Origin of the sequence: Pedobacter sp. (assembly GCF_046462515.1) — a bacterium.
GTDB lineage: Bacteria > Bacteroidota > Bacteroidia > Sphingobacteriales > Sphingobacteriaceae > Pedobacter.
Window position 1 is genome coordinate 749,728 of record NZ_JBKGVD010000008.1, and the last position, 57,070, is coordinate 806,797.

The window sequence follows — 57,070 nt, forward strand, 5'->3', positions numbered from 1 at the left end:
GGCTCCTGCCCTTTACAATTTATACACAGAAAATTATATGCCCGGTAAATTTGCCATTATTGGCACCGGTCGCACTACTTATACAGATGCACAGTACAGAGAAGAAATACTACATAGTGTAAATGAATTTTCGAGAAACGGCAAAGTAGAAAAGGAACGTTGGGATATTTTTGAAAAGAATATACATTATATCTCTGTTGATATAGAAAAGCAAAAGACTTTTGAAGATCTGAAACAAGCTATTGTAAATTTACAGGAGCAATTTGGTCCAGAAACACAAACTATCTTCTATCTTGCGGTTGCACCTAATTTCTTCCCTTTAATAGCTGAATGTCTGCATAAGTATAAACTTACCTCAGACGAGGAGAAATGCCGCATTGTGATTGAAAAACCTTTTGGCCATGATTTAGAATCGGCTAAAAAACTCAACTGCTTATTAAGTGCCATTTTTACCGAGAAACAGATTTACCGTATAGATCATTACCTGGGAAAAGAAACTGTACAGAATATGATGGCTTTCCGTTTTGCCAATTCTCTGTTTGAACCTTTATGGAACAGGACTTATATTGAACATGTTCAGATTTCGGTAACAGAACAATTAGGTGTGGGCGAACGTGGCGGATATTATGAAGATGCGGGTGCTTTAAGAGATATGATTCAAAACCACCTTTTACAATTACTTTGTTTGGTAGGTATGGAAGCACCCATTTCTTTCAACGCCGATGAGATCAGGGATAGAAAAGTAGAGGTTTTAAAGGCCGTGAGACCATTTAAACCTGAAAGTGTAAGCTTACAGGCCGTAAGAGGTCAATATGGAAAAGGCTGGATAGAAGGTAAAGAAGTACCAGGTTACCGTTCTGAGAAGGATGTAGATCTTGAATCTAATACAGAAACATTTGCCGCCATTAAATTCTTTATAGATAACTGGCGCTGGCAGGGCGTACCTTTTTATTTACGTACAGGGAAAAGGCTTAATCAAACCTCTTCTACCATTACTATACAGTTTAGAGATGTTCCACACCATATATTTGCCACCAGTTCTATTGAAAGCTGGCAACAAAACCGTTTAATCATCAGCATTCAGCCCGAAATGAGTATACGTTTACAAGTGCAGTCTAAAAGACCCGGTCTTAACATGATCTTAAATCCGGTAGATATGATCTTTAATTATAAAGGTACTTACGACAACAATACACCTGAAGCATATGAAACCTTATTGCTGGATGTAATGACCGGTGATCAGACTTTATTTATGCGTGGTGATCAGGTTGAAACAGCATGGGAACTGGTAATGCCAATCATTAACCTTTGGGAAAATAAGAAATCATTGAATTTCCCTAATTACGCGGCCGACAGCTGGGGGCCCGAAGAAGCGGAAGCATTGATTGCTAAAGACGGATTTTATTGGTTTACCCTACCTGTTAAAGAATAATGAATTTACATATATACGAAGAAATTAATGCAATAAATGAAGCATTAGCACAGTACATTATATCTATTGGAAGACAAGCCATTGTAACCAACGGCAGGTTTAACTTTGTACTTACCGGAGGTAATTCGCCTAAAGGAGTTTATGAATTGCTTTCTACAAAATACAAGCTGGACATAGACTGGAGTAAAGTTTTTTTCTTTTTTGGAGATGAAAGAACAGTTGAACCTTTTCACAAAGATTATAACGGTTTAATGGCTAAAGAAACACTTTTTGATCATTTAAAAACACCTACAGACCATATCTTTTATGTGAATACTTATTTACAACCGCAAGATGCAGCAGCTGCTTATAAAAAAAGTATAGATAAGCATTTTGAAGGCAAAGAACCTATTTTTGATCTTATTTTATTAGGAATGGGCGATGATGCGCATACAGCTTCCATTTTTCCGCATACTACTTTAACTACTGTTACCGAAGCTGATGTACAGGCTGTTTTTGTAGAAAAGCTCAATACCTATCGGGTAAGTTTTACTGCCCCTTTAATCAATATGGCAGATCATGTTGCTTTTCTTACATTTGGAAAGAATAAAGCAACGGCCTTATATCATGTGCTGGGGCCTGAAAAAGATTATGCTTCGTTTCCTGCTCAGTTAATCAATCCTTTTAGATCGCCATTAAACTGGTTTATAGATGAAGAAGCTTATGCACTTTGCAAACAGAGCAATTAAAAAAATCTAAATTCACAGGTGATTTTGAATCACCTGTTTCAATTGCTGTGCAGTTATGGCACCACTTTGTCTCCATAACTGCTTACCGTTCTTAAATAAAATGAAAGTAGGTACACCCTGAACACTATATGCCGCTGCGGCGGCATTATTTTTATCTACATCAACCTTTATAATGGTAATCTGATCTTTAAGTTCAGCTTTAATTTCTGTTAAAACCGGAGCCATCATTTTGCATGGACCACACCATTCTGCAAAGAAATCAACCAAAACAGGTTGATTACCGTTAATTAAATCAGAAAATTTAGACATACTTTTTTTTGAATAATTAATTTACAACTATCTGAAGTTCATCTGCCAATGCCTGCATCCACATTTTGAACATCTCATCTTCTATTTTAACAATTTCGGCTGCATGTTGTTTCCAGTCTGGAGAAAACTCATTTAACTGGTTAATCATTTCTTCTAAATGCCCTTCTTCTTCCAAAATAATAGACTTTACGGTTACTTTGCTCTGAGCTTCGCTTAATACTTGTTGATAAACCGGATAAAGTTCATCAGCTCTTACTTCTATGGCATAAGTAACAAAAAGGTAGGCGGCAAACTTCAGGTCGTAACCAGAAAGGTTGAAATGCTTTTTAAGATAACGGCATACCTTAACATCTAAACTGTGCAGGTAATATTTGGTATGGTTCGGAGCTAATAACTCTGGCTGGGTATAAGTTTTACATAAATTCTCATCAAGTTTAGCCAGTTGCTTCTTTAAATAAAAAGCATGACGATGCTCTTCTGCAGCATGTTTTAACACCAATAAGGTAACCTGTTCTTTATGTTCTGAAGCAGATATTTTCTTTGCACCCGCATTTTCCATGAAAGATAAAGTGTTAAGCCATTTGCTATGGATAGCTGTATGTTTTACGATATGTTGTAATAATGGAGTAATCTGCATGCTAAAATATTTCTAATGCTGCTGTTATGGTTTGGTAAATGTAATCTAAATCCCGTTCTGAAATTACATAAGGCGGCAATATATAGATAATATTGCCCAAAGGCCTTAATATGATGTAATGTTCTAAAAAATAGGTGTATAAACGATCCCGTAATGAATTCAGGTAAGAAGTTTCATTTGATGTAGCCCATTCTAAAGCTAAAATGGTACCCGTTTGCCTTACTTCTTTCAATTTAGGGTGATGTTTTATACGCTCTGCAAATTGGGCATGTTGTTGTTTAATACGGTTAATATTTGCCAGGGTTTGTGGTTGCAATAACAGGTCTAAACTTGCCAAAGAAGCAGCGCAGGCAATTGGGTTAGCCGTAAAAGAATGTCCGTGGTAAAGCGTCTTCAATTTATCATCGCTATAAAAAGCGTCAAATACCTGTTGGTTACAGGTGGTTATTCCCATAGCCATGGTACCGCCTGTTAAACCTTTGCTTAAACAGAAAATATCAGGTTTTGAAACTAATTGCTCACAGGCAAAAAAAGTACCTGTGCGTCCAAAACCGGTCATAACCTCATCTGCAATGGTTAAAATACTTTGTGTTTTACATAAAGCAACTAATTCATCTAAATAAGTTGCTTCATACATGAGCATCCCTCCAGAACCCAATATCAAAGGTTCAAAAATGAAACAAGCAACCTCATCTCCTATCGCGGCAATTTTTTCTTTGATGATCTCAATATTTGCAGCATTGGGTAGGTCAATAAAATCTACTTCAAATAATAAATCGCTAAAAGGATGGGTAAAAATACTGCGGGCGCTAACAGCCATCGCACCAAAAGTATCTCCATGATAAGAGTTGTTAAATGCAAGAATTTTTTTTCGCTTGCTCATACCTTTATTGTGCCAATACTGCAAGCACATTTTTAAGGCCACTTCTACTGCTGTTGAGCCATTATCGCTATAGAATACTTTTTTTTGGTTTCCAGGCAGTAAATTTAATAATCTTTCTGCCAGTTGTATAGCGGGTTCATGGGTAAAACCTGCAAAAATCACATGTTCCAGTTCTTTGGCCTGTTTGGCAACTGCGTCTGCAATAGCAGCATTACCATGTCCATGTATATTTACCCACCACGATGATACGGCATCAATATATTGCGTACCATCTTCTGTTAATAAATAAACACCTTTACCTTTTACTATGGGTATATGTGTAAGGGCATTTTTCATCTGGGTATATGGATGCCAGATTACCGCTCTGTCTCTTTCCTCTAAATTGCGCATTGAATAAGAATCTGCCATTTTAACTTCGCAAAACTACATTTATTCCATTTAAAAATTCAACTTTTAACTTTAAATAGAACTTAGAATTTTTGCTTTAACAGTCCTACAACAACTTTGTCGGTTTTAAAAGTTACATCTTCTACCTGTAGGCTACTTATGCTTCTCCATCTGAAACTTTGAAACAATCCGGCTTCAAAGTCAAATGCTTTTTCTTTGGGTACAAAATTTAAAGTAGAAACAGCCTTAACCAGATAATAAATACTGATTACCTGACTGTCATTAAATGAAGACTTTTCATAAAAATCTGTAGTATAAAAATGTGAAATGACTTCTATCTCAGTCTGGCATTCTTCTATAAATTCGCGCTTCAATGCTTCTATGAGGCCTTCTCCCAATTCAAGTCCGCCTCCTGGAAATTTAGTAAAATGCCTACCCACCTCAAACTCATCACTCAATAAAACTTCATTGTGTTCATTAAGCAACAGCCCGTAAACTCTTATATTGAAATAACTCATTGACTAAAATGTTTCTGGTTTTTTGTTACATTATCCAGATTCCACACAATTTCATGCTTAAAAGCTTCAGCCCTTACAGGACAATCGTTCATTTTACAATAGTGACAACAGGCCGGTAAGCAGGGGTCTGCATGGATAAAAAACTCTGTTTTATGTGTGGTAGAATGATTGATCAATTTATCTATATCTGAGATTTCTTTATGAACTTTGTTCAGGTCATAATAATAAGGTAAAGTTACATGACAATCTATGTGAAGATCGGCGCCATATTGCTGTGTTCTTAAATTATGAATGTCAATCCAGCTGTTATGCCTGTTTTCCTGTAAGATATTTACCACTTCCCCTACCAGTTCTACATTACTTTCGTCCATTAAACCACCCACCGATTTTCTGATTAGTTTATAGCCCGAAAAAATAATATAAACCCCAACAAGAATAGAAATAATACTATCTAAACGATAGATTCCTGTAAACTCTATAATAAGAATACCAACAATTAAACCTGCGCTAGTTATCGTGTCTGTTAAAAGGTGTTTCCCATCTGCTTCTAAAGTAAGTGATTTATTGGCCTTACCCGTTTTAATAAGATACAAACCTATTATAAGATTAACGAAACCTGTTACACCAATAATAATTGCACCTTCAAAAAGCTGCTGTATCTGCTTAGGATAAAACAAATCGAAGCCAGATTTTACAACAATGATAATTCCTGCAATTACAATGAGAACACCCTCTATAAAAGCCGAAAAGAATTCTACCTTTCCATGGCCGTAAGGGTGGTTTTCATCTTTAGGCTGTGTAGAGAGGTAAATACTATAAAAAGCAAATGAGCTGGCTACAATATTTACAATGCTTTCTGCCGCATCGGTAAGTATTGCGTTTGAGTTAGTTATGGCATAGGCTACAAATTTGGCAACCATTAATATTACTCCAACACAGAGCGACACCAAAATTGCTTTTTTATTTGTATGCATAAACCAAATTTTGTTGGTAAAAATACAATTAAAACCACCATTTCTTACAAAGAAAATCTTTTTTTAGCGCCTTATTAAATAGTTTTTATATTTGTTTTTCTCAACTACGACCATGACATTTTTATCAGACAGAATCAACAGCCTATCAGAATCTGCAACACTTAAGATGACCAAACTTAGCCGCGAGTTAGCAGCTAAAGGGGTTAACGTTATTAATTTAAGTGTAGGTGAACCAGACTTTAATACACCTGAGTATATTAAAGACGCGGCTAAAAAAGCATTAGATGAAAACTATACCCGCTACTCTCCTGTTCCGGGATATCCTGAATTGCGACAAGCTATTGCCAACAAATTAAAACGAGAAAACAATTTAGACTATGATATGTCTCAGATTGTGGTTTCAACAGGTGCAAAGCAATCGCTTTCTAATGTTATTTTAACCCTAATCAATCCGGGCGATGAAGTAATTATTCCTACACCATACTGGGTGTCTTATTCTGAAATGGTAACCTTAGCAGAAGGTAAAGCTGTTTATATTGATACTACGATAGAAAGCGATTTTAAGATTACTCCTGAGCAATTGGAAACTGCAATTACACCTAAAAGCAAGCTTTTCATGTTCTCTTCGCCATGTAACCCTACAGGTTCGGTATACAGTAAGGCCGAATTGGCTGCTCTAGCTAAAGTTTTTGAGAAACATCCTGATATCTTTATTATTTCAGATGAGATTTACGAGCATATCAACTTTATAGATAAACATGAATCTATTGCTCAATTTCCTGAGATTAAAGAGCGTGTAATCATTGTAAACGGTTTTTCTAAAGCTTATGCAATGACAGGTTGGAGATTAGGCTACATTGCTGCAAGCAAAGAATTGGCTGCTGCCAATGATAAAATGCAGGGACAAACCACGTCAGGCACCTGTTCTATTGCACAACGTGCTGGTATTGCTGCTTATGAGCATAGCTTAGATAGTGTAATGGAGATGAAAGCCGCCTTTGCACGCCGTAGGGAATTGGTTTATAATTTATTGAATGAAATACCCGGTGTTAAAACCAATTTACCACAGGGTGCATTTTATTTCTTTCCTGAAATAAGTTCTTTCTTTGGTAAACAGGATGAAACCGGTAAGGTTATAGAAAACTCTGCTGATTTAGCTTTATACCTGTTAAATACTGCACATGTGGCAACTGTTGGTGGCGACAGCTTTGGTAATAACAACTACATAAGATTATCGTATGCGGCCTCTGATGAAAGTCTTAAAGAGGCGCTTCGCCGCATAAAAGAAGCCTTATCCAAACTAAAATAATCACCTCAAATAAATAAAAATACGGGAGCTTAACTCCCGATTTTTTATTGACCAAAAATTTTAACAATAAAAAACCCACTTTAACAAATGTAAAAGCGGGTTTTTTAAATAAATTACTTAGAGCGTCTTTCTTATTTTGCGCTGTTTTTCTTTTCTGTAATTTCAGTACGAATCTCTTGAGCTAAGCCTTTTAAATCTTGCATAGCTTTACGTACTCTTGTTCCTGCAGCTGAATTACCTGCGTTATAAAATTTCTCAACGTCTGCCTCAATTGCAGCTACTACTTCTTTAACTTTTGCAAATTTTTCCATTGTTTTAATTTTTTTGTTAGTCAAATATATCATTTAAACGGAAAAAACAAGCACTTCTTTCGATTAAATGCACTTTTTTTATATTTTATTTATCAACAATCAACATTTTATCAATTCTTTAAACAAAATATATTCTTCAAAAAGAGCCAAGAAAAGTATACTTGTTTTTATGAACATTCATTAAAAATGAGATTTTAAATCAGCATTTTTGCATTTGATATGGCTTTATACTTTGCATCTTTAAATACCGGTAGCAATGGCAATTGTTTTTACATTGGAAATGAAGAACATGCGGTACTGATTGATGCCGGAATAAGCTGTAAGGAAACGCTGATCAGGCTAAACAGGTTAGGGCTAACTATAGAAAAAGTTAAGGCCATATTCATAAGTCATGAACACAGCGATCATATAAAAGGACTGAGTGTAATTTCAAAAAAATACCAGATACCCGTATATATTACTTTAAAAACACTGTTAAACAGCAGCTTAAGCTTACCAGAGCATTTGGTTAACTTCTTTGAAACCGATGATGTTATCCGTATAGCAGACCTGAATATAAAAGCTTTTGCCAAATTTCACGATGCCGCGGAGCCTCACAGCTTTGTAATTGATAACGCACAAAATAAAATCGGTGTGTTTACTGATATAGGAAACGTATGTGAAAACGTAATGCTACATTTTAAAGATTGTGATGCTGTATTTTTAGAGGCCAATTATGATGAAGAAATGCTCGAAAAAGGCAGGTACCCCTATTACCTTAAACACAGGATTAGCAGTGGCAGAGGACATTTATCTAATAAAAAAGCGCTGGAATTATTTAAAAACCATCAGTCTGAAAAATTACGTTACCTGTTTCTTTCTCATTTAAGCAAGGATAACAATTGCCCGGACCTGGTTTACAATCTTTTTAAAACTCATGCTTTACAAACAGAAGTATTTGTAGCTTCAAGATATGAAGAAACTTCGGTTTTTATACTAGACTAAATCTCATACAGGCTTGTACCTGTGCTGGTTACTTCCAATATATGCTTAACTCCGCATTTTAATGCATAATTTGCTTTTTGGTGACCAACCGGAAAATCAAAACATACTGGATAATCATATCCAGAAACTTTATCCATTACAATTTCTATAATCGTTTTGCCAAATTCGTCACCCTCATCATCTTTTTTGAGCTTAAATCCGCCTACAATCAAACCTTTCAGTTTATCTAATTTGCCGCTTCTCTTCAGGTTATAGAACATTCTATCTATAGAATAAAGGTATTCTCCGGTATCTTCTACAAACAATATCTTATTACGGGTCTCAATTTCAGATTTGCTGCCCGCAAGGTTTTCTATGCAACGCAGATTTCCGCCGATGAGCTCTCCCTTTGCAATACCTGTTCTGTTATTCACGTTATAAACGGCAGTATATTTCATTTTCTCTCCCGTTAAAGCCTGTCTTATAGAATTAATGGTATCTACTTGTATAGGTTCTGCCAAATCCCAATTAGAAGGGAAACTGTTACACATTTTAGAATGTATAGAAGCTATATGATAATTGCTATTGATATGGCAATGCAAAACGGTTATATCACTAAAACCTATCAGCCATTTGGGCTGTGCTTTAAAGCGTGAAAAATCAAGCTGGTCTACAATCCTGATAGCTCCATACCCCCCTCTTGCACACATAATGGCATTCACTCCAGCATCATCAAGCATAGCTTGCATATCCTCTAAACGTTCCTGATCTGTACCGCCAAAAGTAAAATCTCTTGCGCCTACCGTTTTTCCTATCTTGATATTAAAGCCCCAGCTTTCCATTTGCTTAACCGCTGGCTCAATTTCTTCTCTGGTAATATAACCTGCCGGACAGGTAATACCAATTGTATCGCCATTTGATAACGGTGCAGGTATACGTGATCCAAAGTAATGAGTATTTTCTGTACTTGAAGCATAACTCTTCAGGTTAAATGCATTTAAGAAAATACCGACAGGAATAATAGATAAGAAATGTTTGCGGTTCATGGATTGTAAAAGGCTTAAAATCGTTAAGATATTGTAGCCTCTAAATTATTGCAATTATGTTTTAAAACAAACCATTGCAAAAAGAAAAGATATGTTAACTTTGCGTTTTTGGTAAAAAAACAAATACAATATGTCATTATCTCCGCTTCAGGCTATTTCTCCTATTGATGGCCGTTACCGTAAAACAACCGAACGTTTAGCAAATTACTTTTCTGAATACGCTTTAATCAAATACCGCGTTTTTGTAGAAATAGAATATTTTATTGCATTGGTTGAGGCCAAAATTACAGGGCTTGAAAATTTTGATAAACAGACATATGCTCAGTTAAGAGCTATTTACCAAAACTTTAATGATGATGATGCGCAACAAGTAAAAGAAACCGAAAGTATAACCAATCATGATGTAAAGGCCGTAGAATATTTTATCAAAGCAAAGTTTGACAATTTAAACCTGCAGGCCTATAAAGAGTTTATTCACTTTGGCTTAACCTCTCAGGACATCAACAATACAGCCGTACCTTACACCTTTAAATTGGCTTTAAATGAAAGTTATTTACCAGCTATTACACAGCTTATTGATAAATTAACTGAACTGGCTAACGAGTGGAAGAATGTTCCTTTGCTTGCCCATACGCACGGACAACCTGCATCTCCAACCAAACTAGGTAAAGAATTCATGGTTTTTGTAGAACGTTTAAACATTCAGGTAAATCAATTAAAATCTATCCCTAACGGGGCTAAATTCGGAGGAGCTACAGGCAATTTTAATGCCCACCATATTGCTTACCCGCAGGTAAACTGGGTAGATTTTTCAAATAACTTTGTAAATAATACCTTAGGTTTAAGCAGAGCACAGTACACAACACAAATTGAACACTACGATCAGTTTGCCGCCCAGTGCGATGCATTAAAACGGATCAATAACATTATTATAGATTTAGATCGTGATATCTGGAGCTATATTTCTAAAAACTACTTTAAACAAAGAATTAAAGCAGGCGAAGTAGGCTCATCTGCCATGCCGCATAAGGTTAATCCTATCGATTTTGAAAACGCAGAAGGTAATGCAGGAATAGCCAATGCAGTATTTGAGTTTTTAGCAGCCAAATTACCTATATCTCGTTTACAACGCGATTTAACCGATTCTACCGTATTACGTAACATTGGAGTTCCTTTTGCCCATACCATTATTGCGATCAATTCTACTTTAAGAGGATTGAACAAAATCATTTTAAATGAAGAAGCTATTGAGGCTGATCTTGAAAATAACTGGGCTGTAGTTGCAGAAGCTATTCAAACTGTATTACGTAGAGAGGCTTATCCAAACCCTTATGAAGCTTTGAAAGCACTTACACGTACCAATCAAAAAATAACAGCGCAGACCATGGCCAGCTTTATTGACGAGCTTGATGTAAATGAAAATGTTAAGAATGAACTAAAACAGATTACACCTTTTAATTATACGGGTATTTTTTAATTAATGACCTTATACAGACAAGCGAACTTACAATTTGCGTTATTAATACATAAATTTGTATCATTAATTTTTAAGAAATGACTATAAACGTATATACAGAACAAACGCCTAACCCTGCAACCATGAAGTTTATGGTAAATAAACTTTTAATTAACGGAAGCGAAGATTTTGCTACAAAAGAAAGCGCAGAAAAGTCGCCATTTGCTAAAGAGTTGTTCAAATTTAACTTTGTTAACGGTGTATTCTTTGCCAGTAATTTTGTAACCATTACTAAAACCGACGATGCGGACTGGAGTGATATAGAAGCAATCTTAAAAGAATTTGTTAAAGGCGCAGTAGAAAGCGAGTTAAAGATTAAAGAAGTTTCAGAAGAAGCACCTGCTTTTGAAGGAACAGAAACAGAAATTAAGATACAGCAAATCTTACACGATTATGTACGTCCGGCTGTTGAGCAGGATGGCGGAGCCATTACATATAAATCTTTTGACGATGGCGTGGTTACGGTTGAACTGAGAGGTTCTTGCAGCGGATGCCCGTCAAGTACAATTACCTTGAAATCGGGTATACAGAACCTTTTACAGCGTATGGTTCCTGAAGTTAAGGAAGTTGTTTCTGAAGCAATGTAATTTATTAGGTTAATTTTCAATAAGAAAGCTATCTGAACAGGTTTCAGGTAGCTTTTTTTATGCGTTGAAATGTTTCTTTATAGTATCTAATATTTCATCAGTCACCAATCCATTTGAGGCTAAAACTTCTCTGGCATTGAATATTTCGGTTCCTCCTGAGAAATTGGTAACCACACCACCTGCCTGCTGCACAATAAAAGCACCTGCAGCAACATCGTAAGCATTTAAATTATACTCAAAATAGCCATCAAACCTTCCGCAAGCTACATAAACCAAATCAACTGCCGCAGAACCGATCCGCCTCAATCCATGACATTTTTGCATCATTTCTGTAAAAAGACGGATATACTGCTCTTGCTTGTCAAATTGATAATAGGGAAAGCCAGTAGCCAGTAAAGATTGTGATAATAAGGCATTTTTAGAAACACTGATCTCTTTATTGTTCAGATAAGCAGGAGCACCTTTATACGAGTAAAACATTTCTCCCCTGTTAATTTCATACACAACCCCAACTACAGGCTTGTCTTCTTCGTATAAAGCAATGCTTATAGAATAAGTAGGTATACCATGTATAAAATTAGTAGTCCCATCTAAAGGATCTATAATCCATGTATAGCTTCTATTGTATATATTCTCGGTATCCTCTTCAGTAATAAACCCTGCACCCGGTAAAATCTTTTTTAGGTTTTTAACCAGTTGCTTCTCAGCATTTTTATCTACATACGAAACCAGATCGTTCAACCCTTTATATTCTATAGCTGCAGCATCAAAAGACATGGCTTCCTTTCTGATAAAGTTTCCTGTTAAACGGGCTATAGCTATAACCTTATTGCAGATCAGTTCGTAATTCATGTTTAATACTTAGCCAGTTTTTCTTTGTTTCTTGTTGCAAGAAGAACCATTAACAAGCCTGCGATAAATAAAATTACCGAAATCAGTTCTGCCTGTGTAAATGAAAGATCTCCTATTCTGTATTTAGAGTTTACCCTGATCAGTTCTATGAAAAAACGCTCTACACCAGCAAACATCAGATAAATACCAAACATGATACCCGGTATCTGGATACGCTTTCTTAATTTCCACAAGATTAAAAAGATGATAAATGCGGCTATAATCTCATATAGCGGTGTAGGATAAACCGGATTAGGCAATACATTGCAGTACCTCCCTATGCATCCTTCTATAGGTACGCCCTCGCCAGCAACATTATTTGGATAAGTGTAAGCCCATGCCCAATCAGGTAGCCACGAAAAAGGCTTTGGATGTAAATTAACGATACCCCAGTCACCATCACCAGATAAATGACAGCCTATACGCCCCACGCTGTAGGCAAGCATCATTCCCGGGGCCCCTACATCTAACATATGCAAAGGCTTTATGCCATATTTATTAGCAATGTATAAAACAGCAGCACCTCCGCATATTAATCCACCGTAAAAGGTCAAACCACTAAAAGAAAGCAATCCACCTATTGGATCTTGTACAAAACTGTCCCAATGCTCCAGATTATCAAATACTTTAGCGCCTAAAAAACCAAAAACAGCAGCCCACACCACCATGCTGCTCATCACTTCATAAGGATGTACAGTAATTTCTGTGGTTTTAGGTTTAGCTAATTTTGTTTTTTCCTTTTCTTTATAAGCCCAGTACACAAAAAGAGCCGCTAAAGCGATGCCTCCCAAAAGATTTCCTCTGGCTGATAAAATAAATGACTGCGTATCTGCAACAAACAGTTTATAATTAAGCAAGGCATCAATGAGTTTATAACCTATAATAAAACCAAAGAAACCATTAGAAACCATTTCCATAGTTGAAACAGGCGTACCAACAGTTACTGTTTTTTTAAATGGTTTTAATATGCCAAGCGCTTCCTTACGTTTTAACTCTTGTGTAAAAGCCCAGTAGGCAGCAACAAAAGCTAAGGCTACAAATACACCAAAAGTATTAAATGGCAAAGGTATCTCTATGCCAAACAGATAAGAAATAAAGTGCGATACGGTTGGAAACATGCTTAATTAAGTTTTAGCGAATATAGGAAACTCTATGCAGTTTTTATCACTTATTTGCCTGTTTTTATTAACAAGGGAGGCTTTTAAACTGATAAAATAATGATCATGATCGGTCTAGAACCATAGGGTTTTAAATTATAAACCTTAACTTTGTAAAATGCAAGCCGTTCTATCGCTGTTCCGTTTATGGGAAAGAGGAAAGTCCGGGCAATACAGAGCATCTCGCTTCCTAACGGGAAGAGGTTCAGGAATGAAAACCTGAATTATGGAAAGTGCCACAGAAATAATACCGCCACGGTTTACCGAGGTAAGGGTGAAAACGTGAGGTAAGAGCTCACGATCTCGTTAAGTGATTAACGTTTTGGTAAACCCCGGGAATTGAAAGACCAAATAGGCTAACGCATGTAGGGCTGCTCGTTCGATGTTAGTGGGTAGGTCGTTTGATGTAAATGGCAACATTTATACTAGATTAATGATAGAAATTTCAGTACTGAAATACAGAACCCGGCTTACAGGCTTGCATTTTCTTTTTTATTTTAACCAATCCCAACTCTTCTCTTCGCTTGTTAAAATTGTATAAAAAAATATACATTTTAACAAAAAGTAATATATTCGCAATAGAACTAAAGTTTAATACATATGGCTAAATTGCTTATAATTGATGATGAAAGGGCTATTAGAAGCACGCTGAGAGAGATCTTAGAATACGAAAACTATGAAGTAGATGACATCGATAATGGCATAGATGGCCTGGAAATGATCAAAAAGAATGACTATGACCTCGTTCTTTGCGATATCAAAATGAACAAAATGGATGGTATAGAGGTATTGGAAACTGCCTTAGCCATTAAACCGGACCTGCCGTTCATTATGATCTCAGGACATGGAACGGTTGAAACTGCTGTTGAAGCCAGTAAAAAAGGTGCATTTGATTTCATTTCAAAACCGCCTGATCTAAACCGTCTTTTAATTACAGTTAGAAATGGTTTAGATAGAGGTTCTTTAGTCACTGAAACCAAAGTTCTAAAACGCAAAGTTAGCAAAACCAGAGAAATTTTAGGTGGTTCTGAGGCCATAAGCCGCATTAAAGAAACCATTGAACGTGTTGCCCCTACTGATGCTCGTGTTTTAATTACAGGTGCCAATGGTAGTGGAAAAGAATTGGTTGCTCGCTGGTTACATGAAAAATCAAACCGTGCCGATGGACAGTTAATTGAGGTGAACTGTGCAGCTATCCCTTCTGAACTCATTGAGAGTGAATTATTTGGACACGAAAAAGGTTCATTTACCTCCGCTGTTAAGCAACGTATCGGTAAATTTGAACTGGCTAATGGTGGTACCCTATTTTTAGATGAAATTGGCGACATGAGCTTATCTGCTCAGGCTAAAGTATTGAGAGCTTTACAAGAAAATAAAATTACCCGTGTAGGTGGCGAAAAAGAGATTGAAGTTAAAGTGAGGGTATTGGCGGCTACCAATAAAGATTTGCTTAAAGAAATAGAAGCTGGCAATTTTAGGATGGACCTTTACCATCGCCTAAATGTAATTAACATACATGTTCCTAACCTAACCGAACGTGTAGATGATATTCCTGTAATTGCGCAGAGTTTCTTAGAAGAAATCTGTTCAGATTATGGCATGCCTGTAAAGAAAATAAGCGATGGAGGTATGAATGCTTTAAAAGCGTTACCATGGACAGGGAACATCAGGGAATTGCATAACATGATTGAAAGATTGATCATTTTAAGTGATAAAGTAATTACCGAACATGATGTAATTGCTTTTGCCAATCCTTCTTCAGCTACTCATTCAGGTGGTTCTGCCGCTTCTAATCATAGCAATAACACAGCAACAATTGGTTTAAATTATGATAGTTTTGCAAATTTTCAGGATTATAAAGATCATGCTGAAAAAGAGTTTATCAAATTTAAGCTGGAGAAAAACAATTGGAATGTATCTAAAACGGCTGATGAGATTGATATCCAGAGAAGTCATCTTTACAGTAAAATTGAAAAATTCGGGTTGAAAAGGAACGACTAAACTATAAGAAAAGCCTTGCTATAAAAGCAGGGCTTTTTTAGCTCATATAATCGGCCATACGTGCAAGTAATGCCCTATATTTATTGAAAATCTGCGATTTGGCTACAAAGCCAACAAATCTATTAAACTCATCTACTACCGGTAAATTGTTATAACCCGAAACATCCATTTGCCTCAATACCTCTTTCAGCTCTGTCTCTGTACTCAATACTACTTCGGGTTTATGGAGTAATTTCTTAACGCTGATCTTAGCATTGCCTTCTTTTCCATTTGCGTTAAACATAACATTAAGTGCATCATTCAGAAAAACAAGACCTATTAATTCACTTTCTGCATTCAATACGGCAAATACACTTTGTTTGGCAGCAATCATATCCGAAATTTTCTCGGTTATGCTCTCATCAATATTTAAAGTAAGTCCTTCCTTTTGCACCAAATATTTAAGCTTGATCATATTTAGTACCGTAGTATCTTTATCTTCATAATGCGACAATTCGCCTTTTTCTGCAAGGGGTTTAGTATAAATTGAATATTTATTCACGCTCCGGTTAATAAGATAAGCCAAGGCTGTTGTAATCATTAAGGGAACCATTAGTATATAACCTCCAGTAATTTCAGCAATTAGAAATATACCTGTTAAAGGGGCATGCATTATTGACCCTAAAGCTGCAGCCATTCCTGCTACGATAAAATTGGCTGTATTTACTTGAGCAAAACCCGAAATATTAATTGTGTAGGCCAGTACAAAGCCTATTAACCCCCCAATAATTAAGCTTGGGGCAAATATTCCTCCGTTTCCTCCTGCTCCAAGTGTAGTCAAAGTAGCTAAAGATTTGGCAAAAATGGTAACTACCGTAAACAAAATAATTACAATAGGAAAATTACCATACTCAGAAAAAATACTATTAGACACTACTGCATTGTGATTTCCGGTTAGCAGTTCTTTTATGGTTAAATAGCCCTCGCCATATAAAGTAGGAAACAAGAACACTAAAATTCCTAATGCTATCCCCCCTACAACAACCTTTTTATAGGGATTCTTAATCTTATAAAAAAGCCCTTTAACCAGATTATTGGCCTTACCAAAATAAATGGAATACAATCCTATTAGCCCTGCAAGTAAGATATAAAAAAGCAACGCTTTCATCTCCCAGCCCTGAGTTACCAGATAAAATAACTGTTCTTTATAAAACAACTGAGCTACCACAGATGCCGTAGCTGCCGAAAGTAATAGAGGGATAAAAGCCGGAATAGTAAATTCTGGTAAAAGGATTTCTATGGCAAAGACTATTCCAGCCACAGGACTATTAAATGCCCCTGCTATGCCTGCCGCTGCACCACAAGCCAATAAAAGTGTAATTTCACGGTAACTTAGCCCTAAGTAACGACCTAAAGTAGAACCAATAGATGCTCCACTGGTAACAATAGGGGCTTCCAGTCCGGTTGAACCACCAAAGCCTACGGTTAATGCGGCCGTTATAATCTGCGAATAGCTATTGTGGGGTTCTACATTACTCGACTTCTTTGAAATGGTATATAACAAAGGGGTTAGCCCTGTTTCAAATTTTCCTTTACGTATAAATTTACGTACGTACAATACCGAAAAGAAAATACCAATGCCGGGGAACAAGAAGTATAAATAATATTTATATCGCCAATGTAAATCGTTTTGTAAAAAATGCTCAATATGGTGGGTAAGAGATTTGAGCAATGAAGCTGCCAGACCTGCCATGATACCGACCAGTACAGATACAGCAACAAGAAAATTGCGGTTAGATATTTTTGATTTTCTATAGCTGTTTAAATGATCCAAAAATGTAACTAACCTACTCTGCATACGTTCCTCTTTTTTATTCAGTCAACTATGCGTCGAATTTATCCAATAATTTTAAGAGCGTGGCAAAATCTTTAGGGTAAGGGGCCTCAATTTCGATATCTTTACCATCTATGCCTTTAAAAACGATTTTCCTCGCATGTAAAGCAAATCTTTTCATAATAGGCTGCTCTTCCTCATCTGTAAGCTTGTACCCTCTTTTAATATTAGATAAATATACGGGTTTACCTCTATACATGGTATCGCCACAGATAGCAGCTCTTTGTGTGGCGAGATGGATACGGATCTGGTGCATACGACCTGTTATAGGTTTGCACTCAACCAGTGTATAATGCTTATAATACTTAAGCGAATTGAAATAAGTTTCGGCACGTTTACCCTCTATCCTGTCAATGGTTACATTTTTATTGCCTTCGTTTAAAATGGGCAGATCTACCAGCAGGTTCTCAAACTGGAATTGGCCATCTACAATTGCATGATAAGTTTTATTTACCTTACGTTTTTCAAATTGTATAGATAAAGAACGGTAAGCTTCGGGGTTTTTAGCAATTACCATAGCTCCCGAAGTCTCTTTATCTAAACGATGGCAAATCTGGGCATCACCCGTATATTGTTTAGCTAAGCGTAAGATATTTATTTCTCCAGCTCCCGAAGCTCCTCTTTCATCTAAAGAAGCTACAAAAGGTGGTTTGTTCACTACAATATAATCTTGATTTTCAAATAAAATTAAGTCTTTAAAATGCGGATATTTCAATGTTAAGAAAATTAGAATGCAAAAATATTAATTTTTACCCGGTAATTATCATTTGCAGTTCTGCAAATCAGCAGCCACCTGCTCATATTTGTACATACCCTGTTTATGACCAAATGAATTGGTAATATAAACAATGAGCTTAGCTATATCTATATCATTTAATTGTTTAAATCCGGGCATTTTGCTATCATACTTTATACCATTAACGGTTATGGTATCACTTAACCCGTTCTTGATATAACAGGCCAGTTTTTGTTTATGATCAGCTAAGAATACACTATCGGTAAGTGGCGGAGCAAGTTCACCTAATCCTTCCCCATTTTCGCCATGGCAATTCTGGCAATGTAGTTTGTAAAGGTCTTTTCCTCCTGTTAAATATTTTGCCTGCTCAATCTGTCCTTCATCTTGACAAGATAAAATGCTACTTCCGATCAGTAAGGAAAAAACAATAGCTAAAACGTATTTACGCATCTTTATTCTTTTTCTGCTAATAAAATAGCGATATCTTTCTCTAATTTGGCCACTTCCTCACTTTTTGTTCCATCGTAAGCTCCTCTTAAACGTCTGTGTTTATCTACCAGGACCAACCATCCCTGATGTATATACCCATCAGTTGCAGAACTGTCTTCTTTTACTGCAACTAAGTAATCTTTTTCTGCCAGTGTATAAACATTTTCTTTATCACCATAAACAAATTCCCATTTTTTGGTATCTACACCTAACTTCTGAGCATATTTTTTTAAAACAGAAGGTTTATCGTACTTAAAATCAATAGTATGCGATAAGAACATAACTTCAGGGTTACTTTTAAACTTTTCATAAACCTCTTTTAGGTTACGGTGCATTACAGGGCAAATAGTAGAACATGAAGTAAAAAAGAAATCAGTTACATAGATTTTCCCTTTAAAATCAGCTTGTGTAATGTAAATGCTATCCTGGTTAAGAAATTTAAAATCAGGAACAGTTTTATAAACCGTATCTATCCTGTCTATTCCATCGGCTCCTTTTACGATTTTAACGCTGCGTTCGCCAAAGATTGGTAGTTGTTTTTCGTTACTACATGAAAAAAGGAACAAAAAGCACAAAGCCCATAATGAGATTGAAGTTCTTTTCATATGAATTTCTTTTGATGAGGCAAAGCTACAAGAAATACTGTGCTTTGATTCATTTAATACTATAAATTACCCTAAAATGGAATTCTTTGTATTGAATATAATAGAAAAAGCTGCCCGTAAGCAGCTTTTTCTTTAAATTTTTATTTATTTCTTTTGTTTCTCTGTTTTTGCAAACATCATCACTAATTTATTATCCTTATAAAAATTAAGTGTTTGGTCTGCTACATCAAACGTGTACGGTCCTTTTTCCAGTGAGCGTAAAAAATCTCCCTCAACTTTACTTTTTTCACCTTCACAGTACATTAACGTACTACCTATTTTGCTAAAAGATAATTCATCTTTTTTAAGTTCAAAACTACCAAAAAAACCGTTACAACCTCCGTGACCCGAAATTCCTTTTTTATCAAAATCAAAATTAAGGGTGGGCTGTACTTCTTTAAGATCTCTCCCATCCAGCCTGATCAGTTTCCAAGTGTGATCGGTTATATAAGTAAGCATACTGTTTTCCTTTGAAGGATTAGTATTCATTTTTACCTTTTTAACTATTCTAACTAACTTGTAGTTATATGAGGATGCGTCAGCCGGAACATTTTGCAAACGAGTTCTTCTTACTTTTAAAGTATAACGATAACCTTCCTGATATTTAAATCCAGAAATCTGGCTGTAAAATGCTTCCCAGTCTTTACTGTTGCTATATTTTACCTGATAGCATTTTTGAGGGGCTACACCTACACAATCCATTAGATCTTCTTTCACAATCAAGTTAAAAACATTCGATTGCGCACTCAGATTTGTAATAGTAAATAGGATAAATAGCGCTCCTAACAACAGACTTCTTTTGATTAAAATTTTTCTCATTTAATATGTATTTTTTTTATTACAAGATGACTTATAAACGTAAATCCATAAAAAATTGTTTGAAAAATATTTAATCGATTACCATCTCAGGCACATTATCATCTGCATACAGTTTGCCTGCTGTGGCATTTCTAATAAAATCTACACTAACGCCAGGTGCACGTTCCAGAAGTTTAAATCCACCTTCTGGTAAAACCTCCAGAACTGCTAATTCTGTTACAATTTTTTTAATACACTTTACACCGGTTAAAGGTAAAGTGCACTGTGGTAACAATTTACTTTCGCCTGCTTTATTGACATGTTGCATAGCAACGATAATATTTTTTGCGGATGCTACCAGATCCATAGCCCCTCCCATCCCTTTTACCATTTTACCCGGAATTTTCCAGTTTGCAATATCACCATTCTCAGAAACCTCCATGGCACCTAAAATGGTCAGATCTATTTTCTGTGCCCGTATCATACCAAAACTCATAGCTGAATCAAAAATTACAGAACCTGGCAAGGTTGTAATGGTCTGTTTACCGGCATTGATTAAATCAGCATCTTCCTCTCCTTCATATGGAAAAGGACCCATACCCAGTAAACCATTTTCAGATTGTAATACCACGTTAATACCCTGAGGGATATAATTAGCTACCAATGTGGGAATACCTATTCCTAAATTTACATAGTAACCATCTTTTATTTCTTTGGCAATGCGTTGCGCAATGCCTTCTTTTGATAATGCCATAATTAATTTCTTCTACCAATTTTACCCAGATGGGTATCATTAAAGCCTGTAAAATATTTCAATCCGTAACCTAATGCCCTATCCATACTTGAATGGGCAAATAATACAATGCCTGTAAGCTGAACTATCGCCCATGAACAATAAAGACCAAGCATAAACAACAGCAGTGCTAATGCCTTATGATGAAAAACATTATATATTATTGACCCAATTTTAGCATTGAATATATAACCTAACATGCTAAGATCAGATAACAGTAACAAAGCCGGAAAAACCCACCAACTATAGTCTAAATAAGAAAAAGCAAAAATAGCAAGCAGAAACATTGTCACTTCTTCTATACTTATCAACTGTTTCATTGGGCTTAGGCTTTGCTTCTTACTGTACGTTGTTCAATACGTTTCTCATAATCTTTACCCTGAAAAATACGATGTACATAAATTCCGGGAGTATGGATATGATCTGGATCTAACTCGCCAACTTCAACCAGTTCTTCTACTTCGGCAATAGTGATTTTACCCGCCATAGCCATTACGGGATTAAAGTTTCTGCTAGTTGAGCGAAAGATCAGGTTTCCTGCTGTATCGCCTTTCCAGGCCTTTACAATAGCAAAATCTGCATCAAAAGCATATTCCATTAAATAATCTTTACCCTTAAAATTACGCACTTCCTTACCTTCGGCTACTTCTGTACCTACACCTGCCGGTGTGAAAATAGCAGGCATACCATATCCTGCCGCTAAACAACGGGTAGCAAGCGTTCCTTGTGGGATGAGTTCTACTTCTAACTCTCCACTTAACAACTGTCTTTCAAATTCTGCGTTTTCACCTACATAAGAGGCGATCATTTTCTTAACCTGCTTACCTTGCAACATTAGACCGATACCAAAATCATCAACTCCTGCATTATTTGATATACACGTAAGATCTTTAACACCTTTTTTTACGAGCGATTTGATACAGTTTTCAGGGATTCCGCAAAGTCCGAAACCGCCCAACATTAAGGTTTTACCATCTGTAATGTCGGCAATGGCTACATCTGCGTCTGCAACAACTTTATTTATCATTATTGTATGTTTTGGGCCTAAATTACCAAAAAAAAAGGCACCATACAAGCTCCAAAACGCTTATAGAAATTGTACAAAATACACTATATAGGGTACAATTTCAATCGAAAATAATTCCCAGAGTAGACAGGAAGTTATTGATGTGGAATTTAAAAGGTAATTTTTAACTAAACAGATCAAAGGCTGTTCTAAAAGTATTGCAATGCGCATTTACAATTATTTTAATATCCTCAGAATAACCTCCTCCCATACTTACCTGTACCGGAAGAGAGTATTTTTGGCAATTTTCAAATACAATACGATCACGTTCTTTACAAGCATCGATACTCAAAGCCAGTTTGCCCAGTTTATCACTTGCTAAAACATCTACTCCCGAGAGATAAAAAACAAAGTCAGGTTGATGTACCCGAATAATTTCAGGAAAGGTTTTTTTTAGAATTTCAAGATATTCTTGGTCACTTACTCCATTGGGTAGCGCAATGTCTAAGCTTGATTTTTCTTTCCGGAACGGGAAATTCTTATCCCCGTGCATGGAAAACGTAAATACACGGTCTTCATTTTCAAATATTTGTGCAGTACCATTCCCCTGATGCACATCTAGATCAACAATCAGAATATATTTTGCTAAATTATGATCAAGTAAATATTGTGCCGCAATAGCCTGATCATTCAATAAACAAAAACCTTCGCCCCAATAACTGCCTGCATGATGCGTACCTCCGGCAATATTAAAAGCAATTTTATGCTTCTTTGCCCATAAAGCACCTTCTATGGTTCCCTGTGCTATTCTGATTTCACGTTCAATAAGCCGGGCATTCAATGGGAAACCTATGCGTCGTTGTTCTTTTGCTGGTAATTGGAGTTCTTTGAGTTGTAGCCAATATACTGCATCATGTACCGCTAATATATTTTCTTCCGAGGCAGGTTCAGGTTCAAATAAGTTTTCAGTAGTAATTATTCCTTCATGCAAAAGCTGTTGTGGAATTAGCTCATATTTAAGCATCGGAAAACGATGGCCTTCTGGCAAAGGATGCGCATAAATAGGATGATAAGCAATCTTTATCATGAACTGATGATTTCACCTATATGTTTTTCTATATTGTTGCAGATTTCATCAACAGGAAGATCATTGGCATCGGTACCGAAAGGATTTTCAATTTCTTCTGCAATCAGTTCCAAACTCGCCAATACATACAAAATGAAGGGCACGATCAGCACCACAAAATACCCCAAGCTAAACACCCAACCTACTGGTAATGTAAGTACGTAAACAAAGATGAACTTTTTAATAAAAGCGCTGTAAGAATAAGGTATGGGTGTATTTTTAATTCTTTCACATGCTCCGCAAACTTCTGTAAACTGCGAGGCATCATTGTTCAGGGTAATTAGCTGCTCTCCTGTTATTTTGCCCTCACGTTGTAATACGTAAAGTCTTGATACGATACTTGCTGCAACCTGATTTGGAATATGCTTACCCTCATCAATTCTGATCATTATAGCATCTTTGCCAAAATACTGCTTCTCACGTAAGTGCTCTTTTAGAGCAAAAGCATATTTAGGTATAGCATAAACAAAGAATTTTTTGTCTTCTTCATCTAAATTCAAGGCATTGATGCGTAATGCAAAATTTCTAGATACGTTAACGAGTGTACCCAAATTACGTCGGCCTTCCCACCACCTGTCATAAGAGGTATTTGTTCTGAAAACCAACAGCAGTGAAATAACAAAACCCAAAAGATTATGCATCATGCCCATATTTTTGATATAGGTAGTTTCTGCCAGTTGTAAATGATTAAGTTCTAAATAAGCAATCAGAGCAGAAAAAATAGCTACGCTAATCATCAGCTTCCACAATTTATGAAATGTATCTGCCTTGTGGATATGAAAAATAAAACTGATCCAGTCTTTAGGATTGTAATTGATCATTTTAAATACTTCTTGCTACAGCTAATAACAACTCTCCAGTGCGGTAAACATCTTCAAAACTATTATACATCGGTACCGGACTTAAACGGATCACATTAGGCTCACGCCAGTCGCCCAATATATTATTGGCCACCAAATGATCAAAAATAACTTTACCACTTGCTTTTGCAATGATAGATACCTGCGCACCTCTTTCCTCTTCATTTTGAGGAGTAATGATTTTATATTGTTCCTCTCCTAATTCTTTATTAACCTCATTTATAATATAAAATAAATAAGAAGTTAAAGTTTTACTTTTATTTCTAAGTATATCCATAAAACCTGCTTTTTCAAACAGTGTGAGCGATGCATGATATAATGCCATAGGCATAACTTGGGTACAGCTTATCTGCCATCCATCTGCCCCTGCTTCAGGAATAAATCCTTTTTCCATTTTAAAACGTTGCGATTCATTGTACCCCCACCAGCCTGCAAAACGATGCAAGCCCTTATCTGCAAAATGTTTTTCATGAACAAAGATTCCGCTAATCCCCCCAGGACCTGAATTCTGATATTTATATGAGCACCAGCAGGCAAAATCTATATCCCAGTCATGAAGTTTCAAGGGCACATTTCCTGCAGCGTGAGCTAAGTCAAAACCCACCTTTGCACCTACTTTATGCCCAGCTACGGTTATAGCTTCCATATCAAACCATTGTCCTGTAAAGTAATTGATCCCGCCAAATAGAACCAAAGCGATTTCATCTCCGTGCTCGTCAATAGTCTTCACAATATCTTCGGTTCTTAATGTATATTCTCCTTCACGAGGTTTTACTTCTATAATAGCATCATCAGCATTAAATCCGTGAAACCTAACCTGGCTTTCAATGGCGTATTGGTCTGAAGGGAATGCCCCGGCTTCCATTACAATTTTGTATTTTTTACCTTTTGGCTGATAAAAACTCACCATTAATAAATGCAGGTTAACGGTTAATGTATTCATCGGACAAACTTCAGCCGGTAATGCACCTACAATTGGAGCCATTAGTTTCTTAAGTTCTTTATGATAGAACATCCAAGGTTCTTGTCCATCAAACCAACCTTCAACAGCGAGGTTTTTCCAGTTATCAAGTTGCCGCTGCAATACCTCTTTAGCTACTTTAGGCTGTAGACCTAAAGAATTACCACACAAATAGATAAATTGTTTATTATTTTGTTCAGGAAAAAGAAATTCATTACGCATTTCAGCAAGTACATCCTGAGCATCTAAGTTACGGGCAAAGGCAATATTGTTCTCAAAAATCATGTTTCAATATTAATGAAAAAGCCCGAGCAATAGTAAAATTGTTAAAAATTCTTAGCCTTTATTAGGTTTGCTAACAAAAGGATTTCCTCTGATGTAAAATCGCCAGGGTAATTCTGCATGTTCCTGCGCATAAGCTATCCCTATTCTTTTTGTAGCAACAATCTGTTGATGAGAAATTACAACATCACTATCTTCAATCCATATTTCGTTTCCAGTAAACGCCTTACCGTTCAACGTTCTATCTACAGCCAATGCTTGACTTAAGGCTCCTGGTCCAGCAGTTAGCTGAGGTTGTAGCTTGATTTTATTTCTGCGATGCAGCATGATATCTATACCTATACGTGGCTCTATTCCTCTTATTAAAACTGCATGGGGTGTACCTTCACCTGCCGTAACCACATTCAGCAAATGATGCATACCATAACACAGATAAACATAACTGATACCACCTTTCTTATACATCACCTCTGTACGGGGTGTAAATCTTCCTCCATATGCATGACTGGCTTTATCACTCACGCCTCTGTAAGCTTCTGTCTCAGTAATCATACCACCTGTAAGTTCTCCATCTACAAACGTAAACAGTTGTTTCCCCAGTAATTGCTTAGCTAAGGAAATCACATCGTAATCCTGATAAAAAGAAACCGGAAGTTTAGCCATTTATAAATTTTAATATTTCATTGAGGTAAATTGCATCAACATCATCAAAATGAGAAAGATATTCACTATCAATATCCAGAATTCCCCATACCTCATCATTCTTGATCAAAGGCAAAACAATCTCTGATTTTGAAGCTGATGCACAGGCAATGTGCCCTGGAAATTCATCTACATTAGGCACTATAATTATTTCTTTTTTTTGCCATGAAGTACCACATACACCTTTACCTTTTTTAATTCTGGTACATGCCACCGGCCCTTGAAAAGGGCCTAAAACAAGCTCTTCATTTTTAACAAGATAAAAACCTACCCAGAACCAGTTAAATTGTTCTTTTAAAGCTGCACACACATTAGCCATATTGGCAATGCCATCGGTCTCTCCAGTTACAAGAGCTTCAATTTGTGGAATAATAGATTTGTACTTCTCTTTTTTAGAAGCATCTTTAATAATCAATAAATCTTCGGCCATATTACAAATGTAAACATCTTTAAATTAAACTGTCTCACAAACTCATTTAAAATCACGGCACACTCAAAACTAATCAACAATAAACCTTTGTTAACAACAATTTAGTTAGCTTTGCATGATTTAATACTTAAATACAGAAGAATGAATAAAAAGTTTTTAGCTGTAGGAGCTTTAATTGTAGCCGGATTATTTCAGTTCAGCTATAAATTACGCGAAGAAGGTATGTTTCCTCTAAGCGAGATACATAAAGTGGACTTGAAAAAAGCAGGTCTTAAAATAGACCCAAATGAGGTTTATAATCCTAATGGGATAAGTTTGGTAGATGCTTTGGTAAATGTGGGCGGTTGTACCGGTTCTTTTATTTCTAACGAAGGGTTGATCATTACCAACCATCATTGCGCATTTAGTGCCGTGCAATTGGCCAGCACACCTGAAAACGACTATCTTAATAAAGGTTTTGTTGCCCGCACCCGCGAACAGGAGATTGAGGCCAAAGGCCTTACCTGCCGTATCACAGATAGTTATGAAGACGTTTCTGACAAAGTTCTTGGAGCAGTTGCACAAGTAACCGACCCTGCTTCACGTTTACAGATCATCAACAACATGATGAAAAATCTGGCTTTAGAGGCTGAGAAAAAAGACCCTACCATTAAAGCAGAAGTATCTGAAATGTTTATTGGTAAAAGCTATGTACTCTTCAGATATAAAACCATACAGGATGTTAGATTAGTTTACGTTCCCAATCGCCAGATAGGCGAATTTGGTGGCGAAACAGATAACTGGGTATGGCCAAGACATACAGGCGATTATTCTTTCATGAGAGCATATGTTAGCAAAGATGGTAAACCAGCTAAATACTCAAAAGATAATGTGCCTTATACCCCTAAAAAATTCTTAAAAGTTAATGCACATGGCACAAACGAAGAAGATTTTGTGTTTATTTTAGGTTACCCAGGAAAAACTTACCGTCATCGTCCGGCGCAGTTTATAGAATATCAAGCAAAATATGTTCTTCCCTATACTTCAGATTTATATGATTTCCAGAATACAACTATGGAAACAATTGGCAAAAAAGATAAGGCCACAGAAATTAAACTGGCCACCAGAATTAAACGAAATGCCAACGTAATGAAAAACTACAGAGGGAAAATTGCCGGTATCAAAGGCATTGATCTGATAGAACAGAAAAAGCAGGAAGATTCAGCCTTAGCTACTTTTATTAATAACAATACAGATATGAAAAACCAATATGGCAACCTTTTATCTGATATTGACAATCTTTACAAACTGATTAATAGCGATGCTAACAGGGACCTATGGTTCGGACAAATCTATACTTCTACCAGTCTGCTTAACGTTGCTAAAAATATCAATATTTTTAAAAATGAATTAAACAAGCAGCCTAATGCTCAAAAAGAAATCTTTTTTAATAATAATATAGCTAAATTAAAACAAACACTCAATACTATTTATGAAGCTTATGACATAGATGTAGACAGGCGTATCTTCAAAAAAATGCTCACAGATGCATCAGCCTTTACAACAAATCAAAAAGTAAGTGCAGTAGATAAAATTACCGGAAGAACAACTAATAATGAAGCAGGTATCAATGAATACATTAATGATACTTTTGGTTTAACCAAGTTAAAAGACCAAGAATATGTATATAATACGCTTCTAAAATCTGTTAAAAATCTTTCAGGATACAACGATGCCTTATTGAACTTTGAAAATGATATTGCCAAGCAAATTACTGAGCTAAAACCTGAAAAAGACAGAAGAGATGGGCTTTTGAACAAATTAATGGGCGATTATGTAAATGTTAAAGAAAAATTCCTGAATAAAAACTTTATACCAGACGCAAATAGCACTTTGAGACTAACTTATGGTTATGTAAGAGGTTATTCGCCCGCCGATGCTACTTATATGTCTCCTTATACCAGTATCAAAGGTATTTTAGAGAAAGGGGCTACGGGTAACCCTGATTTTTATTATCCTAATATCATCAAGGAGCTGTGGAATAAAAAAGATTTTGGTCCTTTTGTTAAAAAAGAATTAAATGATGTTCCGGTAGCCTTTTTATATGACATGGATACTACCGGCGGTAATTCAGGCTCTCCTATCATGAATGCTTATGGCGAGCTTATTGGTGTTAATTTCGACAGAGCATATGGTGCCACGATTAATGATTATGCCTGGAATGAAAGCTATAGCCGTTCTATAGGTGTAGATATAAGATATGTACTTTGGGCTGCTTCAAAAATTGATCATGCCGATTTCCTTCTAAAAGAAATTGGTGTTAATCTTTAATAAATAATATCATCCCGGGTATTGAAGTGCCCGGGATTTTTTAACAAAAATTAAATATGAGAGTAGTAGCAGAATTACCACACCCTGAGTGTAAGATTACCATTTTTCAAATGGGACAAAAATATATTATCAAATTTGAGCAAGGTCAACTGGAACAAAGCTTTAAAATATCCGAATTAGATCTGAGCGGAGGGGGAGTAAATGAAATTTTCCAGATTATAGACGAAGAGTTTATACAAGGTATTGCAGAGCGGTTTAAAACAATGAGAAGTGATTTTAAAGCTGCATATCAAAGACATTAATCTTACCTTAAATAAACATCCTATAACACTGAAAATAAACATATTAAAATTAAAAACAAAATAATATTCTGTATTTTAATAAGAGAACTGGTTAAAAAAAGCTTGTTAATAAATTAAAAGTTTACACATTAACATATAAATATCTTGATTTTCAACAATATAAATAATTAAACAAAATATTATTTTGGCTCATATTATACCAAATAAATGCAAAGTAAGATCTAAATTAGCTAAATAAGCACAATACAATCTAAAGCAGTTTATTTAAAAATCTAAGGTCGGCAGCAAGATTAAATCTTCTTTTAAAATTAACTTCTTTAAAAAAAGAAGAACGCGTATTGATTACATAATTCCGTTCAAAAGGTACAAGAACTGAAGGCACAGAAAAAGCAAGAATAGAGTGGTCTTCTAAAAACTGGCTCCCTATCCATTGGGTATAATGAATATCTTCCTCCCAGTTTTGAGTAAGTTTTTTATCATCAACATTTAAAATAATTCCACTTTCATCTGGCAATTCTATTTCTAATAAAATCATATCTGTCATTTGTTCTTTTGCTTTGGCATGAACAAATTTTTCTAGAAAAGCCAATGATACATGCTGACTGGTATAGAGACAAGGGGTATTTATTTCATTCCATCTTCCTCCAAATAATTTAGCCCCAATTCCTTCCTTGTCATCGATGTATTTTACATGAGCTATTCTATATACGATCATATATAAACACCATAAAGAATACGCCCCAGTTCATTACTAATTAACTTTACGCCCCAAAATGATTGTAAAGCCGAAAAATCAAGTATCTTACCCAATACATCCTTGGGCTCTTGAAGCCACAATTTAACTTCATTTGCATGATCAAATACCTTAAGAGCAAGATCTGCCATATTTTCTAACTGATACAAGTGCTCTGCATATAGGCCTTCAAAAGGTTTATGTTCTTTTAAATAGCGCTGCAAGGTTCTATCACTTATATGCAGGATAGTAGCCCACTCTGCCTGGTTAAAAAGTAATTTTTTATTAAGCGCGTTAAATTTTGTAATGGAGTACTCATTTAGTTTTTTACCTGATGTATATAAAATTTCAGGCTCTGAAGCAATTTGTATGGGTAAATCTTGTATTTTATATTTTATATTTTTCATAAAAGAGAAATTTGTCACACCAATATATGACTTTTTTCTCGTTTTAAAAATTTCACAACACAATTAACTTAAACATTCGCATTAAGCATAGAAAGAAAATCTGCCATACCTTCTGTTGCTTTTTTGTGTATCAGTATAATGTTTTTATAGTGCTTAACATTAGGAATATCCGGATCTATAACATATTTAAGCGTGTGATCAGGAACATAATCTACTAATCCTGCAGCCGGATAAACAGCAAGCGAAGTACCGATTAATAAGAAAATATCTGCTGTTTGACAAATTTCTGAGGCTTCCTCAATCTTAGGTACGGCTTCTCCAAACCAAACCACATGTGGTCTTAATTGCGAACCTAATTCACAATGATCTCCCATTTTAAGTTCACCTCCATCTATAGGATAAATAAGATCTGAATCTATACTCGATTGCGCATAAGTGATAAGACCATGTAAGTGTGTAACGTTTTGCGATCCGGCTCTTTCATGCAGATCGTCTATATTCTGGGTAATAATATGAACATCGAATTGATTTTCCAGTAGTGCTAAAGCTTTATGAGCAAAATTAGGCTCAGCATTTAAAATCTGTTGGCGTCGCTCATTATAAAACCGTTGAACTAATTCAGGGTTGCGTCTCCACGCTTCAGGCGTAGCCACATCTGTTACCTGATAACCCTCCCACAAACCATCCGCACCTCTAAATGTTTTCAAACCACTTTCTGCACTTATACCTGCTCCTGTTAATACAACTAATCTCTTTTTCATATTATAAATTTAAAAAAAATACCCTTTTACATTTTAAGTAAAAGGGTATTTTAAAGGGCTTTTTCTAAATCCTTACTTACTGGACTTTACTTGTTAAAGATAACCAAGGATATTTAGCTTTTATTAATTCAAAAGTAGTGAACATTAATACCGAATAAATTAATGTACTATACAAAAATCTTAGTTCAAAAGGTATAGCAGCAACTAAACAAGCCCAGAAACCAGCTGAGGTTTGAGGATAAAATGTTGAGCCGTACCAGACACCAAAATCAGAAATAATCCAATGCAAAAATACAGCTACTAAAGCAGCACCTGCCGCATTTACAATGTTTACCTTTTTAAGCATTACGTGTCCGGTCATTATCATGGCAAATAAAGCCAGATAAGTATAATACCAACCTTGGTAAAAACCATAATCAACCCCTTTAACAAAGACAAGTAATAAATCACTTACCAAAAGTGTAGATACAGTTATTAATACAGCTAACCAGCTTTTTTTATAATATGCGCCACTAAAAAGCGCTACTGCTCCAATACCGGAAAGATTAGCTAAAAACTCTGCTCCAGGCATTATCGGAGCTATTACTCTTAAAACAATAACTAAAGCTATAAAAGCCCATATAATTGCGGTTCTTAAATTAGATTTGTTTTCCATCATTCATCTTATTTACTTAACAAAAGTAGCTAAATATGTTATAAAAATATATTTTTATAACTAATAAAGCATTTTTACCTGTACATATGGGTTTTTGCCTATCTTTAAAATTAAACAAATTGCTAATCATGCTTAAACGATATTGCTTATTAACACTATTTCTCTTATCAAATGTTGCCATGGCACAAAAAACAGATACCGTTTTCTTAAAGAAGTTAATGGAAAGTAAACCCGAATTGTTTTCGAGCATACTTAATCATCCTACCAAAAACGAGGTTCAGATTATGTATACTCAAGTAAGCCGTGATAAAAACAATAAACCGAGTTTCACCACTTACAGCTATAATTTTAATCCTGTACGTTATTTTTACCCTGCAAGTACAGTTAAGCTCGCTGCTGTAATTTTTGCTCTTGAGAAAATCAATGAATTAAAAGTACCAGGCTTAACAGCCAACAGCATCATGATCACTGATACTGCTTTTAAAGGCCAAACCAAAGTTACAGAAGATCTCAGCGCTGCAAATGGAAAGCCATCTATTGCACATTATATTAAAAAAGTTTTACTGACCAGCGATAATGATGCTTATAACCGCTTGTTTGAATTTATTGGAAGAGCTGAAATCAATGCCAAGCTTAAAAAATACGGAATGACCGAAAGTCGGATTCTAAACAGGTTAGCTATAGGCGACGGCGGAGAACGTGAAAAAAACACCAATCCCATCCGTTTCTATAATGGAGACCTGTTAGTATACAGTCAGGCACCACAATACGATCCTAAAGATTATCCTTTAAAATTAACCAATCTTATTGTGGGTATAGGTTATATGGATTCTAATGAACAATTGGTAAATAAACCTTACAGTTTTGAGAATAAAAATGTTTTTACGGTTAAAGATCAGCAATCATTAATGAAACGCTTAATGATACCTGAGGCTTATTCAAAAAAAGAACAGTTTAACCTCACGCCTGATGATTACAAACTCATTTATACTTATATGAGCAAACTTCCCACAGAAAGTGATTATCCTAAATATGACCCTAAAGAATTTTGGCCTACTTATGCTAAAATGCTTTTTTATGGAAGAGAAAAAAATGCTGTGATTGAACCTAATATAAGGATATTTAATAAATATGGCGATAGTTATGGTTTCATTATAGACAATTCTTATTTTGTTGATTTTAAAAATAAGGTTGAGTTTTTTCTTACAGCCGTAGTACAAAGCAATGAAGATGGCATTTACAACGATGGGAAATACGAATATGAAACAGTATGTTACCCTTTCATGAAAAATCTGGGTCGTAGTATTTATGAGTATGAATTAAGCAGAAAAAAAGAACATCTGCCTGATTTAAGCCGTTATATTATGAATTACAAATAACATTATAAAAAAAGCCTGATGAGAATCAGGCTTTTTACTGTATAATACTGATTAATTAAAAATTAAAGCTCAGACCTGCATTGAAATTAAAACCCATGGTGCTATAGCCTATAATCTCGGTATATTTTTCATTAGTGATGTTTTTCAAATCAGCAAATAATTTAATCCGTTTCTTTGCTAATTCGTATTCGGTATAAAAATCAACCAGCTGATAAGATCTTAAGGTTACATTTGTTGAAGGCCACGTACTGAAATCGCTGTCAATTCTTGAACCTGTATATTTATAATTTACACTGAAGAATAAATGATCAGTTGCTTGAACACCTAAATTTGCTCCATAAATATCTTTAGGGCGACGTAACAAGATTTCATTAGTCGTATTTCCTGAAATCTGTTTTCCTTTAAAGTAGGTATAGTACCCGTTAAGCGTAAATTTTCCAAATTTAAAACTCGGCTCAATTTCAAATCCTTTATCGTCTTGTTTATCTTGGTTAATATAACCTGTGGTATAAACAATAGCATCTGTTAATTTACGCTTAAAGCCCACCACACGCAAACCAATTTTATTGCTTAGTAGGTTAAGATTGAAACCTGCTTCATAATTCGTGGCTTTTTCAGGTTTCAGGTCTAAATTTGCTCCCCATCTGCCAAATAACATATCTAATGTAGGTGCTCTGAAAGCAGATGAAACCGTACCGAACAAGCGTACCTGTTCTATAATATTTATACTTGGTGTAATTGCGTAAGTATAATTCTCTCCATATTTACTATGTTTATTGTAACGTCCGCCTACTTCTAAGTTAAATATACTTAGATCGTGCAAAAACAATGATCCATAAGCACTAAACAGATTAATAGAAGGTTTTGAAGTACCAGAAGCATTATAATAAGTTACATCTGTAGCTCTGTTATCAATTCCTAATAACAAATTTAATTTTTTACCAATTTTCTGGTTATAGTAGAAATCTATAAGATCAATGGTTCCCTGGTATTTTCCAGCATATGAGCCAAAATATTCTCTAAATGCGTTCTGATGGCTATAATTTAATGTAAATTTTGTTTCGCCCAAATCATAAACGGCATTGGTACCTACATTTAAGAAACGGTACAGAGAGCTGTTCTTTGAGTCGGTAAAAGCTCCATCATCATAATCAAATGTGCTTTGGTTATAACGGATAAAAGGGTTTACACTAAATTTAGGATCTAACTGAATACCAAAATTAGCATTAACCGCATCTTGTTTAGCACCATCTTTATCAAAAATAGCTGTACTCCCTTCAGGCAAAGCGGCTTCAGAAATACCATCTGTTTTTAAATGCGAATAGCTGATATTATAAGTGAAATTATCAACTCGGCTATTTAAACCAATTGTACCTTTATAAGTATTATAACTTCCTCCAGTTGCCACGCCGTACACATTGTTACCTTTAGTTGCTTTTTTCTTGGTTATAATATTGATAACACCTGCAACAGCATCTGAACCATAAAATGTAGATTGACCTCCTCTAATAACCTCTATTCGCTCTACCTGATCAACAGGAAATAATCTCAAGTCAAAAGTAGTAATTGCACCCGAAGCATCATTTACTGGCACACCATCTATCATTATTAATGTATAAGCAGCAGCAGCTCCTCTAAAAAATACGCCTTTGTCTTTACCGATATTGCTTCCCGCACCAACAACATTAATGGCGGCCTGTTGATTTAGTACTTCAGCAAGATTACGTCCCGCACTGCGTGATAATTGCACACTGTCAATCACAGTAACTACTTTACCCGTTTGCGATTGTTTCTGGTCATTTTTTGTGGTAGTAATCACCACTTCATTTAAAGATTTGGCTTCTTGAGCAATAGCCTGATTTCCCCATAATAGGGCTAGCTGTACAAGTCCTAGACTTGCTGCACCTAATTTAGTTTTTTTGTTCATTGAATGTGAGTTTTTCACACAGCAACAGCAAAAAGAAAAGAAATGAGTAATACGTTGATGTAAGGCTCATTCCTAGCTTCAATCCCCGAAAGCTATGAATAACAAACCCTTAGGCAGGTCTTCTGACTTACTCCCGATTTTTGGTCTTCCCCTAACTAAGTTAAAGTGACATTGAATCAAAAATCGTTAAAGAGCTTACAGCTGCGGGACAGTTATGGAATTACACCATATTCCCTTTTAATTCCGGTATTACCGGAAACCCAAAAGCGGCAGCAAATTTAGAATAAACTATATTAACATCAAAAGAAAGCGACAAGAATGTTTACTTCTCATCTAACAGTTGTTGTTTCAGATTTTTTAACTGTTCCTTTTCCTCTTCGGGCAATTGAGGATACTTGAGATTCAAATTTTTCAATGTATCTTTCAGAACCTGGCTTACTGCTAATCGGCTATACCATTTTTCATCTGCAGGAATAACATACCAAGGTGCGTTTTCTGTAGAAGTTTCTTTTATTGCTTCTTCGTAGGCATCCATATATTTATCCCATAAAGCACGTTCTTTTAAATCCCCTGCAGAAAATTTCCAGTTCTTCGTTTCATCATCCATACGCTCTAAGAAACGTTTCTTTTGTTCGTCCTTTGAAACATAAAGAAAGAATTTAAGTACAATGGTTCCGTTATCGGTAAGATGCTTTTCAAAAGAACGTATACTCTCATAACGGTTTTTCCAGAAATCCTTATCTATCTGTTTAACATCACTTATCCCTCCAATATTCTCACTCAAAATATACTCCGGATGTACTTTACATACCAAAACATTTTCATAATGTGATCGGTTATGAATGCCTATCTTTCCTCTTTCAGGTAAAGACCTGTAATGTCTCCATAAAAAATCATGCTTATATTCTTCGCTGCTTGGAGTTTTAAAGCTATACACTTGGCATCCTTGTGGATTTACGCCCGACATTACATGCTCTATAGCACTGTCTTTACCTGCCGCATCCATAGCTTGTAAGATAACTAAGATCGAATAAGTACCTGCCGCATACAGTACACTCTGTAATTTTGATAATTCGGCTTTAACCGTTGCAAGGTCTTCTTTAACGGTATCTTTATCTAAATGCCCTTTATAATCGGTATCAAAATTTTTAAGTTTAAACTTGCCATTGGTTGGCGCAAGATATTTAGTTGTGTTTGTACTCATAAATTTAATTTATATCAGATATAACTCAAAAACAGGCCTCTTGTTTTATTCGTCTTTGTTTTATAGATTTTCTTCTATCAGTAAGTTAATAATACCGTCTACCATCCCCACCCTTGGTACAAATATTTGCTTAATCCCCGTCCATTTCATAATGGTAAGGTAGATTTCACATGCAGGTACAATTACATCGGCTCTATCCGGGTTAAGCTTAAGAACCGAAATACGTTCTTTTAGAGAATAACCTATTAACTCATTATAAATTGCTTTGAGCTTTAAGAAAGAAAGTGGCATGTCGTCCTTCTCTCCTGAAATACGAAAAAGCTTATTGATATTTCCCCCTGTACCAATACCTGCTAAATTTTTAAGGTCTTTGGTATGAGATTTCACCCAATTCTTCATCTCCGTCCAAGTTTCTTCCTTATCCTGATTATCTAATATACGAATAGTGCCTATATTAAATGATTTGGATGCATGCAACTGCTTGTTAACAAATACTGATAGCTCTGTACTTCCCCCACCAACATCTATATAAAGATAATTTTTTTTGGTATCTAAATTTTGCTCTATGTGGTTAGCATAAATAATTTTTGCCTCACGTTGCCCTTCAATAATCTCTAAATCTATACTGGCTTCTTTTTTTACTTTTTTTATAATCTGGCTACCATTCTGAGCTTCACGCATAGCCGATGTAGCACATGCCAAATATGCCGATACATGGTAAACATCCATTAAATTTTTAAAGGCAACCAATGTTTTTACCAACTCTTCGGTTTTTTTTGGAGAAATCTTTTGATCTAGAAACGCATCATCTCCCAAACGTAAAGGCACCCTTACCAAGGTGTTTTTACGATAAGTGTACACCCCTTTTTCATTTTTTGAAATATCTGCAATTAATAACCTTACTGCGTTAGAACCTATATCTATAGCTGCGTATCTTAGCATTATATCTGGTGTTTTGTTTTTAAATAATTATAGGTTTGCACTTGTGCCCTAACCTTTGTATTCAGTCTGTTTTTATGATATCTATTATCATTTTTCTGGTTAATGTCTCGAGCTTTGACATTATCTTGTAACTGAAACTCTATAATATCTCTTATCTCCTGTTTTACATCCGGGTCTAATACTGGAAATCCTACCTCTACCCTGTGCTCAAAATTTCTGGTCATCAAATCTGCTGATGACAGATACATCTCTTCTTTCTCATTATTTCCATAAATAAACACACGGGCATGTTCTAAAAATTTATCAATAATACTAATTACGGTAATATTTTCACTAAATCCTTTTACTCCGGGCACAAGACAGCAGATTCCTCTTACAATTAACTTAATTACTACACCTGCATTACTGGCCTCATAAAGTTTAGTTACTATGCCCTCATCTGCCAAACTATTAACCTTAAAGATCAGATAAGCATTTTTTCCTGCTTTAGCGTATTTAATTTCCCGATCAATTAACGAATAGATTTTATTTCTAGATTCTAAAGGTGAGACGATTAAATGTTTAAAATCTTTGGTTACAACTCGTTTATTTAAAGCGATAAATAACTTAACCAGATCTGCGGTGATCTCTTTTTTAGAAGTAAAAACACTATGATCGCAATAAATTCTCGCGGTTTTTTCGTTAAAATTTCCTGTTGCCAGATTAGCGTAATAGTTTACCTTTCCTTTTTCTATACGTTTTACAAGACATATCTTTGAGTGTACCTTATAATCTGTTAAGCCATAATTTACGTTAACACCTTCTTCTAATAGCTTATTGGTCCAGAATATGTTTGCATTCTCATCAAAACGAGCCTTAAGTTCTACCAAACAGTTTACTTTTTTACCATTTTTTGCTGCATTGATCAATGCATTAATTACTTTAGAGTTTTCTGCTAAACGGTAAAGTGTGATATTAATCTCTGTAACTTTAGGGTCTATGGCTGCTTCGCGAAGAAACAGAATGATGTAATCGTAAGATTCATAAGGTAAATGTACAACATAATCACGTTCAGTAATTTTCTTAAAAATACTTTCTGTACGGTGTAATCCGTTAATCTTTAAAGGTTCTGTAGGGGGATATTCCAATGCTTTACCTCCTACGTTCGGAAAATTGATAAAATCGCCAAAACGGTGGTACTTATTACCGGGTATTAATCCTTCAGGTTCTATCTTTAGCTTACTTACTAGTACGCTTAACATCTCAAAAGGCATTTCACTATCATATAACAGACGCATAGGTTTTCCTTTTTTTCGTTTATCCAAACTGGCTTTTAGCTCGTCAATAAATTTATCGCTTACATTTTTATCAAAATCCAGTTCGGCATCACGGGTAAGCTGAATAGAAAATGCTTCTAATTGATTGTAATTAAATACATAGAAAATATCATCAAGACAATATTTAATGATATCTTCTAACAAAATAAGGAATTTCAATTCATTAGTTTCAGGTAATACCAAAAAACGAGGCAAACTATCTGGTAATTCAATCAGGGCAAATTTTTCGTGCTTCTTTTGGTAGTCTTTACCTAAACGCACAAAAAAATATAAACTTCTGTCTTTGAGCTCTGGCAATGGCTTACTCAGATCAAGCATTAATGGCACTAGGTTAGATAAGATTTTATCTCTAAAATGGCTACGAACAAATTCACCCCTTGTAACATTCAACTGGGTATTATTCAGTATGAATATTTTATTTTGGGCAAGTTCTGTCATTAAGGTAGCCTGAAAAAGATGTTCGAATTTTCGCTCGTGTTTAACAACAATATTTTTAATCTCATTAAGCACCTTTTTAGGATTAAATCCTAAAAGTGCTTTGGCCTTATCATTTAAATTTACCAAACGGCTTAGTGTAGCTACCCTTACTCGGTAAAACTCTTCGAGGTTGGAAGAAAAAATGGCCAAAAACCTAATCCGCTCAATTAACGGAACGGTTTCATCGGCAGCTTCCTGCAATACACGTTCATTAAAATAAAGCCAGCTAATTTCTCTGTTTAAAAACGGGAGCTTCTGTTTTGCCATAATTCAACAAAAAATCCCCAAATGGGGACTTTTTCAAATCTCTGTAAATTAATGTTAAGTTATTATTAATTGTTGTAGCTCATTAAATAGATTAGGCATTTATAATATTTTTAGCATCTGATGCTGCTTTAGATACCGCTTTATTTGTAGAATCTGTTTTATTCTCGGTAGCAGCCGGCATTTTTGAAGCTGCAGCAGATGCTTTTGAAGCCGCAGGTTTAGTGGTTTTAGATACTGCTTTAATCGCAACAGCCTTAGTTGCACTTTTAGTTTTGGAAGGTGCTGTGCTTTTAGTAGTAACTGCCTTTTTTACACTTGTTTTTACAGGTTTAACATGGTCTTTTATTTCTTTCTTCACAGCTGTTACCTTTTCTTCTGTTTGAGCGGCTACCTTTTTAATGGCATTGGCCACTTTTTCTTCTGTATTTACAGCAGCCACTTTTACACTGCTTACTACCGGTTTTGTGGCTTTGCTAACTTTACTGCTCAGCTTTTTATCCATCTGTTTTACCAATTTTTTCGCGTCTTTTTTAGCCGTTTCTACTTTTTTCTCTATTTCGGGTTCTTTAGCTTTAATCGCTTCTATTTTATCACTTACCTTACCTTTTACCTTTTTAACTTTCTTAGAAAGTTTTTTTGCCATGGCTTTACTTGCTGCTGCTATTTCACTCCCCAAACTCTCTGCATTATGCCCAAGGTCTTTAAGAGCTTCCATAAATTTTTGGCTCAATGTTTTTTCTATGTTTTTTTTGGCAGCTTTCTTTGCCGAGGTCTTTTTTGAAGACTTGCTTTTAGCGGTTTTCATATTTTTTTGTTTTATTTGTAGGTAATTAAATTTAACATTTTCTTTTTTAATTTAAGCAAGAACACATGCCAAGTTTTGATATTGTTAGCAAGATTGATGGTCAGCTATTAGATAATGCTATTAATAACGCTAAAAAAGAAATCCTGAACAGATACGATTTCCATACCTCTAAGAGCTCTATTGAGTTAGATAAAAAAACAAACTCGATTGAAATCCTTACTGAAGATGACATGCGTTTAAAGGCCATAACAGATTCCATCATTTCCCGAATGATGAAACAACACTTAGATCCAAAAAGTTTGGATTTTGGCAAAGAAACCATTGCATCAGGCAATATGATCAGAAAACAGATCAAAGTTAAAGAGGGCATTGATAAAGAAACTGCAAAAAAAATCGTTGCTAAAATTAAAGACAGCAAATTAAAGGTACAGGCTTCTATGATGGATGACCAGGTTCGGGTACAAGGCAAAAATATCGACGACCTGCAAAAAGTAATTGCTTTATGCCGTAGCGAAGATTTTGGGCAGCCTTTACAATTTATTAATATGAGAAATTAAGTTGATCGCTAAATTGATTTGTTTTTAGCACTGAAAACGAGAATTAAGGACCGAGAACCACTAAAAAATGGAAATCAAAGAAAACGGCTTTATTTTTTCAGATGACCGTAATTTAGTTGATGTTAAATCTGTACATCACTACTTAAGCACACAATCTTACTGGGCAAAGAACATTCCGTTTGATATTGTGAAAAAATCTATAGAAAACTCTCTCTGTTTTGGGGTTTACAAAAATCAACAGCAAATAGGTTTTGCTCGTTGGATTACTGATAAAGCCACTTTTGCTTATTTATGTGATGTTTATATAGAAGAAACCCATAGAGGCTTAGGTTTATCAAAAAAACTAATGTCGCTTATGCTGTTTCATCCCGATTTGCAGGGGCTACGTCGCTACCATCTGGCTACTTTAAACGCCCATGGTTTATATGAACAGTTCGGTTTCAAACCCATAGAAAACCCCGAGAGGCACATGGGTATTGTATTTAAAGATTTGTATAACCAAACAAACGATAATTAACCAACTTAAACTCTTCTATATTTATCAATAACAATCTTTATCGCATGCTTTTTTGGCCTATACTGTTTTTACTTCTCCTTCGTTATAATCTTTGATATCAGTAATATATCCGTTTAGCAGTAAGAAATCAAACAAAGGCTTAGCTTCTGGCGATACTGGCATATTTTGCGTGGTAATTACTGTATTGGTTTTCTTATCTAAGAAAGGATAAGCAAACAACCTGATATTTCTGCTAAACATATCGTTCACATAGCTCAATAAATGTCCCGTATAATTCTCACCAAAATTGGCAGAGTTAAATACAAACTTAAGATTGTTAATATTGGTAGACATACCTACACTATGTGGCTTACATCTGTCTAAATATTTAGCCAAACGGTTTTTGCGTGCAAAGTTAGATACAATTACATAGTTACCTGTTTTACACATTTCCTCAGCACGTTTTGCCACTGCTTCCAGATCAACATCATCCTGTGCTTCAGTACCATCAGTTAATACATTGGTAATCAAAACCTCAATCAGTACTCTAAGATTTTCATCAGCTACATGATTAACCCGCTTAAATTGGTCAATTGCTTTATTAAACAAACTGAAGTTAGGATTAGATTTTTGTCCATACTTGGTACGTAAAATCATTACATCTTTTTTATAGAGCAAATCTTTTGCCTGACGCGGTTGTGCATCAGGATCAAAAATAGAAGCAGCCGAAAAATCTTTAACCACCAGATATAAATTCAACAATAGGTTATTTACATTTTTAAATGCCGGTCCGTTAACCGAGATCAGATCTATTTCTACAGAACCTACATTTAAATTATCTACCAATGATTCTATCATGGTTTTGGGATCGTTGATATAATAAAAAGCTGCATAAATAAGGTTTACACCTATAACCCCTAAAGACCATTGCTGGTTCAATACATCGGTATCTAATAACCGAACGTGAAAATGGATCTCACTTGCTTCTCCTGAAGATTCGGTTTGAAAACGCAGACCAATCCACCCATGGGGATCATTTGTTTTTGCGTAGTTTAATGTAGTAACTGTATTTGCAAAAGCGAAAAAGGTTTTATCTTGATATTTCTCTCCATGCAAACGCTCAACCAATAGCGAGTATTCGTGATCAAGCATTTTGGTTAAACGGTTCTGGCTTACATATCTGCCTGAATCCTCTGCACCATAAATAGAATCACTAAAGGTCATATCATAAGCCGACATAGTTTTGGCAACTGTCCCTGAGGCAGCACCGGCATTAAAAAATGCTCTGGATACTTCCTGCCCCGCACCTATCTCGGCAAAAGTGCCATAAATTTTCGGGTCTAAATTTATATTTAAAGCTTTACGCTTGGTATCAAGTATTTCACGTTGCATGGCGCAAAATTAGACAAATTGAGCGGGTTTTAAAACTACATACGTAATTTGGAACATTTCTGAAAAGAGAAGATTAATAAATGAAAAAAGGGCCGCTTTTAGCTGACCCTTTAAACAAACAAACTAACTATGAATTATGAAATTTTTATTTCCCTGTGCTGCAATTTAGCTTCCTCTTTTTTAGCAATGCTGATGGTTAAAATGCCATTTACATACTCCGCATTAATCTTATCCTGATTTACGTGGTCAGGCAATAAAAAAGATCTAGTGAATGAAGTGTATCCAAATTCTTTTCGGGTATAACCTTGTTGCTCGTCATTTACTTCCATTTTATTTTCAACCTGAATGGTTAAATCATTTTCCTTTAATTCTATTTTAAAGTCCTCTTTAACCAAACCAGGTGCAGCCAGCTCAATTTTATACTCGGTTTCTTTCTCAATAATATTTACTGCAGGCATTTTGTGCATACCATAATTTTTGTTGAATGCCTCGTTAAACAAACTATCAAATACATTGTTAAAATAAGGCGTGTTATTTCTTGTTCTGTTGTTAAATTTTACTAAGTTCATTTTATATTACCTCCAATAATTATTTTAAATTTTCTGTTACTCAATATCAACAAAGCTTATTCCAAGTCAATTTTTTATTAAAAACAAGACAAAAAGACATACAAAAACGTTAAAACAAGACAAAAAGACAGCAAAAACTAATGACAGATATCTTTAAATACAAAACAAGCGTAGAAATCAGATTTGCGGATCTCGATGCTTTCGGACACGTAAACAATGCTACTTATTTAACTTATATAGAGGTTGCAAGAACCAAGTATTGGAAACAGATGATTAAATGGAACTGGAAAAAAACAGGTATAGTAATAAGGGAGGTTAACATCAGTTATATAAAACCCATAGTATGGGGCGATAAGATTTTTATTTATGTGCGTACTTCTAAAGTAGGAAATAGTAGTTTTGATATTGAGTATAAAATTGTAAAAAAAGAAAAAGAAGGAGAAATATTATGTTCTATTGCTAAAACAATATGTGTTGCTATTGATTTAAAATCTAAAACCTCTACACCCATCCCTGAAACTGAGCGGCATAGAATGATGGAATTTGAACAATTACATTAATTACACTGATATTTTAACTGAACAAAAGAATGCCCAACCTGACCGGGCATAGGTGGATTTATTTTCCTTATACCTATAGTTATGGCATCAATAAATATATAGGTAGATAAAATCTTGTCTATCATATTTCTTACAACAGTTTCCAGCAGTTTTTGCGTATTACGCATTTCTTCTATTAATATTTGGTTTAATACTTCATAGTTCACTGTACGTTCCAAATCCTCTGTGTTTCCTTTGGGCTCAAAAGCAACTTCTACATCCACTATAAAATGGTTTCCAGTTAACTGCTCCTCAGGGTATAAACCATGAAATGCATAAAATTTAACATCTTTTAAGGCTACGGTTTGTGTAAACATCTTGATCTGTAATTATTTTGTGCTACAATATTAATTAAAATAAAAATTAGGCCCCGTTTTTATCAGCCCTTACTTTAAATTATTAACTTTGGTTCCAACCAATAACTTAAATCCAATACAAACATGAGCAAATCAGCAAAAAAAGACTTATACGAAGCACCTGATTATTATTTAATTGACGAATTATTATCTGAAGAACACCTTTTAATACGTGCAACAGTTAGAGACTGGGTAAAAAAAGAAGTAAGTCCTATTATTGAAGATTATGCACAAAGAGCCGAATTTCCTAAACATTTACTCAAAGGCCTTGGCGAGATTGGTGCCTTTGGCCCTACTATCCCTGTTGAATACGGCGGAGCCGGTTTAGATTATACAGCTTACGGGATTATTATGCAGGAAATTGAGCGTGGCGATTCTGGTATCCGCTCTACCGCATCGGTACAAGGCTCTTTAGTTATGTATCCTATTTATGCTTATGGTAGCGAAGAAATGAGAAAGAAGTACCTTCCTAAGTTAGCCACTGGCGAGTTAATGGGCTGTTTTGGTTTAACAGAACCTGATTTTGGCTCTAACCCAGGAGGCATGGTAACCAACATTAAAGATAAAGGTGACCACTTTGTATTAAATGGCGCCAAGATGTGGATTTCTAATGCTCCTTTTGCTGATATTGCCGTAGTTTGGGCAAAAGACGAAGAAGGCAAAATTAGAGGTATGGTAATAGAACGCGGCTGGGAAGGTTTTAGCACACCTGAAACGCATAACAAATGGAGTTTAAGAGCCTCTGCTACAGGAGAACTTGTTTTTGACAACGTTAAGGTTCCTAAAGAAAATGTATTTCCTGACATAAGAGGGTTAAAAGGTCCGTTGGGATGTTTAAACCAAGCCCGTTACGGCATAGCATGGGGAGCTTTAGGGGCAGCAATGGATTGCTATGACACCGCTTTAAGATACAGCAAAGAACGTGAACAATTTGGCAGACCAATTGGTGGTTTCCAGTTACAACAAAAGAAACTGGCCGAAATGATCACAGAAATCACCAAAGGACAGCTTCTGGTTTGGCGCTTAGGCAAGTTAAAAAGCGAAAACAGGGCTACTCCCGAACAAATATCCATGGCAAAACGAAACAGTGTTGAAATTGCATTGGATATTGCCCGTAATGCACGTCAGATGTTAGGAGGAATGGGAATTACCGGAGAATATCCTATTATGCGCCATATGATGAACTTGGAATCTGTAGTTACTTACGAAGGTACGCATGACGTTCATTTACTAATTACAGGTATGGATGTAACGGGCTTAAACGCTTTTAAATAGCTAACAATTGAAAACATTTAAAAAATATATAACTCTTCCCGCTCCTCCCGATGAAGTTTATCTGGCTTTAACCAAAGCGCAGAGCATTCAGCTATGGACAGGCGCAGAAGTAAATTTTGTTGCAGAAACGGATCAGGAATTCTCTTTATGGGATGGTGATATTGTAGGTAAGAACTTATTTTTTGAAGAAAACAAGAAAATAGTACAACAGTGGTATTTTGGCGAAGATAATGAAGCTTCTATCGTAACCATAAAACTACATCCCGATAAAAAGGGAACTTCTCTTGAGTTTGTTCAAACCAATATCCCTGATGAAGATTATAATGATTTTACAGAAGGCATACAAGAATATTATTTAGGAGGATTGATAGACTTTTTTGAAGAAGATTTTTAGTATGTTTTCTTATAGATTTGGATTCTTCCGTCATCCGTACTTGATATGGAACCTTTCAAATAGCTTTTAAACAAGTTTAAAATGACGTATACAAATATTTGTAAGAGCTTAAGCAACAGGGCAAAAGAATATTTTTAATCTTTCTTTTTTTCTCCATTTTAGAATTATACAAACCTTAATAACAATCTGATGTTATATTTAACAACATTAAGGCAGAAAGGAGAAATTTATGGGCAGATCATTAGGTATACTTCTTATTGTAATTGGTTTAATTCTTTTTATATGGACCGGATTTACTTATACCCAAAAGGAAAAAGTAGTAGATGCAGGCTCCATAGAAATTACAGCCGACAGACAGAAAAATGTAAGCTGGCCACCTTATGTAGGCGGTGTGGTTTTATTGGTAGGCTTAATTGTTTTTATTTCAAGTAAAAAACAAAAGGATTAGCTCTTTAAAGCATTTATACTGCCTGATTGCCAAGAACTCAGGCAGTATAAATAATGTTATTCTATAGTAAGCATATCTATTTTCCTGTTTGCTTTTTCTAAACGCAACCCCATATTGCTAAGTATTTTGGTTAAACTCTGTATATTTTCAGAAGCAAAGCTGAATTTAATATCAAATTTTTCATGATTACCTGTTTCATCAAGAACAAATTTACCATAACCAAATATTTCTAAAAAATCTGCAAAATCATTCATGGTTATACCTTCCTGATCTATTTCACCATGTCGGGCAAAATAGGTTCTTTTACCACTGGTATTCCGGGTAATTTTATTGAACAGATTTTGGTCTTCAATTTTTAAAAGTAGAACCTCTTTATTTTGGGGTGTGATGTTTGCGTGTAAATTAAACTTAGAGGCCAGCTCTGTTTTTAAGGCAGGTATCAAATCCTGAGGTTTTTCTACAATAAGATCTAAACAATACCTGGTTTTATCTTTGGCTTTATCTATAGTTCTTCCATAAGGAAAATCTCCGAAAGCACGCATGTACATATTGTTTAGGCCTACATTTATAAAGGTTAATCTCCTGTCTTTAAAATTACTGTCTAATGCAAAAGTATGGAGCATGCCAGGCCCCCCCTTAATTTCAGGTTGCCATAACACTCTCTTTTTAATCGTATCAGGTACTTTAAAATAAGTCTGTATATAGTCTGTAGTTAAATTATCTGTTTTAAGATTAATTTTAGGTTTTTGCCTTACCCATAAACTATCTATTATTTTTCCGGTAATGTCTTCAGGGGCAGAAGTTGCAAATAAGTTTCCTTCTGTATCTATTAAAACGCTATGAGGGATAACTGCAAAAGGAAAATATTTTCTTAGCGTTTCCGCCCCATCAATAGCAAACCACAATTTAAAAGGTTTATTTTTGAGAAATTGACGAATACGCTCTTCTTTTTCACTGGTAACGGTAATCACCTGTAATTTATCTTTATATTTTGCCTGCATTTGCTCTAAATGTGGCATTGCCGATATACAAGGACCGCACCAGGTAGCCCAAAACTCTATCCAGATAATTTTCCCTTTAAAATCTGCCGATCTGAATGATTTTGAAGGTACATTCAAAACAGTATCTAATGTAAAATCTGGCACCTTGGCCCCTATTTTTATTTGTTGTGCATAGCTTATTCCTGTCATCAATAACAGGCATAGAATAATTTTTTTCATATCGCTGTTTTTATACAAAAGTGCTGCTAAATGAATAAGGGCGGGGTTAACAAAAGTTAATCTAAGTTAATTAGTGTTAACACCTCAGTTTTTACACTTCAATAAACTTATGTTTGTGCATGCAAAAGAATATGCGTTTTATTTTAGTACTCATGAGCTGCTGTGTGTTAAGCATTACCGGCCTACAGTTGTACTGGAATTACCGCAGCTATAAAACCGTTACAAAAAATTTTAAAATTGAGATAAATCAGGCTTTGAACAATGCCGTTAATAGCGAAATGGAATGGCGGCGCAACCAAATGGTTAAACAGGTTAAAAGCTGGCTTGCCGACACTTCTTTATTTACCATTGACTGTGACATCAAGAACCGTGACAGTAATACGGTATTTACTTTACAAGACACGCACCCCCGTTTTTTGGAAGATACCAGCAGACGTACAAAATTCTTTAAGATTGGCCTAGCAAAATTCACTAAAAAACTTAAAAAAATCACTCCCGAAGCTAAAGAAATCTTCATCAATCATTTTGCAGAAATAGTATTTAAAGAAGATATTAAAGATGGTGCTATATTTTATTACACCCAAGGTTTGGGCGACAGTATAAATGTGATGATGAATGCCAGTAAGGCAAATCTACAACAGTTAGAAAAATTTCTTAAACAGGAACTAAAACAACGGGATATCAATTCGCCTTTCGCCATCAATGCTCAGGCAACTAAAGATGCTAAAAAATACTTCGTAAGTGAAAAAGTAAATGTTTCTTTAAGAAGGCCATTTGAAAAAGAATGGGTACAACTTACACTTGAAAACCCCAATACTTTTTATTTCAGAGAAATGAAATGGGTTATTATCACTTCTTTATTGTTGATCGGAATCACCATCTTTTCTTTTATCTATACTATAAAGACTTTGCTCAGGCAGCAAAAACTGGTACTGATCAAAGATCAGTTCATCAGCAATATGACACATGAATTTCATACCCCTCTTTCATCAATACAGGTAACAACAGAAGCCCTTGAAAGATTTTCATTAGATCCTGAAACGCAAAAACAATACTTAGAAATCATTAAACAACAAGCCGGGAAATTAAATGATCTAACCGCTCAAATTTTACAAAATGCCAAATTGGAAACTTTAGGGATTACCATACAGGAGAACATTGATTTAGTAAGTCTTCTTAACGAGTTAACAGAAGAATTTGGACAAAGAACAGCTATAGACTTGTCTTTTAGCCATCAGAACCTTAAAGCGGCTATTATTAAAGGTAGCAGAAATGATTTAAAGAACGCTTTAAGCAATTTATTAGATAATGCATACAAGTATAATTTCAATCCTTTGAAAGAAATACGCATTGTATTAAGCCACAAGAATAATCGTTACCAAATCCGCATATCAGATAACGGCATAGGTATTTCTCCCGAATTTAGAGATAAGGTATTCGAGCCTTTTTTCAGAATAAATGCTACTGATAACCATGATGTAAAAGGATATGGATTAGGTTTAAGTTATGTTAAAAAAGTAATGGACCTACATAAAGCATGTCTTACCATAACCAACAACGGATCTAAAGGCAGTATATTTACCATTGAATTTTAAATCATGAGCAAAATACATATCCTACTTGTTGAAGATGAACCCTCGTTAGCCCGTGTAATTAGCGATAGTCTTGCACAGCAGAATTACAGTGTTACAATTGCAACAGATGGTAAAAAGGCTTACAACACTTTTCTTAACGGATATTTTAACTTATTAATCTTAGATGTAATGCTACCTCATACCGATGGCTTTACACTTGCCCAACAAATCAGGCTGATAAACAAACAGATACCATTGCTATTTTTAACTGCAAAAACTGAAACCAAAGATGTAATTAAAGGCTATGAAAGTGGCGGTAATGACTATTTACGCAAACCATTTAGTTTGGATGAGCTTTTTTTAAGAGTTGCCGAATTACTTAACCGCCATAAAAATGTGCCTGATAAAATGTCCGGACAGATAAATATTGGCAAGTACCTCTTTAAATATGAAAAACAGGAACTTTGGTATAATCAAGAACTGATCAGATTGTCTAACCGTGAAACTGAACTTTTATTTCTGCTATATAAACATAAGAATGCCATTACAGAACGAAAAGCAGCACTTACTTTAATCTGGGGTGATGACAGTTTTTTCAATACCCGTACCATGGATGTTTTTATTACCCGATTACGTAAACATCTGCAAAAAGATTGCAGTGTAGAAATTCTCAATATAAGAGGAATGGGTTATAAGCTGGTATGCTGAGCTTATTTAAACCAACCTTTACGCCAAAAATACAGGATTTGTAAAATTGCAATGATTGCCATTACAATAATTGTATATAAATAACCATGTTCCTGATAAAGCTCAGGCATGTTCTGAGGCATGATTTTTCCGGTAACAGGGTCTTGCTTTGAAAAATTCATTCCATAGATACCTGCAATAAAAGTAAGCGGAATAAAAATGGAAGAAATAATGGTAAGCACCTTCATGATCTCATTCATTCTGTTACTTATAATAGACAGGTACATATCAATATTGGTAGCGGCAATCTCTTTTATAGACTCTACCATATCAATAATCTGCACACAATGATCATAAGCATCTTTGATAAACAATCTGGTTTGTTCGGTAATCAAGCTGCTATCGCTGCGTAGAATATCATTCATCTTATCGCGTTCGGGCCATACTACCCTTCTCATGGCGATCAGATCTCTTTTGATCATCTGCGTTTCAAACATTACACTTTTATCGGGCTTATCCAGCAAACGATCTTCTATCATATCTAAACGCTCATTCCATACATTCAAGATAGAAAAATAAGAATCTACCACCATGTCCATTAAGGCATAGAGTAAATAACCAGAGCCTGCAATCCTGATATTGCCCTTACCTACTTTAAGTCTTTTACGTACTGCCCCTAAACAATCATCGTAGTTTTCTTGCAGGGTTATCAAGGTATTTTTGGTAAGGATAAATGAAAGCTGTTCATTCCAAAGACTTTCATCTGGATCTAAACGCAACATCCGGCTGATCGCAAAGGCATATCCATCGTATTCTTCAAATTTTGGACGGTGATAGCTCCTTGTAATATCCTCCAAAACCAGTCTATGTACATTAAACTCATCATTCAGCACCTCAAACATCCTCGCAGATTTAAATCCCTTGATATCTATCCAATACGTATATTTCTTATCCGCGATCTTTTCTTTGATGCCATCCAAATTATCAAGTATCACTTCTTCATAAGTATCCTGATTATAAATATGGAGAGTAATTTTTGGAGTTAATGATTTCTCATCAATATACACATAGCCGGGCGAGGTTCCCGGTTCAGGTATGGCATACTGTTTCCTTTTGCGTGAATGATATTTGGATTTAGCCATGCTGGATGATTAAAAGTATAATTTAGCTTGTGGTCCCTGGTTAAATAACAAATCTACAATACTAAGGTTCGATATAAATTCATTTCTATCGCTAAATACCTGGAAATAAGGTTTCCCTTCAATCTGAGGTACGTTCTTTTTTGTAAAAGCCATACGGTAATCATCAGCTGCATCCACATCTTGCTGGTAAGTATTTGTAAATGTAAAATGATGATCAACCTTAAGGTGTTTTAAAACCCAGTTCAATAGCTCCTGATTGTAATCGAAAAGAAAAGTATATCGCTTTTCATAAAATGGAGCCAGGCTGTCTTCATAAAATTCAAAATAGGCCGAACTACGGTAACAAGCCTGCAGGCTTAGCCACTGCAAACGCTGCCATTTTACATCGTAACTAATCTTTACATCTTTAAAAGGGGTATGAATCTTAGAGCCTTTTGCAACAGGAACGGTTAAATCTAAACTACCATTTGGTGATGCTATAGTTGCCCTGTTTCTGTAAGTCTGCTTAGGGAAATGTTCAAATTTCTCTAGTAAAATGTTATAATCATAAGCCTTTAACAAAGTAAAGTAGTTTATAGGTGGAAGGTAAAAAAGTGGAAATATGGCTGTTTTTTGCATCTGATATTTTATGTTTGCATTACAGTTGCCAAATTAATGATTAAAAAAGGTTTTTCTTACATCGGTATTTACTTTTTACACCTATTGTCATTTCTTCCTTTTTGGTTTTTATATACGCTATCAGATATTTTGTACTATCCCATATATTACCTGATAAGATATAGACGACAAATAGTCCGTAAGAACCTGTTAAATGCTTTTCCGGATAAAGAACTTGCCGAAATCATACAGATTGAAAAAAAACATTACCGCTATCTTACAGATTTAATGTTTGAAATTGTAAAACTTAGTTCAATAAGCAAACCAGAGCTTTTAAGCAGGGTAAAAATGAAAGAACACGAACAAGTTCAAGCTTATTTAAAACGTGGCGAAAGCACCATATCCTGTACCGGACATTATGGTAATTGGGAAATGTGCATGGTTGTTGCTGGTATAGAGTTTTATGCCGATTGCAATGTAATCTACAAACCTATCAATAACAAAACCTTTGAAAGTTGGTTTAACCGGTTACGTAGTCGTTTTGGTAATACCTTAGTAGCCATGAGACAAACACCAAGACAGGTTATAGCTACTAAGAACGAAACCACTATGTTTTGTTTTGCCAGCGATCAAAGTCCTGTACGTAGCGAAGTGCAATACACTTTAAACTTCTTAAATCAATCTACCGCCGTACTTATGGGTTTGGAAAAAATTGCCCGACAAACCAACAGGCCAGTTTTTTACTTTGAATTTAACCGGGTAAAACGAGGTTACTATGAAATTGTAGCCATACCTTTATGCTTAAATCCAAAGCAAACCAAAACGCATGAAATTACAGATTTGTTTTTTAAGCATTTAGAGCAAACCATTAACAAACAACCCCAATACTGGTTATGGAGCCATAATCGGTGGAAACTAAATCATTAATATGAAACCTAGTGTAGCAGTTGTGATCTTAAACTGGAACGGCAAGCTTTTATTAGAGCAGTTTTTACCTTCTGTGGTAAAAACTGATTATGAAAACCTGCAGCTCATTGTAGCAGACAATGCTTCTACAGATAACTCTGTTGCTTTTATAAAAGAAAATTACCCACAAATAAGCCTTATTATCAATACTCAGAATTATGGTTTTGCCCAAGGCTATAATGAAGCTCTTAAGCAGGTTGAAGCAGACTATTTTGTATTATTAAACTCTGATGTTGAGGTTGGCAAAAACTGGATAAGCCCAGTAATTGAACTAATGGAAAGCAATAAGCAGATAGCCGTTGCACAACCCAAAATCAAATGGTTAAAGCAAAAAGAACTGTTTGAATATGCTGGTGCTGCCGGTGGTTATCTGGACAATTACGCTTTTCCGTTTTGTAAAGGACGTATTTTTGACGAAGTAGAGAAAGATCATAACCAGTACAATAACAATGAAGAGATTTTTTGGGCAAGTGGTGCCGCTTTCTTTATCCGCAGTGCAGACTGGAAACTTGCCAATGGCTTAGACCCCGATCTGTTTGCGCATATGGAAGAAATTGATCTGTGCTGGCGCTTAAAAAATATGGGTAAAAAGATCTATTACTGTGCGCATGCTGAAGTTTATCATTTAGGTGGTGGAACACTCAATACTTCAAGTCCTTTTAAAAATTATCTTAATTTTAGGAACAATCTTATTATCATGCAAAAAAACCTCCCTTTTGGAGAGGCTTTTACTAAAATTTTTATCCGGCTTTGGATAGATCTTGCCGCCTGGTTACAATTTTTCTTAAAGGGTAACTTTAAATTTGCCTTTTCTATCAATAAAGCACATTTTCATTTCTTTACTGGATTCTTTAAAAATTCTGCCAAACGCAGTAATCACCAGATCAGTTTTAAAAAGCATACCGGAACCTATCCTAAAAGTATTGTATGGGCGTACTTTGTCCATAAAAAGAAGAAGTTCATTGATTTGGTTTTTTAGCTTATTTAGCTTCCGCTTCTATTTGCTCTTTTATGGTTTTATCTACCCAGTAAACAGTATTTGAAGCTAGACCATAAGTACTGAATTTAATTAAACCGTCTTTTCCTATAATTACATGCGTAGGATAACTTCTAACACCGTATTTCTCTGAATAATAACGGCCATCATCTATAATGTTATATTTAAAAGGATTTTGCTTTAAAAAGCTTTTAAGGCTTGTGGCATCATCTAATGCAATAGCCAAAAATACTACATCTTTGTTTTCTTTATACTTCTCTACCAGTTCATTCAGGTCAGGAATTTCTGCCTTACATGGCGGGCAATTGATAAACCAGAAATTTAATACGTAAATTTTCCCAGTTTCTTTCTTCATATCAAATCTAGTCCCATTCAAATCTCTAAATTTTTCAGCATTGAATTTGCTTCCTTCTTTAAAAACCTCTGCTGTTCTTGGTTTAGGTAAAGTAGATGCTCTTTCATCCGAACGTTTCTTACGAGCCAGCTTTTCTTCATCTGTAGTTTTATAAATAAAAAATTCAAACTGGTCGCTTTCTTTATTTTTAAGTCCTTTAAGGGAATACTCTCCTTTTTCAGTCATCTTTTTCCAGATCACATAAGGGTAAATCATCCCTGTGCTGTCTTTTACAATGGTATTCTGGTCTAACTTAGGAATAGTTTGCCCGTATGATTTCAATACCGCAAAGAGGGTAAGAAAGATAATTAGTTTTTTCATATTTCTTAGTTTTGGTTTAAAAAGCTTTCTATTGCCAAACGGTATCCATCTAAGCCAAATCCCGTTAATACACCTTTGCAGTTTTTTCCGGTCAAAGAAACGTGTCTATACTCTTCACGGGCATAAATATTGGATATATGCACTTCTACAACTGGTGTTTGAATACCTGCAATTGCATCTGCAATAGCTACCGATGTATGTGTATAAGCCCCTCCGTTTAAAATAATTCCATCATAGCTAAAACCTGTTTCATGTATCTTGTTAATCAGCTCTCCTTCTACATTACTTTGAAAATAATCAATTTCTATGATACTGTAGAGTGTTCTTAGCTTCTCTATATATACTTCAAAACTTTCAGCTCCATATATAGTAGGCTCACGTAAACCCAATAAATTTAAGTTTGGGCCATTTATAATCTGTATTTTCATAATTTATAACTGCTGATGAGTTAAGTGGTGTCTTGTATTTTTATTTCGTATTATTGCAATGTTATAAAAAAATCGCAAAAAATGAACACCCAATCTTATTTAAAAGGATTTGGCATCTATTTAAAATTAGAGCGTTCATTATCTAAACACAGTATTGAAGCGTATCTAAGTGATGTAAATAAGTTATTTCAATACTTAGAAATTAGCAATTTCGATGGAAACATTAATCAGATTACTTTAAAAACACTTCGCGATTTTATTGCCTGGTTGCATAATTTGGGTATTCAGGCCAGCAGTCAGGCCAGAATTATTTCAGGTATCAAATCATTCTTCGCTTATCTTTTGCAGGAAGAAACCATCAACAAAGATCCAAGTGCTTTATTAGAAACCCCTAAAATTATCCGTAAGCTACCTGATACCCTGGGTATACATGAAATTAATCAGATTATTGAAGTGATAGACGCCTCTAAACCTGAAGGTATGCGTAATAAAGCTATTATAGAAGTATTATATGGTTGTGGCCTAAGGGTTAGCGAGTTAACTGATTTAAAAATATCCAATATTTATCCGGAAACAGAATTTATAAAAGTAACTGGTAAAGGAAACAAAGAAAGAATAGTTCCTATTGGCAATACTGCACTTAAACTATTGAATATCTATATCAATGAGATAAGAGTGCACTTTAATGTCAAAAAAGGTCACGAAGATTATATTTTTCTAAATAGATTCGGTGCTAAGATATCAAGGATTTCCATATTTAATATCATTAAAGATTTGGTTATTAATGCTGGTATTCGAAAAAACATCAGCCCCCATACTTTCAGGCATTCATTTGCCACACATCTTATAGAAGGTGGCGCCGATTTAAGGGCTGTACAAGAAATGTTAGGACATGCCAGTATTACCACTACTGAGATTTATACACACTTAGACCGTGATTACTTACATAGCGTAATTACTCAATTTCATCCAAGATCTTAATAGGCTTTATTGCATTTTATCATTCTGTCTTTACCTTGAATGTCTTTTTTTAATTCTATATTAATAAACATTTTATGTTTTAATAGTTGAATAGTTTCTTCACCTAAAAATTCATTTATTTCAAAGAAGAGATAACCACCTTCTTTCAGATTCTCCATTGCAAAATCGGCAATAGCCTCATAAAACACCAAAGGCTTTTCATTACTTACAAACAACGCCCTATGAGGCTCGTGTGCCACTACGTTTGTATGCATATCTTCTTTCTCCCGGTAAGTGATATAAGGAGGATTGCTTACAATAACATCAAATTGAAGCTTTTTTATCACAGTTGGGTTTAGTATATCATCTTGTATAAAATCAATTTCAACCTGATTAAGCTCCGCATTGATCTCAGCAGTTGTTAAGCTATCTTCAGCAATATCTATTGCCATAACATGAAAATCTGGTTTGTTCTTTTTCAGGGCTATAGCGATACATCCACTTCCTGTGCCGAGATCTAATATATTAAGGTTACCCTTTGTTAACTTTTGATCTGTATTGCAAACCGATAATATCCAATCCACCAGCTCTTCAGTTTCAGGCCGTGGTATTAAAACAGAAGGATCAACTTTGAAATATAACCCGTAAAAATAGGTTTCTTCCAATATATACTGAATGGGTTCCTGTTTTGCCAACCGATCAAGTATAAGATCAAATCTGTTGAATATGCTATGATCAATAGCTGTATCTTTTTTGAGCAAATAAGCAGATCGGTTAAGGTTCATTACATGCTGTAAGGCAATATAAAACAAGGCTTCTGCTTCATTTTCATCGTAAATATGGTTTAAATGCTCGCTGAAACGTAGCGCAACAGACTTTAATTTCATGTATTCAAAATTAGCGATAATATTACAAGCCTTTATACAGGAAACGGTAAATAAAAATAACATCCCCTGTCTTTTAACATATTTTGATTTATTTTTGTGCAATGAGCCACAAAAAATATATGCAGCGATGCCTGGATTTAGCGGTTTTGGGCATAAGTTCAGTAAGTCCAAATCCAATGGTAGGCTGTGTTATTGTTCATCAGGATAAGATCATTGGCGAAGGCTATCACCAAAAATTCGGAGAAGCACATGCAGAGGTCAATGCTATTAAAAATGTATTTGATACTTATGGAGATGAAGCCTCCTTACTGTTAAAAGAAGCTACGGTATATGTAAGTTTAGAACCTTGCGCACATTATGGAAAAACACCACCCTGTGCAGATTTATTGGTTAGATACGAGGTTAAACAGGTAGTTATTGGCAATACAGACCCTTTTACAGGTGTAAATGGCAAAGGTATAGAGAAACTAAAGAATGCAGGTATAGAAGTCATTACTGGAGTGTTAGCAGAAAAATGTGCCTTTCTTAACAGACGTTTCTTTACCCGCATCACACAAAATCGACCTTATATCATTTTAAAATGGGCACAAACCCAAAACGGTTTCTTTGCTCCACTTAACAAAAACCAAAAATGGATTACCGGTGCTTTAGCTAAACAGCTAAATTACAAGTGGCGTAACGAAGAAGACGCGATTTTAATAGGAAAAAATACTGCGCTGATTGATAATCCGCAATTAACCAGCAGAATTAAAGGATACAAAAACCCTATCCGCATAGTAATAGACCGAAACCTTGAAGTCCCTATTGATTATCATATCTATAGCAAAGAGGCAAAGACAGTGGTTTTTAATGAACTCAAAACTGAAGTAAAGGATAACATCCATTATATACAAATGGAAGATATGCTCTTTTACCTTCCTCAAAAATTAGCTTATCAATTGTATTTGATGGATATACAATCTGTAATTGTGGAAGGT

General features: G+C 35.2%; 62 protein-coding genes, 1 other RNA gene and 1 riboswitch (2 of these 64 running past the window's edge). Of the genes, 23 read left to right on the forward strand and 40 right to left on the reverse strand.

The features are described from left to right. Window positions 1-1,432, forward strand: partial view of a glucose-6-phosphate dehydrogenase gene (gene zwf / locus ACLHG9_RS11265; protein WP_410221584.1) — the 3' portion only. It extends 80 nt beyond the left edge of the window; only the last 1,432 of its 1,512 coding nucleotides appear in the window; its start codon lies off the left edge, out of view; it ends in the stop codon at window positions 1,430-1,432. Next, window positions 1,432-2,160 carry a 6-phosphogluconolactonase gene (gene pgl, locus ACLHG9_RS11270; protein WP_410221585.1) on the forward strand — a complete coding sequence of 243 codons (729 nt, stop codon included), beginning with the start codon at window positions 1,432-1,434 and terminating at the stop codon, window positions 2,158-2,160. The genes zwf and pgl overlap by 1 nt, the downstream gene beginning before the upstream one ends. A gap of 12 nt (window positions 2,161-2,172) precedes the next feature. Here pgl and trxA read toward each other — a convergent pair whose 3' ends face one another. The 5 genes from trxA to ACLHG9_RS11295 form a co-directional block, all read right to left on the reverse strand. Next, a complete protein-coding gene (trxA, locus tag ACLHG9_RS11275; protein WP_410221586.1) occupies window positions 2,173-2,469 on the reverse strand; it encodes a thioredoxin in 297 nt (98 codons plus the stop codon). 16 nt (window positions 2,470-2,485) lie between these two features. Then, window positions 2,486-3,106 (reverse strand): hypothetical protein, encoded by a 621-nt coding sequence (locus ACLHG9_RS11280; protein ID WP_410221587.1) that lies wholly within the window; start codon window positions 3,104-3,106, stop codon window positions 2,486-2,488. Window position 3,107: 1 nt separating this feature from the next. Next, window positions 3,108-4,397: an adenosylmethionine--8-amino-7-oxononanoate transaminase gene (gene bioA, locus ACLHG9_RS11285; RefSeq protein WP_410221588.1), complete on the reverse strand. Its 1,290-nt coding sequence runs from the start codon at window positions 4,395-4,397 to the stop codon at window positions 3,108-3,110. A gap of 62 nt (window positions 4,398-4,459) precedes the next feature. Beyond that, window positions 4,460-4,894, reverse strand: coding sequence for an NUDIX domain-containing protein (locus tag ACLHG9_RS11290; protein WP_410221589.1), 435 nt, complete (start codon window positions 4,892-4,894; stop codon window positions 4,460-4,462). After that, window positions 4,891-5,868: a cation diffusion facilitator family transporter gene (locus ACLHG9_RS11295; RefSeq protein ID WP_410221590.1), complete on the reverse strand. Its 978-nt coding sequence runs from the start codon at window positions 5,866-5,868 to the stop codon at window positions 4,891-4,893. Before ACLHG9_RS11295 ends, ACLHG9_RS11290 begins: the two co-directional genes overlap by 4 nt. A gap of 112 nt (window positions 5,869-5,980) precedes the next feature. On the opposite strand from ACLHG9_RS11295, the gene ACLHG9_RS11300 reads away from it, so the two are divergent. Further along, entirely contained in the window at window positions 5,981-7,177 is a 1,197-nt protein-coding gene (locus tag ACLHG9_RS11300; RefSeq protein WP_410221591.1) for a pyridoxal phosphate-dependent aminotransferase, read from the forward strand. A gap of 131 nt (window positions 7,178-7,308) precedes the next feature. Here ACLHG9_RS11300 and ACLHG9_RS11305 read toward each other — a convergent pair whose 3' ends face one another. After that, window positions 7,309-7,488: a histone H1 gene (locus ACLHG9_RS11305; protein WP_410221592.1), complete on the reverse strand. Its 180-nt coding sequence runs from the start codon at window positions 7,486-7,488 to the stop codon at window positions 7,309-7,311. A 219-nt stretch (window positions 7,489-7,707) separates the two neighbouring features. Here ACLHG9_RS11305 and ACLHG9_RS11310 point away from each other — a divergent pair, with 219 nt between their 5' ends. Further along, entirely contained in the window at window positions 7,708-8,472 is a 765-nt protein-coding gene (locus tag ACLHG9_RS11310; RefSeq protein ID WP_410221593.1) for an MBL fold metallo-hydrolase, read from the forward strand. On the opposite strand, the gene ACLHG9_RS11315 is transcribed toward ACLHG9_RS11310, so the two are convergent. Then, window positions 8,469-9,497, reverse strand: coding sequence for an LD-carboxypeptidase (locus ACLHG9_RS11315; protein WP_410221594.1), 1,029 nt, complete (start codon window positions 9,495-9,497; stop codon window positions 8,469-8,471). The two genes, ACLHG9_RS11310 and ACLHG9_RS11315, sit on opposite strands and share 4 nt — an antisense overlap. A 130-nt stretch (window positions 9,498-9,627) precedes the next feature. On the opposite strand from ACLHG9_RS11315, the gene purB reads away from it, so the two are divergent. Continuing rightward, window positions 9,628-10,974 carry an adenylosuccinate lyase gene (purB, locus tag ACLHG9_RS11320; RefSeq protein ID WP_410221595.1) on the forward strand — a complete coding sequence of 449 codons (1,347 nt, stop codon included), beginning with the start codon at window positions 9,628-9,630 and terminating at the stop codon, window positions 10,972-10,974. Window positions 10,975-11,051: 77 nt separating this feature from the next. Further along, the gene (locus tag ACLHG9_RS11325; RefSeq protein ID WP_410221596.1) at window positions 11,052-11,600 is read left to right on the forward strand and encodes a NifU family protein; all 549 of its coding nucleotides are present in this window, start codon (window positions 11,052-11,054) and stop codon (window positions 11,598-11,600) included. Window positions 11,601-11,657: 57 nt separating this feature from the next. Here ACLHG9_RS11325 and ACLHG9_RS11330 read toward each other — a convergent pair whose 3' ends face one another. Next, window positions 11,658-12,452: an inositol monophosphatase family protein gene (locus ACLHG9_RS11330; RefSeq protein ID WP_410221597.1), complete on the reverse strand. Its 795-nt coding sequence runs from the start codon at window positions 12,450-12,452 to the stop codon at window positions 11,658-11,660. Window positions 12,453-12,454: 2 nt separating this feature from the next. After that, the gene (locus ACLHG9_RS11335; protein ID WP_410221598.1) at window positions 12,455-13,609 is read right to left on the reverse strand and encodes a prolipoprotein diacylglyceryl transferase; all 1,155 of its coding nucleotides are present in this window, start codon (window positions 13,607-13,609) and stop codon (window positions 12,455-12,457) included. 156 nt (window positions 13,610-13,765) lie between these two features. On the opposite strand from ACLHG9_RS11335, the gene rnpB reads away from it, so the two are divergent. Both rnpB and ACLHG9_RS11345 read left to right on the forward strand, forming a co-directional pair. Beyond that, window positions 13,766-14,137: RNase P RNA component class A (gene rnpB, locus ACLHG9_RS11340), an RNA gene on the forward strand. A 111-nt stretch (window positions 14,138-14,248) separates the two neighbouring features. Beyond that, window positions 14,249-15,649: a sigma-54-dependent transcriptional regulator gene (locus ACLHG9_RS11345; RefSeq protein ID WP_410221599.1), complete on the forward strand. Its 1,401-nt coding sequence runs from the start codon at window positions 14,249-14,251 to the stop codon at window positions 15,647-15,649. A gap of 37 nt (window positions 15,650-15,686) precedes the next feature. On the opposite strand, the gene ACLHG9_RS11350 is transcribed toward ACLHG9_RS11345, so the two are convergent. The 13 genes from ACLHG9_RS11350 to ACLHG9_RS11410 form a co-directional block, all read right to left on the reverse strand. Beyond that, window positions 15,687-17,486: a chloride channel protein gene (locus ACLHG9_RS11350; RefSeq protein ID WP_410221600.1), complete on the reverse strand. Its 1,800-nt coding sequence runs from the start codon at window positions 17,484-17,486 to the stop codon at window positions 15,687-15,689. A gap of 25 nt (window positions 17,487-17,511) precedes the next feature. Further along, entirely contained in the window at window positions 17,512-18,237 is a 726-nt protein-coding gene (locus ACLHG9_RS11355) for an RluA family pseudouridine synthase (protein ID WP_410221601.1), read from the reverse strand. Window positions 18,238-18,285: 48 nt separating this feature from the next. Then, window positions 18,286-18,708 carry a c-type cytochrome gene (locus ACLHG9_RS11360; protein WP_410221602.1) on the reverse strand — a complete coding sequence of 141 codons (423 nt, stop codon included), beginning with the start codon at window positions 18,706-18,708 and terminating at the stop codon, window positions 18,286-18,288. 2 nt (window positions 18,709-18,710) lie between these two features. Beyond that, window positions 18,711-19,352 (reverse strand): SCO family protein, encoded by a 642-nt coding sequence (locus ACLHG9_RS11365; protein WP_410221603.1) that lies wholly within the window; start codon window positions 19,350-19,352, stop codon window positions 18,711-18,713. A 144-nt stretch (window positions 19,353-19,496) separates the two neighbouring features. Next, window positions 19,497-20,210, reverse strand: coding sequence for a DUF4377 domain-containing protein (locus ACLHG9_RS11370; protein WP_410221604.1), 714 nt, complete (start codon window positions 20,208-20,210; stop codon window positions 19,497-19,499). Between the two features lie 70 nt (window positions 20,211-20,280). Continuing rightward, the gene (locus ACLHG9_RS11375; protein ID WP_410221605.1) at window positions 20,281-20,943 is read right to left on the reverse strand and encodes a 3-oxoacid CoA-transferase subunit B; all 663 of its coding nucleotides are present in this window, start codon (window positions 20,941-20,943) and stop codon (window positions 20,281-20,283) included. A gap of 2 nt (window positions 20,944-20,945) precedes the next feature. Further along, window positions 20,946-21,302 (reverse strand): DUF4260 domain-containing protein, encoded by a 357-nt coding sequence (locus ACLHG9_RS11380; protein ID WP_410221606.1) that lies wholly within the window; start codon window positions 21,300-21,302, stop codon window positions 20,946-20,948. 5 nt (window positions 21,303-21,307) lie between these two features. Next, window positions 21,308-22,009 (reverse strand): CoA transferase subunit A, encoded by a 702-nt coding sequence (locus ACLHG9_RS11385; protein WP_410221607.1) that lies wholly within the window; start codon window positions 22,007-22,009, stop codon window positions 21,308-21,310. Window positions 22,010-22,172: 163 nt separating this feature from the next. After that, on the reverse strand, window positions 22,173-23,075 hold the full coding sequence (locus ACLHG9_RS11390) for a histone deacetylase (protein WP_410221608.1): 903 nt from the start codon (window positions 23,073-23,075) through the stop codon (window positions 22,173-22,175). After that, window positions 23,072-23,935 (reverse strand): bestrophin family protein, encoded by an 864-nt coding sequence (locus ACLHG9_RS11395; protein ID WP_410221609.1) that lies wholly within the window; start codon window positions 23,933-23,935, stop codon window positions 23,072-23,074. Before ACLHG9_RS11395 ends, ACLHG9_RS11390 begins: the two co-directional genes overlap by 4 nt. Window position 23,936: 1 nt before the next feature. Continuing rightward, on the reverse strand, window positions 23,937-25,220 hold the full coding sequence (gene kynU / locus ACLHG9_RS11400) for a kynureninase (RefSeq protein WP_410221610.1): 1,284 nt from the start codon (window positions 25,218-25,220) through the stop codon (window positions 23,937-23,939). A gap of 51 nt (window positions 25,221-25,271) precedes the next feature. Further along, window positions 25,272-25,880 carry a DNA-3-methyladenine glycosylase gene (locus ACLHG9_RS11405; RefSeq protein ID WP_410221611.1) on the reverse strand — a complete coding sequence of 203 codons (609 nt, stop codon included), beginning with the start codon at window positions 25,878-25,880 and terminating at the stop codon, window positions 25,272-25,274. Further along, window positions 25,873-26,349, reverse strand: a complete 477-nt coding sequence (locus ACLHG9_RS11410) for a GAF domain-containing protein (RefSeq protein WP_410221612.1) — start codon at window positions 26,347-26,349, stop codon at window positions 25,873-25,875. Before ACLHG9_RS11410 ends, ACLHG9_RS11405 begins: the two co-directional genes overlap by 8 nt. Before the next feature lie 141 nt (window positions 26,350-26,490). On the opposite strand from ACLHG9_RS11410, the gene ACLHG9_RS11415 reads away from it, so the two are divergent. Both ACLHG9_RS11415 and ACLHG9_RS11420 read left to right on the forward strand, forming a co-directional pair. After that, window positions 26,491-28,659 (forward strand): S46 family peptidase, encoded by a 2,169-nt coding sequence (locus ACLHG9_RS11415; RefSeq protein ID WP_410221613.1) that lies wholly within the window; start codon window positions 26,491-26,493, stop codon window positions 28,657-28,659. 56 nt (window positions 28,660-28,715) lie between these two features. Further along, on the forward strand, window positions 28,716-28,961 hold the full coding sequence (locus ACLHG9_RS11420) for a hypothetical protein (protein ID WP_410221614.1): 246 nt from the start codon (window positions 28,716-28,718) through the stop codon (window positions 28,959-28,961). 250 nt (window positions 28,962-29,211) lie between these two features. Here ACLHG9_RS11420 and ACLHG9_RS11425 read toward each other — a convergent pair whose 3' ends face one another. The 4 genes from ACLHG9_RS11425 to ACLHG9_RS11440 all read right to left on the reverse strand — a co-directional run bounded on the left by ACLHG9_RS11425 (window position 29,212) and on the right by ACLHG9_RS11440 (window position 31,520). After that, window positions 29,212-29,676: an RES family NAD+ phosphorylase gene (locus ACLHG9_RS11425; protein WP_410221615.1), complete on the reverse strand. Its 465-nt coding sequence runs from the start codon at window positions 29,674-29,676 to the stop codon at window positions 29,212-29,214. After that, window positions 29,673-30,101: a hypothetical protein gene (locus tag ACLHG9_RS11430; RefSeq protein ID WP_410221616.1), complete on the reverse strand. Its 429-nt coding sequence runs from the start codon at window positions 30,099-30,101 to the stop codon at window positions 29,673-29,675. The genes ACLHG9_RS11425 and ACLHG9_RS11430 overlap by 4 nt, the downstream gene beginning before the upstream one ends. 68 nt (window positions 30,102-30,169) lie before the next feature. Then, entirely contained in the window at window positions 30,170-30,862 is a 693-nt protein-coding gene (locus tag ACLHG9_RS11435; RefSeq protein WP_410221617.1) for an SIR2 family NAD-dependent protein deacylase, read from the reverse strand. 76 nt (window positions 30,863-30,938) lie between these two features. After that, on the reverse strand, window positions 30,939-31,520 hold the full coding sequence (locus tag ACLHG9_RS11440; protein WP_410221618.1) for a DUF6580 family putative transport protein: 582 nt from the start codon (window positions 31,518-31,520) through the stop codon (window positions 30,939-30,941). 176 nt (window positions 31,521-31,696) lie between these two features. Here ACLHG9_RS11440 and ACLHG9_RS11445 point away from each other — a divergent pair, with 176 nt between their 5' ends. Continuing rightward, window positions 31,697-32,896 carry a serine hydrolase gene (locus ACLHG9_RS11445; protein WP_410221619.1) on the forward strand — a complete coding sequence of 400 codons (1,200 nt, stop codon included), beginning with the start codon at window positions 31,697-31,699 and terminating at the stop codon, window positions 32,894-32,896. A gap of 55 nt (window positions 32,897-32,951) precedes the next feature. On the opposite strand, the gene ACLHG9_RS11450 is transcribed toward ACLHG9_RS11445, so the two are convergent. The 5 genes from ACLHG9_RS11450 to ACLHG9_RS11470 form a co-directional block, all read right to left on the reverse strand. Next, entirely contained in the window at window positions 32,952-34,823 is a 1,872-nt protein-coding gene (locus ACLHG9_RS11450; RefSeq protein WP_410221620.1) for a TonB-dependent receptor plug domain-containing protein, read from the reverse strand. Window positions 34,824-34,917: 94 nt separating this feature from the next. Then, window positions 34,918-35,102, reverse strand: a riboswitch (cobalamin riboswitch). Between the two features lie 43 nt (window positions 35,103-35,145). Further along, entirely contained in the window at window positions 35,146-36,027 is an 882-nt protein-coding gene (locus ACLHG9_RS11455) for a polyphosphate kinase 2 family protein (RefSeq protein ID WP_410221621.1), read from the reverse strand. Window positions 36,028-36,087: 60 nt separating this feature from the next. Next, window positions 36,088-36,969: an exopolyphosphatase gene (locus ACLHG9_RS11460; RefSeq protein WP_410221622.1), complete on the reverse strand. Its 882-nt coding sequence runs from the start codon at window positions 36,967-36,969 to the stop codon at window positions 36,088-36,090. Further along, window positions 36,969-39,029 (reverse strand): polyphosphate kinase 1, encoded by a 2,061-nt coding sequence (gene ppk1, locus ACLHG9_RS11465; RefSeq protein ID WP_410221623.1) that lies wholly within the window; start codon window positions 39,027-39,029, stop codon window positions 36,969-36,971. The genes ACLHG9_RS11460 and ppk1 overlap by 1 nt, the downstream gene beginning before the upstream one ends. A 91-nt stretch (window positions 39,030-39,120) precedes the next feature. Then, window positions 39,121-39,834 (reverse strand): hypothetical protein, encoded by a 714-nt coding sequence (locus tag ACLHG9_RS11470; protein WP_410221624.1) that lies wholly within the window; start codon window positions 39,832-39,834, stop codon window positions 39,121-39,123. 65 nt (window positions 39,835-39,899) lie between these two features. On the opposite strand from ACLHG9_RS11470, the gene ACLHG9_RS11475 reads away from it, so the two are divergent. Further along, window positions 39,900-40,391: a YajQ family cyclic di-GMP-binding protein gene (locus tag ACLHG9_RS11475; RefSeq protein WP_410221625.1), complete on the forward strand. Its 492-nt coding sequence runs from the start codon at window positions 39,900-39,902 to the stop codon at window positions 40,389-40,391. A gap of 67 nt (window positions 40,392-40,458) precedes the next feature. Continuing rightward, the gene (locus ACLHG9_RS11480) at window positions 40,459-40,908 is read left to right on the forward strand and encodes a GNAT family N-acetyltransferase (RefSeq protein WP_410221626.1); all 450 of its coding nucleotides are present in this window, start codon (window positions 40,459-40,461) and stop codon (window positions 40,906-40,908) included. Window positions 40,909-40,965: 57 nt separating this feature from the next. Here the strand turns inward: ACLHG9_RS11480 and ACLHG9_RS11485 are convergent, their stop codons facing one another. Beyond that, a complete protein-coding gene (locus tag ACLHG9_RS11485) occupies window positions 40,966-42,279 on the reverse strand; it encodes a nicotinamide mononucleotide adenylyltransferase (protein WP_410221627.1) in 1,314 nt (437 codons plus the stop codon). A 134-nt stretch (window positions 42,280-42,413) separates the two neighbouring features. Then, window positions 42,414-42,848: an Hsp20/alpha crystallin family protein gene (locus ACLHG9_RS11490; protein ID WP_410221628.1), complete on the reverse strand. Its 435-nt coding sequence runs from the start codon at window positions 42,846-42,848 to the stop codon at window positions 42,414-42,416. Window positions 42,849-42,988: 140 nt separating this feature from the next. On the opposite strand from ACLHG9_RS11490, the gene ACLHG9_RS11495 reads away from it, so the two are divergent. After that, the gene (locus ACLHG9_RS11495) at window positions 42,989-43,408 is read left to right on the forward strand and encodes an acyl-CoA thioesterase (RefSeq protein ID WP_410221629.1); all 420 of its coding nucleotides are present in this window, start codon (window positions 42,989-42,991) and stop codon (window positions 43,406-43,408) included. Here ACLHG9_RS11495 and folB read toward each other — a convergent pair. Beyond that, window positions 43,405-43,764 (reverse strand): dihydroneopterin aldolase, encoded by a 360-nt coding sequence (folB, locus tag ACLHG9_RS11500; RefSeq protein WP_410221630.1) that lies wholly within the window; start codon window positions 43,762-43,764, stop codon window positions 43,405-43,407. The two genes, ACLHG9_RS11495 and folB, sit on opposite strands and share 4 nt — an antisense overlap. 123 nt (window positions 43,765-43,887) lie before the next feature. Here folB and ACLHG9_RS11505 point away from each other — a divergent pair, with 123 nt between their 5' ends. The 3 genes from ACLHG9_RS11505 to ACLHG9_RS11515 all read left to right on the forward strand — a co-directional run bounded on the left by ACLHG9_RS11505 (window position 43,888) and on the right by ACLHG9_RS11515 (window position 45,920). After that, window positions 43,888-45,078 (forward strand): acyl-CoA dehydrogenase family protein, encoded by a 1,191-nt coding sequence (locus ACLHG9_RS11505; RefSeq protein WP_410221631.1) that lies wholly within the window; start codon window positions 43,888-43,890, stop codon window positions 45,076-45,078. Between the two features lie 7 nt (window positions 45,079-45,085). Next, window positions 45,086-45,472 (forward strand): SRPBCC domain-containing protein, encoded by a 387-nt coding sequence (locus ACLHG9_RS11510; protein ID WP_410221632.1) that lies wholly within the window; start codon window positions 45,086-45,088, stop codon window positions 45,470-45,472. A gap of 229 nt (window positions 45,473-45,701) precedes the next feature. Next, window positions 45,702-45,920, forward strand: a complete 219-nt coding sequence (locus ACLHG9_RS11515; protein ID WP_410221633.1) for a DUF3185 family protein — start codon at window positions 45,702-45,704, stop codon at window positions 45,918-45,920. Between the two features lie 56 nt (window positions 45,921-45,976). Here ACLHG9_RS11515 and ACLHG9_RS11520 read toward each other — a convergent pair whose 3' ends face one another. Then, the gene (locus tag ACLHG9_RS11520; RefSeq protein WP_410221634.1) at window positions 45,977-47,140 is read right to left on the reverse strand and encodes a redoxin family protein; all 1,164 of its coding nucleotides are present in this window, start codon (window positions 47,138-47,140) and stop codon (window positions 45,977-45,979) included. Window positions 47,141-47,271: 131 nt separating this feature from the next. Between ACLHG9_RS11520 and ACLHG9_RS11525 the strand changes: the two genes are divergently transcribed. After that, complete coding sequence (locus tag ACLHG9_RS11525) at window positions 47,272-48,735, forward strand: sensor histidine kinase (RefSeq protein ID WP_410221635.1); 1,464 nt, start codon at window positions 47,272-47,274, stop codon at window positions 48,733-48,735. A 3-nt stretch (window positions 48,736-48,738) separates the two neighbouring features. After that, a complete protein-coding gene (locus tag ACLHG9_RS11530) occupies window positions 48,739-49,422 on the forward strand; it encodes a response regulator transcription factor (protein WP_410221636.1) in 684 nt (227 codons plus the stop codon). A 2-nt stretch (window positions 49,423-49,424) separates the two neighbouring features. Here the strand turns inward: ACLHG9_RS11530 and corA are convergent, their stop codons facing one another. Continuing rightward, entirely contained in the window at window positions 49,425-50,543 is a 1,119-nt protein-coding gene (corA, locus tag ACLHG9_RS11535; RefSeq protein ID WP_410221637.1) for a magnesium/cobalt transporter CorA, read from the reverse strand. Between the two features lie 9 nt (window positions 50,544-50,552). Continuing rightward, the gene (locus ACLHG9_RS11540) at window positions 50,553-51,161 is read right to left on the reverse strand and encodes a WbqC family protein (protein ID WP_410221638.1); all 609 of its coding nucleotides are present in this window, start codon (window positions 51,159-51,161) and stop codon (window positions 50,553-50,555) included. A gap of 36 nt (window positions 51,162-51,197) precedes the next feature. On the opposite strand from ACLHG9_RS11540, the gene ACLHG9_RS11545 reads away from it, so the two are divergent. Further along, window positions 51,198-52,067: a lysophospholipid acyltransferase family protein gene (locus ACLHG9_RS11545; protein ID WP_410221639.1), complete on the forward strand. Its 870-nt coding sequence runs from the start codon at window positions 51,198-51,200 to the stop codon at window positions 52,065-52,067. Between the two features lies 1 nt (window position 52,068). Next, window positions 52,069-53,085 carry a glycosyltransferase family 2 protein gene (locus ACLHG9_RS11550; RefSeq protein ID WP_410221640.1) on the forward strand — a complete coding sequence of 339 codons (1,017 nt, stop codon included), beginning with the start codon at window positions 52,069-52,071 and terminating at the stop codon, window positions 53,083-53,085. Between the two features lies 1 nt (window position 53,086). Here the strand turns inward: ACLHG9_RS11550 and ACLHG9_RS11555 are convergent, their stop codons facing one another. Both ACLHG9_RS11555 and aroQ read right to left on the reverse strand, forming a co-directional pair. Next, a complete protein-coding gene (locus ACLHG9_RS11555) occupies window positions 53,087-53,818 on the reverse strand; it encodes a TlpA family protein disulfide reductase (protein ID WP_410221641.1) in 732 nt (243 codons plus the stop codon). Between the two features lie 5 nt (window positions 53,819-53,823). Next, window positions 53,824-54,246, reverse strand: a complete 423-nt coding sequence (gene aroQ, locus ACLHG9_RS11560; RefSeq protein WP_410221642.1) for a type II 3-dehydroquinate dehydratase — start codon at window positions 54,244-54,246, stop codon at window positions 53,824-53,826. Between the two features lie 81 nt (window positions 54,247-54,327). Here aroQ and xerD point away from each other — a divergent pair, with 81 nt between their 5' ends. Beyond that, the gene (gene xerD, locus ACLHG9_RS11565) at window positions 54,328-55,227 is read left to right on the forward strand and encodes a site-specific tyrosine recombinase XerD (RefSeq protein ID WP_410221643.1); all 900 of its coding nucleotides are present in this window, start codon (window positions 54,328-54,330) and stop codon (window positions 55,225-55,227) included. On the opposite strand, the gene prmC is transcribed toward xerD, so the two are convergent. Then, window positions 55,224-56,093, reverse strand: coding sequence for a peptide chain release factor N(5)-glutamine methyltransferase (gene prmC / locus ACLHG9_RS11570; protein ID WP_410221644.1), 870 nt, complete (start codon window positions 56,091-56,093; stop codon window positions 55,224-55,226). The genes xerD and prmC overlap by 4 nt on opposite strands. A 101-nt stretch (window positions 56,094-56,194) precedes the next feature. Between prmC and ribD the strand changes: the two genes are divergently transcribed. Further along, window positions 56,195-57,070: the 5' portion of a bifunctional diaminohydroxyphosphoribosylaminopyrimidine deaminase/5-amino-6-(5-phosphoribosylamino)uracil reductase RibD gene (gene ribD / locus ACLHG9_RS11575; protein WP_410221645.1), read on the forward strand. It continues 177 nt past the right edge of the window; the window shows 876 of its 1,053 coding nt (coding positions 1-876); the start codon lies at window positions 56,195-56,197; its stop codon lies beyond the right edge, outside the window.

Coding starts and splice junctions, on each gene's coding strand:
- ACLHG9_RS11395 (WP_410221609.1), bottom strand. CDS start 23,935: ATGATCAATTACAATCCTAAAGACTGGATCAGTTTTATTTTTCATATC.
- xerD (WP_410221643.1), top strand. CDS start 54,328: ATGAACACCCAATCTTATTTAAAAGGATTTGGCATCTATTTAAAATTA.
- kynU (WP_410221610.1), bottom strand. CDS start 25,220: ATGATTTTTGAGAACAATATTGCCTTTGCCCGTAACTTAGATGCTCAG.
- ACLHG9_RS11305 (WP_410221592.1), bottom strand. CDS start 7,488: ATGGAAAAATTTGCAAAAGTTAAAGAAGTAGTAGCTGCAATTGAGGCA.
- bioA (WP_410221588.1), bottom strand. CDS start 4,397: ATGGCAGATTCTTATTCAATGCGCAATTTAGAGGAAAGAGACAGAGCG.
- ACLHG9_RS11310 (WP_410221593.1), top strand. CDS start 7,708: ATGGCTTTATACTTTGCATCTTTAAATACCGGTAGCAATGGCAATTGT.
- ACLHG9_RS11375 (WP_410221605.1), bottom strand. CDS start 20,943: ATGGCATTATCAAAAGAAGGCATTGCGCAACGCATTGCCAAAGAAATA.
- aroQ (WP_410221642.1), bottom strand. CDS start 54,246: ATGAAAATACAGATTATAAATGGCCCAAACTTAAATTTATTGGGTTTA.
- ACLHG9_RS11445 (WP_410221619.1), top strand. CDS start 31,697: ATGGCACAAAAAACAGATACCGTTTTCTTAAAGAAGTTAATGGAAAGT.
- corA (WP_410221637.1), bottom strand. CDS start 50,543: ATGGCTAAATCCAAATATCATTCACGCAAAAGGAAACAGTATGCCATA.
- ACLHG9_RS11480 (WP_410221626.1), top strand. CDS start 40,459: ATGGAAATCAAAGAAAACGGCTTTATTTTTTCAGATGACCGTAATTTA.
- purB (WP_410221595.1), top strand. CDS start 9,628: ATGTCATTATCTCCGCTTCAGGCTATTTCTCCTATTGATGGCCGTTAC.
- ACLHG9_RS11470 (WP_410221624.1), bottom strand. CDS start 39,834: ATGAAAACCGCTAAAAGCAAGTCTTCAAAAAAGACCTCGGCAAAGAAA.
- ACLHG9_RS11555 (WP_410221641.1), bottom strand. CDS start 53,818: ATGAAAAAACTAATTATCTTTCTTACCCTCTTTGCGGTATTGAAATCA.
- ACLHG9_RS11540 (WP_410221638.1), bottom strand. CDS start 51,161: ATGCAAAAAACAGCCATATTTCCACTTTTTTACCTTCCACCTATAAAC.
- ACLHG9_RS11290 (WP_410221589.1), bottom strand. CDS start 4,894: ATGAGTTATTTCAATATAAGAGTTTACGGGCTGTTGCTTAATGAACAC.
- ACLHG9_RS11325 (WP_410221596.1), top strand. CDS start 11,052: ATGACTATAAACGTATATACAGAACAAACGCCTAACCCTGCAACCATG.
- ACLHG9_RS11350 (WP_410221600.1), bottom strand. CDS start 17,486: ATGCAGAGTAGGTTAGTTACATTTTTGGATCATTTAAACAGCTATAGA.
- folB (WP_410221630.1), bottom strand. CDS start 43,764: ATGTTTACACAAACCGTAGCCTTAAAAGATGTTAAATTTTATGCATTT.
- ACLHG9_RS11550 (WP_410221640.1), top strand. CDS start 52,069: ATGAAACCTAGTGTAGCAGTTGTGATCTTAAACTGGAACGGCAAGCTT.
- ACLHG9_RS11420 (WP_410221614.1), top strand. CDS start 28,716: ATGAGAGTAGTAGCAGAATTACCACACCCTGAGTGTAAGATTACCATT.
- ACLHG9_RS11435 (WP_410221617.1), bottom strand. CDS start 30,862: ATGAAAAAGAGATTAGTTGTATTAACAGGAGCAGGTATAAGTGCAGAA.
- ACLHG9_RS11345 (WP_410221599.1), top strand. CDS start 14,249: ATGGCTAAATTGCTTATAATTGATGATGAAAGGGCTATTAGAAGCACG.
- ACLHG9_RS11525 (WP_410221635.1), top strand. CDS start 47,272: ATGCGTTTTATTTTAGTACTCATGAGCTGCTGTGTGTTAAGCATTACC.
- ACLHG9_RS11530 (WP_410221636.1), top strand. CDS start 48,739: ATGAGCAAAATACATATCCTACTTGTTGAAGATGAACCCTCGTTAGCC.
- ACLHG9_RS11295 (WP_410221590.1), bottom strand. CDS start 5,868: ATGCATACAAATAAAAAAGCAATTTTGGTGTCGCTCTGTGTTGGAGTA.
- ACLHG9_RS11450 (WP_410221620.1), bottom strand. CDS start 34,823: ATGAACAAAAAAACTAAATTAGGTGCAGCAAGTCTAGGACTTGTACAG.
- ACLHG9_RS11405 (WP_410221611.1), bottom strand. CDS start 25,880: ATGGCTAAACTTCCGGTTTCTTTTTATCAGGATTACGATGTGATTTCC.
- ACLHG9_RS11430 (WP_410221616.1), bottom strand. CDS start 30,101: ATGAAAAATATAAAATATAAAATACAAGATTTACCCATACAAATTGCT.
- ACLHG9_RS11505 (WP_410221631.1), top strand. CDS start 43,888: ATGAGCAAATCAGCAAAAAAAGACTTATACGAAGCACCTGATTATTAT.
- ACLHG9_RS11490 (WP_410221628.1), bottom strand. CDS start 42,848: ATGAACTTAGTAAAATTTAACAACAGAACAAGAAATAACACGCCTTAT.
- ACLHG9_RS11460 (WP_410221622.1), bottom strand. CDS start 36,969: ATGCTAAGATACGCAGCTATAGATATAGGTTCTAACGCAGTAAGGTTA.
- ACLHG9_RS11360 (WP_410221602.1), bottom strand. CDS start 18,708: ATGCGTAAATACGTTTTAGCTATTGTTTTTTCCTTACTGATCGGAAGT.
- prmC (WP_410221644.1), bottom strand. CDS start 56,093: ATGAAATTAAAGTCTGTTGCGCTACGTTTCAGCGAGCATTTAAACCAT.
- trxA (WP_410221586.1), bottom strand. CDS start 2,469: ATGTCTAAATTTTCTGATTTAATTAACGGTAATCAACCTGTTTTGGTT.
- ACLHG9_RS11415 (WP_410221613.1), top strand. CDS start 26,491: ATGAATAAAAAGTTTTTAGCTGTAGGAGCTTTAATTGTAGCCGGATTA.
- ACLHG9_RS11315 (WP_410221594.1), bottom strand. CDS start 9,497: ATGAACCGCAAACATTTCTTATCTATTATTCCTGTCGGTATTTTCTTA.
- ACLHG9_RS11330 (WP_410221597.1), bottom strand. CDS start 12,452: ATGAATTACGAACTGATCTGCAATAAGGTTATAGCTATAGCCCGTTTA.
- ACLHG9_RS11545 (WP_410221639.1), top strand. CDS start 51,198: ATGATTAAAAAAGGTTTTTCTTACATCGGTATTTACTTTTTACACCTA.
- ACLHG9_RS11380 (WP_410221606.1), bottom strand. CDS start 21,302: ATGAAACAGTTGATAAGTATAGAAGAAGTGACAATGTTTCTGCTTGCT.
- ACLHG9_RS11365 (WP_410221603.1), bottom strand. CDS start 19,352: ATGAAAAGAACTTCAATCTCATTATGGGCTTTGTGCTTTTTGTTCCTT.
- ACLHG9_RS11370 (WP_410221604.1), bottom strand. CDS start 20,210: ATGAGAAAAATTTTAATCAAAAGAAGTCTGTTGTTAGGAGCGCTATTT.
- ACLHG9_RS11335 (WP_410221598.1), bottom strand. CDS start 13,609: ATGTTTCCAACCGTATCGCACTTTATTTCTTATCTGTTTGGCATAGAG.
- ACLHG9_RS11390 (WP_410221608.1), bottom strand. CDS start 23,075: ATGATAAAGATTGCTTATCATCCTATTTATGCGCATCCTTTGCCAGAA.
- ACLHG9_RS11440 (WP_410221618.1), bottom strand. CDS start 31,520: ATGATGGAAAACAAATCTAATTTAAGAACCGCAATTATATGGGCTTTT.
- ACLHG9_RS11485 (WP_410221627.1), bottom strand. CDS start 42,279: ATGCAACGTGAAATACTTGATACCAAGCGTAAAGCTTTAAATATAAAT.
- ACLHG9_RS11385 (WP_410221607.1), bottom strand. CDS start 22,009: ATGATAAATAAAGTTGTTGCAGACGCAGATGTAGCCATTGCCGACATT.
- ACLHG9_RS11520 (WP_410221634.1), bottom strand. CDS start 47,140: ATGAAAAAAATTATTCTATGCCTGTTATTGATGACAGGAATAAGCTAT.
- ACLHG9_RS11475 (WP_410221625.1), top strand. CDS start 39,900: ATGCCAAGTTTTGATATTGTTAGCAAGATTGATGGTCAGCTATTAGAT.
- ACLHG9_RS11425 (WP_410221615.1), bottom strand. CDS start 29,676: ATGATCGTATATAGAATAGCTCATGTAAAATACATCGATGACAAGGAA.
- ACLHG9_RS11455 (WP_410221621.1), bottom strand. CDS start 36,027: ATGAGTACAAACACAACTAAATATCTTGCGCCAACCAATGGCAAGTTT.
- pgl (WP_410221585.1), top strand. CDS start 1,432: ATGAATTTACATATATACGAAGAAATTAATGCAATAAATGAAGCATTA.
- ppk1 (WP_410221623.1), bottom strand. CDS start 39,029: ATGGCAAAACAGAAGCTCCCGTTTTTAAACAGAGAAATTAGCTGGCTT.
- ACLHG9_RS11495 (WP_410221629.1), top strand. CDS start 42,989: ATGACAGATATCTTTAAATACAAAACAAGCGTAGAAATCAGATTTGCG.
- ACLHG9_RS11300 (WP_410221591.1), top strand. CDS start 5,981: ATGACATTTTTATCAGACAGAATCAACAGCCTATCAGAATCTGCAACA.
- ACLHG9_RS11515 (WP_410221633.1), top strand. CDS start 45,702: ATGGGCAGATCATTAGGTATACTTCTTATTGTAATTGGTTTAATTCTT.
- ACLHG9_RS11410 (WP_410221612.1), bottom strand. CDS start 26,349: ATGGCCGAAGATTTATTGATTATTAAAGATGCTTCTAAAAAAGAGAAG.
- ACLHG9_RS11280 (WP_410221587.1), bottom strand. CDS start 3,106: ATGCAGATTACTCCATTATTACAACATATCGTAAAACATACAGCTATC.